Raw genomic sequence first — 56,160 nt, forward strand, 5'->3', positions numbered from 1 at the left:
CATTGTGCTCGGCGGGATAACGCGCGCCGCGGGCCTCCAGCAGGGCCAGCAGGCGACGCTTGAGCGCCGCGCAGTCCCGGCCCTTCTTCACCAGGTATTCCTGGTGCAGCACGTGGCAGAAGAAGTGCCCGCAATACATGGTCACCTCGATCTGCTCCGCCAGCTCCGGCGGCAGGGTCTCGAACCAGTCCTGGGTGTTGCGCGGCAGGGCGATGTCCAGAGCGAGGATGTCCTCCACGGTGTCCCGGTGCACCGCCCGGTAGCGATTCATGGCATTGCCGACCGCGAAGCGATTGAGGAAGGCGGCGTTGCCCTCCTCCGCGTTGCACTCGATGAAGTCCGCGTCGGCGCTGGGCAGCCAGGACTGCAGATAGGCGCGGGCCTCGTCGATGCCGTCTTCGCCCATCTTCAGCAGCAGATGGTGCTCGAAGCGCGCGGCAAAGGCGTTGAGGCGCGCCGGCAGGTGCTCCGGCAAGGGCGCCGCCAGACGTTGCAGCAGGCGATCGCCAAGCTGGGCACCCAGGCCCAGGCGTTCGCTCAGGGCATCGAAGCGGGTCTTCCAGGCAAAGGCCTGGGGCACCCGTTGCGCACCACAGCGCTGGATGAACAGGAACAGGTCCTTGCCGTAGGTACGACTGAGTTCGTAGGCCGTGCGGTGCATGTATTCGCCGGCGATGGGCAGCTGGGCGAAGTTGACCAGGATGTGCCGGCGGATGGCTTCCAGATCAGCGGCCCGATTGGAGCCGATGTAGAACACCCGGGTGTTGCGATCGGCGGCGAAGGTGTCCAGGCGCAGGGCGAACACGGCGATCTTGCCCGCCGAACCCGAGGCTTCGTACAGCCGCCGCGGATCGGCGTTGTAGCGCGCCGGGGTGGCCGAGGCCACGTCGCGGACATGGCGGGCGTATTCGCGATCGGAGGCCATGGCCCCGGCCGGATCCTGCACGACGCTGTCGTCGAAACGACCCTCGTCGAGCCGGCTGAGGATCTCCTCGGGGGTGTCGCCCAAGGCCAGGCCCAGGTGGTTGACCAGTTGCAGCTGCCCGGCTTCGTCGATGCGGGCGAACAGCGACAGCTGGGTAAAGGCCGGTCCGCGGCGGATCAGCGAGCCGCCGGAGTTGTTGCAGACGCCACCGGTGACGGAGGCGCCGATGCAGGTCGAGCCGATCACCGAGTGCGGCTCGCGGCCCAGGGGTTTCAGCGTCGTCTCCAACTGGCTCAGGGTCACACCCGGCTGGGACAGCACCTGTTCGCCCTGACGCAGCAGGGCCAGGCGGGTCAGGCGCAGGGTGTTGATCAGCACCACCGGCCGGTCGTAGCCCTCGGCCACCGGGGTGGAGCCGCCGGTCAGGCCGGTGTTGGCCGCCTGGCAGATGATGATGGTGCCGGCGCTGTGGCAGCGCTGCAGCACGCGCCACATCTCCAGCAGGCTGCCGGGCCGCACCACGGCGAGCACCGCCCCGCCACCATAGCGGATGCCCAGGCGGAAGCGTCGGGTCGCGGCGTCGCCCTGTAGGACATGGCGCCGCCCGACGATGGTGTGCAACTCGCTGACCAGATCCATGACGTCCTCTTCACTGACAGGGAAAGCGGCAGCGAAGGATAGTCGCTTCCGCTCGAAAGGCGCGGCTGGCGCGGCGTGGCTACTCGGCCAGCAGCCCGGTAGTCGACGGCGCGGGCCGGCGGGTCACCCACAGCATCAGCGCCGCGCACCCCAGCAGGCAACCCCCGAGCAGCATCAGCCCGACCTGCGCCGAGCCGAACAGCGTGGTCAGCAACCCCAGCAGATAGGGCCCGGCAAAGCCGCCGAGATTGCCGAAGGAGTTGATGATGGCGATGCCGGCCGCGGCGGCGGCGCCCTGCAGAAAGGCGCCGGGCAGCCCCCAGAACAGGGCGATGGCGCTCAGGCTGCCACCCACGGCAAAGGCAACACCGAGGATCATCAGCAGCAGGTGCTGGGGAAAGGCCGCGCAGAGGATCAGGCCGATCCCGGCCAGCACCGACATCAGGGCGCCATAGGCGCGCTGGTTACCCGTGCGCTGGGCCTGGCGGGTGACCCAGACCATGGTCGCCGCGCCGAACACATAGGGGATGGCGGTGATGAGGCCGATGTCCAGGACCGAGGCCACCCCGGCGTTCTTGATGATGGTCGGCACCCAGAAATTGATGCCGTAGTTGCCGAGCATCAGCAGGACGTAGATGACCGTGAGCAGCCAGATGATGGGCAGGGCATACAGCCGCTTGAGGGCGATGCGCGGCTTTTCCGCGGCCTCCAGGGCCAGACGCCGGGTGAGTTCGGCCTTTTCCTGCTGGTTCAGCCACCGGGCGTCCTGGATGCCGTTGTCCAGCAGCCAGAGCACCACCACCCCGACCACCACGGCCGGCACCGCCTCGATGACAAACATCCACTGCCAGCCCGCCAGCAGGCCGTTGCTGCCCATGTAGTACATGATGGCGCCGCTGAGCGGACCGCCAAAGATGAAGGAGACCGGATTGCCGAGGATGACGATGGCCATCATGCGGCTGTGCAGCGCCGCGGGAAACCAGTAGGTCAGGTAGAGGATGACCCCGGGAAAGAAGCCCGCCTCGCAGACGCCGAGCAGGAATCTCAGGCCATAGAAGGTCAGTTCGTGGCTGATGCCCAGCAACTGGGCTATGGGCCCGGTGAAGGCCATCAGCGACGAGACCAGGCCCCAGGTGATCATGATGCGGGCGATCCACAGCTTGGCGCCGACGCGATGCAGCATCAGGTTGCTGGGGACCTCGAAGAGGAAGTAGCCGATGAAGAAGATGCCGGCGCCCAGGCCATAGGCCGCGTCGGACATGCCGAGGTCGCTGAGCATGGCGAGCTTGGCGAAGCCGACGTTGACCCTATCGAGATAGGCGATGATGTAACCGAGCAGCAGCAGCGGCAACACGCGCCAGGCGACCTTGCGATAGAGCGGATCGAACTGCACCGGGGATGCGGCGGTACTGGGATGGGCCATGATGTTTCGCGTCCTTTAATTGTTGTGATTGTCGCGAGGGTCTTGCAGAACGGCTGGCGGTCATCCGCAGCCCGCTGCCCGCCCGGATCGAGTCGAGGCGCGAGGCAGGACGGCGGATGGCACTGCAGCGGAAGGGCTTGCCGCTAGGGAAGTCGGGGCCTCAGAACGAGGCCTGGATCAGCTGGGCATAGTCCTCCGCCGAGGCTTCCCGGGGATTGGTCCGGTGGCTGTGATCGGCCAGGGCGCCGGTGACGATGCGCGGGATGAGTCCCTTGTCGACCCCCATCTGCGCCAGCCCCGTCGGCAGCCGCAGGGCTTCGGCCTTGTGCGCCAGCGCCTGCTCCACCGACAGCCGCGGCGGCAGTTCCATGGCCTGGGCGAGGCGTTCGAGCTTCTCGTCGCGGATCACCGATTCGGCGCTCCGGTTGAAGGCCACCACGGCCGGCAGCAGGACCGCGTTGAGGGTGCCATGGTGCAGCCGCGGATCGATGCCGCCCAGCGAGTGACTCAGGCTGTGCACGCAGCCCAGCCCCTTCTGGAAGGCCAGCGCCCCCTGCAGCGAGGCGCTGAGCATCTGGGTGCGGGCTTCCAGGTTGCTGGGCTCGTTGAACGCCAGTTCCAGATGGCGCCAGGCCCGGCGCAGGCCGTCCAGGGCGATGCCCTCGGCCGGCGGATTGAAACCGGGCGCGAGAAAGGTCTCGATGCAGTGGGCCACTGCGTCCATGCCCGTGGCGGCGGTCAGGTGCGGCGGCAGGCTGAGCGTCAGCAGCGGATCGCAGATGGCCACCCGCGGGATGACATGGGGCGAGAGGATGCCGACCTTGCGGCCATCGTCGAGGATGATGATGGCGCCGCGTCCCACCTCGCTGCCGGTGCCGGCCGTGGTCGGAATGGCCACGATGGGCACCGTCGCCGCGGTGATCCGCGTCAGGCCGCCTTCGATGAGGGCGAACTGCTTCAGCGGTCCGGGATGGCGCGCGGACACGGCGATGGCCTTGGCCAGGTCGATGGGCGAACCCCCGCCGACGGCGATGATGCCGTCGCAGTCCGCATCCCGGAAACAGGCGACGCCCTCGCGGGTGGCGGCCTCGGTGGGATTGGCCGGGGTGGCGTCGAACACCTGGTAGGCGGCCAGGGGATTCTGCTCCACCAGTTGCTCGATGAGACCGGCGGCCACCACGCCCCGATCGGTGACGATCAGTGGCCGCTGGAAGCCCAGCCGGGCGTTGACGTCGGCCAGTTCGGCCGCACAGCCGGCACCGAAGCGGATCTCCGTTACATAGTTGATTATCGCCATGACCCGTCCTGTTATTCTTGAAATTGATAGACGGCCCGACTATAGCGAGGCGCCTCCTGGCCAAATACTGAGAGGTAGCGATAGCGGTATAACCGGGAGGCAACCCAGCCTGACCTCCCCTGCCGGACGCCCTCCCCATAGCGATGGCCGGGCCCGCTCTCCCGGGCGCTGCCGCTTTCCCCGGAGTCACGATGCCCACCCCTACCCTGGCCGCCGCCCAATCCGTTTCGCTCGCCGGCGACCTCGCCGCCAATCTGCGCACCCATCTCGACTTCATCGCCGCGGCTGCCGACGCCGGGGTGGAGCTCCTGCTGTTTCCGGAACTGTCCCTGACCGGCTATGAGCCGACCCTGGCGGCAGGGCTGACGCTGGAAAGCAGCGATGCCCGCCTGCTGCCGCTGCGCGAAGCCTGCCGCGCGGCCGGGCTGACGGCCGTGGTCGGAGCGCCCGTGCGGGGCGTGGCGGGATTGCAGATCGGCGCGCTGATCCTGGGCGCCGATGGCAGCTGTCGCGTCCACACCAAGGAATACCTGCATCCGGGCGAGGCGCCGCCCTTCGTGCCCGGCCATGGCGGGGACTTGCTGGAGGTGCGCGAGCTGAAGGCCGCACTGGCGATCTGCGCCGACAGCAATCACGAGGCCCATGCCGATGCCGCCCGTGCCCGCGGCGCCGATCTCTATCTGGCTTCGGCGGTGATAGGTCCGACCGGCTATCCCGCCGACAGCGCCCGCCTCGCCGGCCATGCCCGACGCCTGGGCATGCCGGTGCTCCTGGCCAATCACGGCGCGCCCACCGGCGGCTATGCCTGCGTGGGTCGCAGTGCCTTCTGGCAGGCCGATGGCGGGTGCCTGGTCGCGGCGCCAGGCGACGGCCCTTGCCTGGTGATCGTCCGCCTGCACGCGGGCGTCTGGCAGGGCGAAATCCGCACCGTGCGACCTTGATCGCCGCACGGCGCAATCCTCTGACCGGAAAGCGGCTGCCAGGTCACGGCGCGACTGGATTCGCGTCCCGATATCCCGCGCCTCCTGCGACTAAAGGTCACACGTCAGACGCCGATAAGGCTCTGACATCCTCGTTCAGAACACCGCCAAGGATGCCTTTCGCAGCGTGAACGACGCTGTAACCGCAGGAGCGACACCATGGCCTTGAACACCATTCGGACCCGCTACACCCTGATCTTCCTCGGCTTCATCGGCGCGACCCTCGCGGCCACCGTCATCGGTATTCGCCTGTGGGTGACGCCGGACCTGGTCGCCGCCGGTGAATCCGCCGTGCTCACCCGCGTCAACGAGGTGGGCACCCGCATCTATCGCGAACTCAACCAGATCCAGGCGCAGCAACGATCCATCACCCAGACCGTGCCGCTGCTGGACAGCGCCGCCATCGACCGGGTGCTGCCCGGCCTGGTGGACCAGTACGGCGATGCCAAGGTGTTCGGCGGCGGCATCTGGCCGCTGCCCAACCAGCGCGAGCAGGGCCGCGACAAGTTCAGCACCTTCTATCACCGCGATGCTGGCGGAAAGCTGATCGTCAATACCCACTGGAACTCCCCCGAGTCGCTCAACTACTGGGAGCAACCCTGGTTCCAGGCTGGCCTCAAGGCTCCCGCCGGCCAGTGCGTCTGGGCGGCCGCCTACAAGGACGCCGCCAGCGCCGAGCCGCGCACCAACTGCGCCATGGCCATCCAGCGCGACGGCAAGGCCTTTGGCGTCTCGACCATCGACCTCACCCTGGGCTTCTTCAACCCCCTGGTGGACAGCCTGCGCAAGGAACTCGACGACACCGACATGATGATCGTCGAGGCCGACGGCAAGATCCTCAGCAACCTCAGCGAACTCGGCGATTCGCAGATCCTGAACAACGTCTCGGCCTATGCCACCCGTTCGCCCTTCGTCGCCGCCATCCAGCAGAACCTCGGCAAGCTCAAGGGCGAGGCCGTGGTGCGCGACACCTATGTCGACGAGCACGGCACGCCCCACACCTTCTTCCTGCGCCCGCTGGCCGGCACCCCCTGGCTGCTGGCCACGGCGCTGCCCACCTCGCTCATCGCGGCGACCAACACCGGTATCCTCAAGACCCTGGCGGCGATCCAGCTGCCGCTGGTCCTGCTGCTGGTAGGCATCATGGTGCTGGCGCTCGGCAAGCTGATGGGTCGCCTGGGCCTGCTGCAACGCAACATCGAATCCCTGTCCGCCGGCGACGCCGACCTGACCCGGCGCATCCCGGTGCACGGCCAGGACGAGGTGGACGCGGTGGCCGGCGCGGTCAACGGCTTCATCGGCTATCTGCAGCGGCTGATCGGCGAGGTGGGCGACGCCACCGACCGCATCGACACCGGTCTCAAGCAACTGCACGGCCAGGCCCAGCAGAACGGTGCCATCCTGGCCCGCCATGCCAGCGAGACCGACCAGGCGGTGACCGCCATCACCGAGATGAGCGCCACCTCCGACTCCGTGGCGCGCAGTGCCAGCGATACCGCCACCCTCACCCAGGCCGCCAACGGCCAGGCCGAGCGTTCCCGCGCGGTGGTCCAGCAGGCCTCGGCCAGCGTGCTGGCCCTGGTGGATCAGGTGGAAGACGCCACCCTCAAGGTGCAGGCCATGCAGAGCGATGCCCAGCGCATCAACGACGTGCTCGGGGTGATCGGCGGGATTGCCGGTCAGACCAACCTGCTGGCGCTCAACGCGGCCATCGAGGCGGCCCGGGCCGGCGAACAGGGTCGCGGCTTCGCGGTGGTGGCCGACGAGGTCCGCGCCCTGGCCGGCCGTACCCAGCAGAGCACCGCCGAGATCAACGAGATGCTCAACCGGTTGCAGCAGGGGGTGAGTTCCGCGGTCGCGGCCATGGAAATGACCAAGGCCAGTTGCCAGAGCACTGCCGAGCGCACCCGCGAGGTCACCGAAGGCCTGGACGAGATGAGCGGTTCGGTGGTGCGCATCAGCGATCTCTCGACTCAGATCGCCGCAGCGGCCGAAGAGCAGAGCGTGGTGGCCGGCGAGATCAACCAGAACATGGTTGCCGTGCGCCATATCGTCGACGACCTGGTCACCAGCGGTCAGCGCACCGCCGAGAGTACCGCGGCGGTGCAGTCGTCCAACGAGCAGCTGATCGCGGTGGTCCGGCGCTTCCGGGTGAGATGACCCGAGCGCCGCAACATGAAAAAGCCGGGCACTGCGCCCGGCTTTTTCGTTTCAGAACCTGTTCACGATCTCGCGAGCTAGAGACAAACAAGGCAAAAACGCCTGAGGAAGCGGAGTTTACAAGTGGTAAATGAGCATTCCGAAGGCGTTTTTAACGCAGTTTGGCCGACGCGCAGCAGATCGTGGATAGGTTCTCAGCCCACCAGATGCAGAAAATGCATATGGCGCTCGTACTGGTCGAGGATGTCGCCGATGACGTCCTCGCGGGACCAGCCCATGACGTCATGGTCCTGGCCCCCCTCGCGCAGATAGACCTGGGCGCGGAAGTACTTGCGCTCCTCCCCCGGCTCGCTGCCCATGACGAAACTGGGCATGGCGTAGGCGTGGGGTCTGACCTGGTAGACGAACTCGGGCTGCTCGGCCGGACCGACATACAGCCGCACCCCGCCATCCTCGCGGTCTTCCACGCCACAGACATAGCCCTGCTTGCGCCATTCCTCGGCCACCGCCAGGCAAGCCGGCTTGGCCACCTCGCCGATGAAGCGCACCACGTGGCTGCGCCGCGGAAACATCGCCAGGCCGCGCAGGCGGCGCTGCCAGCCGCCCGGCGTACGGCTGGTGGGCGGGGTGAGACTCAGCGACTGATGGCGCAGGCCGCGCTTGGTGGCGTCCAGCTTCAGGGCCTTGAGCAGGCCATGCATGCTGAACAGCAGGGCGAGGGTGAACGGCAGGGCACTGGCGATGGTGGCGGTCTGCAGGGCCTTGAGACCATCGGCCAGCAGCAGCGCGATGGCCACCAGCCCCATGCTGGCGCCCCAGAAGACGCGCTGCCAGACCGGCGTCTGGTCCTGACCGCCGGAGGCCAGCATGTCCACCACCATGGCGCCGGAATCGGCGGAGGTGACAAAGAACACCACCACCATGACGATGGCGATCAGCGAGATCACGCTGGCGAAGGGGAAGTGCTCGAGAAAGGCGAACAGCGCCAGGGAGCTGTCCTGGGATACCGCGGCGGCCAGATCGGTGATGCCCTCGGTGAGGATCATGTGGATCGCCGTGTTGCCGAACACCGTCATCCACAGCAGGGTGAAACCGGCCGGCACCAGCAGCACGCCGGAGACGAATTCGCGGATGGTCCGCCCGCGCGAGATGCGCGCGATGAACAGCCCGACGAAGGGCGACCAGGCCAGCCACCAGCCCCAGTAGAACAGCGTCCAGCCGCCGATCCAGTCGGTGGGTCGATAGGCGTTGAGGTTGAGGGTGCGGCTGACGATCTCGCTGAGATAGCCCCCGGTGTTCTCGACGAAGGTCTGCAGGATCAGCACCGTGGGGCCGAGGATGACCACGGTCAGCATCAGCAGCACCGCCAGGCCCAGATTGAGCTCCGACAGCCGCCGGACGCCCTTGTCCAGCCCCGAGACCACCGAGAGGGTGGCCAGCGCCGTGGTGACGACGATCAGGCCGATCTGCACCGGGGTGGACACCGGCACGCCGAACAGCACGTTGAGCCCGGTGTTGATCTGCGAGACGCCGAAGCCCAGGGAGGTGGCGACGCCCAGCACCGTACCGATGATGGCGAAGATGTCCACGGCATGGCCGATGGGGCCATGGATGCGCTCGCCGATCAGCGGATAGAGCGCCGATCTCAGGGTCAGCGGCAGGCCGTGGCGATAGCTGAAGTAGGCCAGGATCAGGGCGACGATGGCATAGATCGACCAGGCGTGCAGGCCCCAGTGGAAGAAGGTGATGCGCATGGCCTGGCGCGCGGCGTCCACCGTCTGGCCATCGGCATAGGGCGGGTTGAGAAAGTGCATCACCGGCTCGGCGACGCCAAAGAACATAAGACCGATGCCCATGCCGGCGGAAAACAGCATGGCGAACCAGGTGGTGTTGGCGTAGTCCGGCTCACTATGGTCCGGGCCGAGCTTGATGTCGCCATAGCGACTCATGCCGAGAAACACCACGGTGCCGAGGATGATGGCCACGGCGAGGATGTAGAACCAGCTGAGGTTGGTGATGATCCAGCCCTGGATGGCGGCGAACAGCCACTGGGCATTGGCCTGGAACAGGCTGGCATAGAGCACCAGCACGAGTAGCAGCAGGGTCGAGGTCCAGAAGACCGGAGGACTGAAGGTGGGACGAGCGGCGGATTCTCCCTGGCCGGTCATAAAAGGGCTCCTGTTCATGAAGTGCGCACAGGTTGACTGCCCTCGGCCGTGATCGTTTCGCTGGCGACGCTGCGGGAAGGGCGCATGCCGCTGTGTGCTACCGCACCAATCGCTGGGGCGCTAAGGGTCGGATACGCCAGCCAGCACAGTGGCGCCGGGTGCTCCCGCCAGCCCCCGAAACCAGCGCGCCGGCGCCACGCCGAAGGCCTGGCGGAAATGTTTCGTCATATGACTCTGGTCATAGAAGCCGGCGGCAACGGCCGCCTCGGCCAGCCCCCGACCGAGGCGCACCTGCAGCCGTACCTGGTCGAGACGGCGCAAGGTCAGGTAGCGATGGGGACTGGTGCCGAAGTAGGCACGGAAATCCCGGGTCAGACTCCAGCGATCCCGACCGGCGCAACGGGCCAGGTCGTCGAGGGTGACCGCCTGGTCCAGATGATCCTCCAGGTATTCCCGCGCACGCAGCGCGGCGGCGAAGTCCACCCGTCCGCGACTGGGCCAGGCCTGGCAGACCTCGGCCAGGGTCGCGACCAGGCCATAGAGGGCGTCGTCGCGAGCCAGGACATCGGATTGCGCGTCGAGGGCGGCGAACACCGCCTCGGTGGCCTGTGCCAGGCGCGGGTCAAGGGAAACGCCCTCCCGGTGGAAGGGCAAGGGCCGTCCACCCAGGATGTCCTGCACCAGGGTCGGCGGCAGATAGACCATGCGATAGCGAAAGCCATCGGCGGCGCCGGCACGCCCGTCATGGACCTCGTCCGGATGCAGGATCATGGTCTCGCCGGGCAGGCTGTTGGTCCGGGCGCCGCGATAGGAAAAGCTCTGCACACCGGCCAGGGTACGGCCGATGGCATAGGTGGCATGGCGATGGGGGTCGAAGGCATGGCCACTGAAGAAGGCCTCGATGGACTCCAGCTCGGCATGGGCCGGGGCGTGCCTCACCCAATCCGTGGCACCGGGCAATTCGATCTGGCTGCTCATGGCGACTCCTCCGGCGCTCAGCCTAGCAGACCGCGCCAGGCGTCGTGGAACAACAGCAGGGCGCAGCCAACCAGACTCAGGCCCAGCAGCCGATTCACCGCGCGAAAGCCGCGTCCCCGCACCAGGTAGCGCCCGAGCAGCGCCCCGAGCAAGGCGTAGCTCGCCGGGGCGCCGCAGGCCGACAGCGCCAGGGGCAGCGACCAGAGGGCGATCTTGCCCCCGGTCACCTGGGCCGCCGGAAACATCACCGTGGCGATGGGCAGCACCGCCAGCCACGCCTTGGGATTGAGGCCCTGGATCAGCAGGCCGCTGGCAAAGGTCAGCCGCGTGGCGGCGCCTTCCCCCTCGGCCGTCGGCGGCGCGGCCCGGGCGATGCGATAGCCGAGGTACAGGCAATAGCCACCGCCGAGGAGCGCCAGCCATGGCAGCAGCACCCCCGAGACCACGACCGCCCCGGCATAGCCCAGCGCCAGAAAGAGCACCAGCATGGCGCAGCCCACCCCGGCATAGAAGCCCAGCGCCCGGCGGGCCTGGCCGCGCAGACCGGCATTGAGGCCCAGGGCGTTTACCGGGCCAGGGCTGTAGATGACGCTGAAGGCATAGAGGACGATTTCCAAGGGGCACCTGCCAGGCTTCGAGAAGGAGACCTAGGCTAGCCAGCGCGCCCAGGGTCTGGCTTGTACGTCTGTGGCTGGTCTGCCTTGAGAGTCATCGTATGACTCGGCAGAATCAGGCTTTCCTCTCCTGTCGCGGAGTCGCTCTTGTCCGGTGATCGCAACACCTCGCCCTGGCCTGGCCGCCCCGATGGCAAGCCGCCGACCCTCAAGGACGTGGCGCGCCTGGCTGGGGTCTCGCCGATCACGGTCTCGCGCACCCTCAACCAGCCGGAGATCGTCCGCCCGGCATTGCGTGAGAAAGTCTTTCGCGCGGTGCGCGAGAGCGGCTACCAGCCGGCCATGCTCACCACTGGCAGCGCGCCCCAGGAGAGTCGGCTGATCGCCATCCTGGTGCCCACCATCGTCAATTCCATCTTCGCCGACACCGTGCAGGCGCTCATGCAGACCCTGACCGAGGCCGGCCACCAGACCCTGCTGGGCCTGACCGACTATTCCACCGAACGCGAGGAGCAGCTGCTTGATGCCCTGTTGCGCCGCCGCCCCGATGCCATGGTGCTGACCGGCACCCTGCACACGGCCGCCAGCCGACTACGCCTGTCCCAGGCCGGCATTCCGCTGGTGGAGTGCTGGGACCAGGGCGAGCGGCCGCTCGACATGCTGGTGGGCTTTTCCCATGTCGCGGTAGGCCAGGCCGTCGCCCGGGCGCTGTTGGCGCGCGGCTATCGCCACTTCGCCAGCCTGACCCTGGACGATCCCCGCGGACGGCTGCGCCGCGATGCCTTACGCGACGAACTGGCCATCCAGGGCCTGGCCGCGCCAGCCGATGTCAGCCTGCCACCGCCGGCCACCCCGGCACTGGGTCGCCAGGGCCTGGCCCGCCTGCTCGACGTTGGCGCCTGCCCCGAGGTGGTGGTCTGCAGCTCCGATACCCTCGCCCACGGGGCGTTGGCCGAAGCCCATGCGCGCGGCCTGCGGGTCCCGGAGGAGCTGGCCGTGATGGGCTTCGGCAACCTGGCCAGCGCCGCCCATCTGATCCCGGCGCTGAGCACCGTGGACGTGCGCGGCGCCGAGATGGGCACCCAGGCCGCGGAGGCCCTGCTCGCCCGGCTGGCAGGCGCGGAGACACGGCTGCGACGGGATACCGGCTTCGAACTGGTCATGCGCGAGAGCACGCGCTGACGCTTGAATGATTGCATAATCAGCTTAGCGTCCTCCTGCAGGTGCCGGCCTCGCCGCCGGCTTTGCCCGCTGAAAAGGACAATAACAATGCGCAACCCCACCGCTCCGTCGCGGCGGACCCACGTCCGCTATCTGGTCCTGGCGATGATTTTCCTGGTCACGGTATTCAACTACGTCGACCGCGCCACCCTCTCCATCGCCGCACCGGCCATGCGTCACGACCTCGGCTTCGACGCCGTGGCCATGGGTCTTGCCTTCTCGGCCTTTGGCTGGGCCTATACCGCCATGCAGATTCCCGGCGGCATCGTGCTCGATCGCTTCGGCTCGCGCCTGGTGCTGGGCGCCAGCCTGATTCTCTGGTCGGCGCTGACCTTCCTGCAGGGCTACGTCGAATTCTTCTCCTCGGCACTACTGGCGCTGTTCGTGCTGCGCTTTCTGATGGGGGTGGCGGAGTCGCCGGCCTTTCCGGCCAACAATCGCCTCACGGTGATGTGGTTCCCGCGCCAGGAGCGCGGCCTGGCCACCGCCATCTTCCAGTCGGCGCAGTATTTCGCCCTGGCGGTGTTCACGCCGCTGATGGTGATCCTGCTCAACCAGTTCGGCTGGGAGCACGTATTCTTCTGGACGGGCGGCGCCGGCATCCTCATCGGCCTGCTGTGGTTCGCCACCGTGCAGGAGCCCCGGCACGACAAAAGGGTCAGCCAGAGCGAGCTGGACCACATCGAGGCCGGCGGCGGTCTGCCCGACCTGGGCGACACCCGGGCGCCCTTCAGCTGGCGCACCTTCAAGGCCATCAGCGGCAATCGCATGATGCTGGGCATCTACCTGGGGCAGTTCTGCCTGACCACCATCACCTGGTTCTTCCTCACCTGGTTTCCCACCTACCTGGTCGAGGCCAAGGGCCTGACAATGCTCAAGGTCGGCCTGATCGCCGCCATCCCGCCGGTGGCCGGCTGCCTGGGCGGCGTTCTCGGCGGACTCTGGTCGGACGGCATGCTGCGCCGCGGCTACAGCCTCACCGCCGCGCGCAAGACGCCGATCATCGTCGGCCTGCTGCTCTCCAGCAGCATCGTGGTGGCCAACTACACCCAGTCCATCGCCCTGGTCACCCTGGTGATGTCCATCGCCTTCTTCGCCAAGGGCGTGGGCAACCTCGGCTGGTGCATCGTCGGCGACGTCTCGCCCAAGCGCGCCATGGGCGTTAGCGGGGCCATCTTCAACTTCTGCGGCAACATCGCCAGCATCGTCACCCCGCTGGCCATCGGCCTGATGATCAACCAGCTCGGCTCCTTCGACGTGGCCCTCACCTACGTCGCCGCCATGGGCCTGCTCGGCGCCTTCTCCTACCTGGTCATCGTCGGCCCGCTCAAGCGCCTGGACCTGGGCGAGCTCAACGACGAGCCATCCGCCACCACAGACACCGCCCTGCCTGCCACCCGCCCCTGATCCCTCACCCCGGAGACTTTCCTCATGACCGACACCTCCTACAGCGCCGACCGGGACCGCATCGCCTGGGTCCGTCTGGCTTCCGTGTTCCTGCCGCTGGCCACCCCCATCAGCGACGCCAAGGTGCTCACCGGCCGGCAGAAGCCGATGACCGAGATCGCCATCCTCTTCGTCGAGATCGAGACCCGCGACGGCCAGCGTGGCCTGGGCTTCAGCTATTCCAAGCGCGCCGGTGGCCCGGGCCAGTTCGCCCACGCCCGGGAAATCGCCCCGGTGCTGCTCGACGAGAATCCCAGCGACATCCAGAAACTCTGGACCAAGCTCTGCTGGGCCGGCGCCTCGGTGGGTCGCAGCGGCCTCGCCACCCAGGCCATCGGCGCCTTCGACGTGGCCCTCTGGGACCTCAAGGCCCGTCGCGCCAACCTTTCCCTGGCGCGCCTGCTGGGCGCCCAGCGCGACTCGGTGCGTTGCTACAACACCTCCGGCGGCTTCCTGCACACGCCACTGGAGCAGTTGCTGGTGAACACCGATCTTTCCCGGGAAAAAGGCATCGGCGGCATCAAGCTCAAGGTCGGCCAGCCCGACTGCGCCCTGGACCTTGAGCGCGTCGCCCGCGTGCGCCGCCACCTGGGCGACAGCTTCCCGCTGATGGTCGACGCCAACCAGCAATGGGACCGACCCACCGCCCAGCGGATGTGCCGGCGCTTCGAGGAATTCAACCTGATCTGGATCGAGGAACCGCTGGACTGCTACGACGCCGAGGGCCACGCCGCCCTGGCTGCGGCCTTCGATACCCCCATCGCCACCGGCGAGATGCTCACCAGCATTGCCGAACACCAGGAATTCATTCGTCTGCGCGGTGCCGACTTCCTGATGCCCGACGCGCCAAGGGTGGGCGGTATCACGCCCTTCCTCAAGGTGGCTGCGCTGGCCGAGCAGGCCGGCGTGATGCTGGCGCCGCACTTCGCCATGGAATTGCATGTACACCTGGCCGCCACCTACCCCACCGAGCCCTGGGTGGAACACTTCGAATGGCTGGAGCCGCTGTTCAACGAACGCCTGGAAACCCGTGACGGGCGGATGCTGGTGCCGACCCGGCCGGGCCTGGGGCTGTCGCTTAGCGACAGGGTCGCCGGCTGGACGGCGCAGGAAGCCGAATTCGGCCGGCGCGGCTGACACCCGCTCTGCGCCGCGAACTCCACACGGGTGTGGCACTCTATCCAGGCCAAGGCCTGGAAGAGAAAGCCCATGTTCGGATCGCTGCGCAGTCGCCTGATTGCCCTGCTGCTGATGCTCGGCGGCATGGCCGTCGGGGTCGGCTGGCTGATGATCCTGCTCTTGCGCCAGTCGGAAAGCGCCCAGCTCGGCCAGGCCACGGTTGAAGCCGAGCAGGCCTGCCAGGCCATCGCCAGCAGCTATCGCTTCTACAGCAATGGCTGGTCCGGCCCTACCGCGGGCCTCGCCGACCCGGCGCTGCAGCGCAGTCTCGGCGGCGTGGCCAGTGTCGCCCTGCTGCGTTATCGCGGCATGGCCGGCGGCCTCTGGCAGGAACAGGCGGGACTGCTGGCCGATGCCAGTCCCTTCCCCCTGACCGCTGCCGAACGCCAGCACCTGGCCGATCTCTCCGCCGCGACCCTGGCCGAGGCACGCAGCCTGAGCGACAGCTTCAGCGCGGACGGCGCCACGGTGCTGGTGGCCGCCTGCCCGCTGTCCGGGCCCATTGCCGATCTCACCGCCTGGACCCTGACCCGCCTGACCTTCGCCGAGGGCAGCGGGCAGCGCCAGCTGAAACTGGGCCTGGGCCTGCTGCTGCTGGCCATGCTCGCCGCCACTCTGCTGCTCGGCCGACTCACCTGGCAGTGGTCGCGCCATGTCGCGCGGGTCGAGCGCGATCTGGGCGCCAATGCCAGCCATGACCTACCCACCCTCGCCCTGACTGGCGAGCGCGAGCTGGACCGGGTGCTGGCGGCGCTCAACCAGGCCGGGCAGCGCCTGACCCAGGCCCGGGACGAGGCCCAGCGGCTGACCACCCAGGTCCACGCCAGTGAACGGCTGGCCGCCCTCGGTCGGGTGGCCGCCGGGGTCGCCCACGAGATCCGCAACCCCCTGGCCGCCATGCGCCTCAAGGCCGAGAACGCCCTGGCCGGCGACAGCGGCCGGCAGCAGAAGGCGCTGGACGCCATCCTCACCCAGGTCACCCGGCTGGACCGCCTGTTGCGCCGCCTGCTCGACCTCACCCAGCCGCTGCACCTGCAACCCACTGTCATCGCGCTGCCGGCCTTTTGCCGCGAGGTGCTGGCCGGTCACGAAGACCAGGCCGTCCAGCGCGGCATCCGCCTGACCGCCCGGGTGGCCGTCGATGAGGGCTGGTTCGATCGCGACGCCCTGGCCCGCGCCCTGGACAACCTGCTGCTCAACGCCCTCCAGGCCGCCCCGGCAGACAGCGAGATCCGTCTCGATGCCAGCCGGCGCGGCGACTGGCTGGTGCTGGCGGTGGAAGACGAAGGCCAGGGGCCACCCGCCGAGTTGCGCGCCCAGCTCTTCGAGCCCTTCGTCACCGGTCGCCCGGAGGGCACCGGCCTGGGCCTGGCCCTGGTCCGCGAGACCGCCCGCGCCCACGGCGGCGAGGCGCGACTGATCGATCCCTCCCTTCCCACGCGCTTCGAGATCCTCCTACCATGCCAACCCTGCTGATCATCGATGACGACGCCGGTCTGCGCGACGCCCTGGCGGAAACCGCCGCTGACCAGGGCTACCGGGTGCTGCAGGCCGACGGGGGCGAAACGGGCTTGCAGCTCCTGACGCAGGAGACGGTGGACGCCGTGCTGCTCGACCTGCGCATGCCCGGGCTGGATGGCCTGGAGGTGCTGGCGCGCATCCGCGCCCTCCCCGAGCCGCCGGCGGTCACGGTGCTGACCGCCTTCGCCAGCGCCGGCAACACCATCGAGGCCATGCGCCTGGGCGCCTTCGACCACCTCACCAAGCCCATCGGCCGTGACGAGCTGATCCGGGTACTGGCCGGCATGACCGCCCAGCGCGGTCCGGCCAGTGCGCCACCGGCCACGGTCGAGGGCCATACCCTGGTTGGCGGCAGCGACGCCCTGCGCCAGGTGCAGAAGACCATCGGCCGCCTGGTGGACAGCGAGGCCACGGTGCTGGTCACCGGCGAGACCGGCACCGGCAAGGAACTGGTGGCCCGGGCCATTCACGAGCATGGCAAGAGACGCGGGGCGCCCTTCGTGGCGGTCAATTGCGCGGCCATCCCGCCGGATCTGCTGGAAAGCGAACTCTTCGGCCATGTGCGCGGCGCCTTCAGCGGGGCCACCGCCAATCGCCTCGGTGCCTTTCGCGAAGCCCAGGGCGGCACCCTCTTTCTCGACGAGATCGGCGACATGCCGCTGCCCATGCAGGCCAAGATCCTGCGCGCCCTGCAGGAACGCGAGGTGACGCCGGTGGGTGGCGCGCCGGTGCGCCTGGACGTGCGTCTGGTAGCGGCCACCCACCGCGACCTGGCCCAGCGGGTCGCCAGCGGCGACTTCCGCGAAGACCTCTTCTATCGCCTGCACGTGGTACCCATCCACCTGCCGGCGCTGCGCGAGCGGCGGGCCGACATCCTGCCGCTGGCCGAACACTTCCTCGCCCCCAGCGGCCGCGTCCTGGCGGACGATGCCGCCGCCCTGCTCTTGCGCCACCCCTGGCCGGGCAACGTGCGCGAATTGCGCAACGCCATCCAGCGCGCCGCGACCCTGGCCCAGGGCGAACGCATCGTCGCCGCCGACCTGGCCTTCCTGCAGGGCGAGACCCCGGATGAGGTGGCCATCGACGCCAGCTGGCCGGAGGAGACCCTGGCCGAAGCCACCGCGCGCCTGGAACGCCTGCTGATCGAGCGCGCCCTGCAGCGCAGCGGCGGCAATCGCGCCGAAGCGGCCCGCCGCCTGGGCATCCATCGCCAGCTGCTCTACACCAAGCTGAGTCGGCTGGGCCTGGGTGTCGGCGCAGACGACAGTCCCGCTTAGAGCCTATTCAAAGTCTCGCGAGCTAGAGACAAACAAGGCGAAAATGACTGAGGAAGCGGAGTTTACGAGTGGTAAATGAGCATTCCGAAGCCATTTTCAACGCCGTTTGGCCGACGCGCAGCAGACTTTGGACAGGCTCTTAGGCTGTCCGCTTTGCCGACAGGTATGTCCGCCAGCCGGACGCAATGCCTGGCTCGAACGGTCTCCATAAATCGCAAGGTATTGATTTATATAGAAAATAAAAGTTGGCACAGGCCCTGCAATATCCTGATCGTCAACCACCGCAGGAGTCATCCATGCCTACCAAGACCCAAACCCTCGTGATCGGGACCTTCGCCCTGCTGTCCGTCAGCGGCCTCGTCCTGGCACAAACCGCACCCGCCGGCAGCACCGCCTCCACCACCGCGGCCAGCGCCCAGATCCCTACCCAGCAGGGCCAGCTCAAGCAGTTCCTGCTCAATCCCCGCGGCGATATCGACGGCCTGATCCTGGCCGACGGCACCGAGGTCAACACCCCGCCGCACCTGTCCGAGCAACTGGCCGCCACCTTCAAGCCGGGTGACAGCATCAACGTCGCCGGTCTGCGCGCCGCCAGCCTGCCGCTGGTCCAGGCGGTGTCCCTGACCAACGTCCAGACCGGCAAGACGGTCACCGACGAAGGCCCCGATCGCGTGGCCGGTCGCCGTCCGCCGGCACCCCCGGCACCGGGCACCGAGCGCGATGGCGACAGCCTCCAGGGCCAGATCGTCCAGTTGCTGCACGGTCCCCGTGGCGACGTGAACGGCGCCCTGCTGCAGGACGGTACCGCCCTGCGCCTGCCGCCCCATGAAGCCCTGCGCCTGCAAGCGCTGCTCAAGCCCGGTCAGACCGTAGCCGTCCGCGGCGAGCTGGTGGCCAATGCCCAGGGCCGTGCCTTCCGGGTCAGCGCCCTCGGCGCCGATGCCAACTCGCTGCAGACCCTGGATACCCCGCCGGCACCCCGCGGTCCCGGTCGTCTGCCGCCGCCCCCGCCCCCCGGCGTCCAGCCGGTCGCCCCGGGCGCTCAACCGCCGGCGCCCCCGGCACCGCCGGCCGGCTGATCAGGCCAGCAGCCGCCGGGTCGCTTCGGCGATCCGGCGGCAGGCTTCCTGCAGCACCTCGTGCGAGGTGGCGTAGGAAACCCGGAAGTAAGGCGCCAGGCCAAAGGCCGAGCCTGGCACCACCGCCACCCCGCCCTCGTCCATGAGGTAGCGGGCAAAGGCCGTATCGCTGTCGATCAGCTCCCCGCCCGGCGTCCGCCGACCCAAGACCCCCGCGCAACTGGCGTAGACATAGAAGGCCCCCTCGGGCCGCCGCGCCGACAGGCCCGGCACCGCGTTCAGCGCGTCCACCACCAGATCCCGCCGCTGGCGAAACAGCTCGCAGCGCTCGCGCACGATGTCCTGCGGCCCATCCAGGGCGGCGATGGCCGCGGCCTGGCTGACCGAGCAGGGGCAGGAGGTCACCTGGCTCTGCACACTGGCCATGGCCTGGATCAGCGCCTTGGGTCCGCCGGCATAGCCCAGGCGCCAACCGGTCATGGCATAGGCCTTGGAGACGCCGTTGATGGTCAGGGTCCGCTCGCGCAGCCGTGGCTCCAGCGCGGCCGGAGTGACGAAGCGAAAGCCGTCGTAGAGGATGTGCTCATACATGTCGTCGACCATCAGCCAGACCTGCGGATGGCGCAGCAGCACCTCCAGCAGCGGGCGATAGTGTTCCTCGCCATAAGCCGCCCCCGAGGGGTTGGAGGGCGAGTTGAGCATCACCCAGCGGGTGCGCGAGGTGATGGCCGCCTCCAGGGCTTCGGCGGTCAGGCGGAAGCCATCCTCCTCACGGCACGGCAGCACCACCGGCGTGCCGCCGAGGATGGTGACGATGTCGGCATAGGTCACCCAGAAGGGCGCGGGGATGATCACCTCGTCGCCCGGGTCCAGGGTCGCCATCATGGCGTTGAAGATCACCTGCTTGGCCCCGGCCGAGGCGGTCACCTCGTCCTGGGCGAACACCAGATCGTTCTCCCGGGCGAACTTGCGGCGAATGGCCTCCTTGAGCGCCGGGCTGCCGTCGAGCACCGTGTACTTGGTCTGGCCGGCGCGGATGGCCTGGATCGCCGCCTCCTTGATGTGCTCCGGGGTATCGAAGTCCGGCTCGCCCGCACCCAGCACCAGCAGATCGGCGCCCTGGCGGCGCAGGGCATTGGCGCGCTCGGTGATCTTGAGGATCTCGGAGACGCCCACGGAGGCGAGGCAGTGGGCGAGGTGCAGGGTCGAATCGGCGGCCATGACAGGGCTCCAGGCAGGACGAAAAGAGGTGCCGGAAGCGTCCGGCAGGGATCGTCTCGCACTATCGAACCGCGGCCGCTTGCCTTCAAACGCTATAAAGGACTCACGTCATTCCGCCGGGGCATGGTCTGGCGTCAACACGGAGGCTAGAGTGGCGACCATGACCACCGCACCCTCCCCCCTCGCCGCCTACCACCACGCCCTGGCCCAAGGCGATCGCCTGCCCGATGCCGCCCAGGAGGCCGCCGCCCTGTGCCTGGAGGCCTGCCACGCGGCGCTGCTGGCGGACCAACCGGCGCGCGGTCTCTATCTCTGGGGGCCGGTCGGCCGTGGCAAGACCTGGCTGCTGGATCTGTTCCACGCCAGCTTGCCGGTGCCCGCCCGCCGCCAGCACTTCCACCACTTCATGCGCTGGGTGCACCAGCGTCAGTTCCAGCTCGCCGGCACCCGCGATCCCCTGCAGGTGCTGGCCCGGGAGCTGGCCGCCGAGGTGCGGGTGCTGTGCTTCGACGAACTCTTCGTCAGCGACATCGGCGATGCCATCCTGGTGGGCGGCCTGCTGCGCGCCCTGCTGGACCAAGGTCTGGTGCTGGTGGTCACCTCCAACCAGCCGCCGGAGCAGCTCTATGCCGGCGGCTTCAATCGCGAGCGCCTGCTGCCCGCCATCGCCGCTCTGCAGGCACACCTGGACGTGCTGGAGGTGGACGGCGGTCAGGATCACCGCCTGCACCAAGGCCAAGCCGAACCGCGCTTCTGGGTGGACGATCCCACCGCCCTCGCCACGACCTTTGCCCGCCTCACCGCGGGAGAAGCCGTGACGACCGCGCCCCTGATCCTCGGCGAGCGCCCGCTGCCCGTGGTGCAGCGGGCCTCCAGCGCGATCTGGCTGGATTTCGCCGTGCTCTGCCAGGGCACCTGGGCCACCACCGACTACATGGATCTCTGCACCCGTTTCCCCGCCCTGTTGCTGAGCGGCGTGCCCTGCCTGTCCGGCGATCCCCGTGCGGGCCGGATCGCCCGCGGCACCGAAGACGGCGCGACGCGGGTCCTGGCCGGCGACCGCGAACTGCCCCGCCTGGCGCCCCAGGACGACGCCGTGCGCCGCTTCATCGCCCTGGTCGACGAAGCCTACGACCGCCGCCGCCCGCTCTACCTGGAGGCCGCCGTGCCCCTGGATCAGCTGTACACCCGCGGCTTTCTGGAATTCCCCTTCCGCCGCACCCTGAGTCGCTTGAAGGAGATGCAGCAGGCGCGGTACTAGGCATCGCGCTTTGCCCCGCGCTTGAGCACATAACGCGGTCGCCGCTTGGTCTCGATATAGATGCGACCGATGTACTCACCCAGTACACCGATGCCGATCAGTTGGACACCACCAAAGAACAGGATGGCGGTCATCAACGAGGGATAGCCGGGTACCCGGTTGCCAAAGGCCAGTTTCTCGAAGATCAGATAGCCGGCGTAGGCCAGGGACACCAGGGCGACGAAACCTCCCAGGTAGGTCCAGAGTCGCAGCGGCACGGTGCTGAAGGAGGTGAAGCCCTCCAGCGCCAGGTTCCACAGTTTCCAGCCGTTGAACTTGCTCGAGCCGGCACTGCGCGGCGCGCGCTCATATTCCACCACCCGGGTGTCGAAACCCACCCAGGAGAGAATGCCCTTCATGAACAGGTTGCGCTCGGGCAGTTCGCGGATGGCGTCTACCACCTCGCGACTCATCAGCCGAAAATCGCCGACGTTCTCTTCGATGGGCGTCTGCGCGATGCGATTGTGCAGGCGATAGAAGCCCTCGGCGGTCAGCCGCTTGAGCGGGCTGTCGCTGCTGCGATTGACGCGCTTGGCCAGCACCACGTCGGCGCCCTGCTGCCACTGTTCGAGCAACCGCGGGATGACGTCCAGAGGGTCCTGCAGATCTACGTCCAGCGGTATCACCACGTCACCCCTGGCGTGCTCGATGCCGGCGAACAGCGCCGCCTCCTTGCCGAAATTGCGCGACAGCTGCAGCAGCACCACGCGCGGATCTTCTCGTTGCAGGCGCTCCAGCACTCGGGCGCTGCCGTCGCGGCTGCCATCGTCAACGAACAACAGCTCCAGGTCGTGCCGCGACAGCTCGGGATGGATGCAGACTGCCTGGTAAAAAAGCGCGATAGCCAGCTCTTCATTGAAGACCGGCACCACCAGGGAAAGCTTAACGGCATCGCTCATCGGAACACCCACAGGGACGACAGCAGATAGCTGAATACCGGCACCAGGGCGGTGGCGGCAAGGAGCGCATAGAGGACCGGCACACCGCAGGCAAGCAAGCCGGTCAGCAGCAAATTGTTGAGGCCAAAGCCGGCCAGCGCCACCAGCAGGAAGCGCCAGGGCGAGCCGGCACGGGCGAAGGTCAGATAGCGATGACCCAGATAGGAAACGCCGAAAGCGACCAGAAAGGCGCCCAGGTTGGCGATATAGGCTGGCCAATTCCATCCCCCCAACAGCAGGGCAGCGACGGCCATGTGTACTCCAGTGGCCGCAGCACCGACGAGGGCGAATCGCAGGGGCCGCGCCGCCGACTTGGCCAGGGATCCGGATGTAGACACGCTTGACCTCGATGCAGCGGCGATTGACCGGCGAACGTTACCTCGGAGGTATCGAAACATCCTGTTGCATCCGTTGCAATTCCGTTGCCGGGCGACGAACGGTCTGCGGTAGTCCATACGGGCTGCGGCGACGAGGCACGCCGCGGAGCGGCGGAGCCCCGTGGTAAGGTGGGACATCCCACAGCTTGACGAGGCCCGGTCATGACTCCGCGCATCGAACCCTTCTTCGACGCCACCACGTCCACCTTCACCTATGTGATCTACGAAGCCCCCGGCAGTCGCTGCGCCATCATCGACTCGGTGCTGGACTACGATCCGCATTCGGGCCGCACCGCCACCCTGTCGGCGGATCGCGTCGCCCGCTTCGTGCGCGATCAGGGGCTGACGGTGGAGTGGCTGCTGGAGACCCATGCCCACGCCGACCACCTCTCCGCCGCGCCCTATCTGCGGCGGCAACTGGGCGGGCGCATCGCCATCGGCGAGGGCATCCGCCGGGTCCAGGGCGCCTTCAAGGACGTCTTCAACCTGGAGCCGGAATTCCGCCTCGACGGCTCCCAGTTCGATCACCTGTTCCAGCCCGACGAGGTCTTCCACATCGGCGCCCTGACCGCCCGCGCCCTGCACGTGCCCGGCCACACTCCGGCCGACATGGCCTACCAGGTGGAGGAGGAGCATGTCTTCGTCGGCGATACCCTGTTCATGCCCGATGTCGGCTCGGCGCGCTGCGACTTCCCCGGCGGCAGCGCTCGCGACCTCTATCGTTCGATCCGCCGGCTGCTGACCCTGCCCGAGGCCACGCGCCTCTATCTGTGCCACGACTATCCGCCTGCCGGCCGCGAAGCGCGCCACGAGACCACCGTGGGTGAAGAGCGCGCCCTCAACGTGCATGTCCGCGATGGCGTGGACGAGGATGCCTTCGTCGCCCTGCGCACCCGCCGTGATGCCACCCTGTCCATGCCGACGCTGATCCTGCCGGCGATCCAGGTAAACATCCGCGCCGGCACCCTGCCGCCGGCCGAGGCCAATGGCCGTCGTTACCTGAAGATTCCCATCGACGGCTTCTAGACCCGCCGCCACCCGTCGTACAAGGTAAGAGCCACAGGTATTGGACGCAGCGGCGCCGCTGCGTCCAGGCTTTTCCAGTCCGCACAGCTTCTCTGCTCCGTCCAACCCAGCGGCAAGGTTGGACAGCGCCTCGGCCGAATTTAGATACAGACCTGGTAGTGGCCCATGGCCTGCGACCACCCATCCCCTGGCCGGGAAACCTCGCCGCGTCCGCTCCTCAATACCAGGGCAGGCAATGTGTTCTGCACTACATTCCCAAAAGAGGTAGAGCGACCATGACCACCAAGAATTCGAACTCCAATCCCGGCAACTTCGCCAATGATCGCGAGAAGGCTGCCGAGGCCGGGCGCAAGGGCGGCCAGAACAGCGGGGGCAACTTTGCCAACGATCGCGAGAAAGCCTCCGAAGCCGGACGCAAGGGTGGTAGCCGCTAGGCGCTTCCCTCCTTGTAGCGGAGCCACGTCCGGGTGGACCCGGCTCCTTCGTCCCACGATCAAGAGGAATCCACGATGAGCACCAACAACTCCAATCCCGGCAATTTCGCCAACGATCGCGAAAAGGCCGCCGAAGCCGGCAGCAAAGGTGGACAGAACAGCGGGGGCAACTTCGCCAACGATCCCGAGCGCGCCGCCGAGGCGGGCAGCAAGGGCGGCCAGAACAGCGGCGGCAACTTCGCCAATGACCCCGAGCGCGCCGCCGAAGCCGGCCGCAAGGGCGGCGAGAACAGTGGCGGCAACTTCGCCAATGACCGCGAGAAGGCGTCCGAGGCCGGCCGCAAGGGCGGTCAGAACAGCGGCGGTGGCGGCCAGCAGTAATCCGGCCTGATCCAGGCCAGGGCGAAGGGCAGGCTCATCCTGCCCTTCCTGCTTTCACGTCCGTTCACTTTTCTCCCGGCTCGGGTATCACCGAGATCTGGCCGTTCTTTTCCAGCACCGCGAAGCGGATCTGCTCCAGCCGTTCCAGCCCCTGACTCTGCCGCGCCGCCTCGAGGATGTCTTCCTCGGTGAGGCGGGCCTTGCGCAGTCGCTCCGTCAGCGGCTTGCCGTACTCCACCACGATCAGCGGCACCCCGTCGAGAAAGCGCCCGACCCGGGGCGAACGTTCCTTGAACAGCGACAGCAGGATGTCGATCAGCACCAGGGTGGCGATCACCACGAAGGCATTGATCACCGAAAAATCATCCCCCAGCAGCGCCTGCTGGGTCGCCTCGCCGATCACCAGCAACAGGACGAAATCGAAGGTGGTGATCTCCGACAGCGCCCGCCGTCCGGTGATGCGAAACAGCACCAGCAGAAAGGCGTAGAGGGCGGCGGCGCGCAGGACGGATTCCATGGCAATTCCCTAGGGATAGATGAAGGCGGAGAGTGCCAACGGAGGTTGGCCAGGTCGCAGGATCCGCCAGTCGACGGTGCCCAGGCGGTCCGGGCGCAAGGCGAGGTGCAGTCGACTCGACCCCGCTCCCGGCGCCAGATCGAGCCAGAGCACCCCGTCGCTGCTGGTCATGCGCAGCGGCTGGGGATAGAGGGCTTCCACCGTCCAGTCGGCCACCAGGCGCTCATCCAGGCCGATGCGGTCGAGGCCGGGTGCCAGTTCCAGGGTCAGGGTCGCCGGCGCACCCCGGCGCTGGAAGCGCTCGTACTCGACCCGGAGCTGGCCGTCCGCGCTGACCCGGGTCGCCGTGGCCCAGGGCCCGCCGCTGGCGAACAGGCCGGCCAGGGCCAGGGCGACGAACAGGCCCAGCAGCACCCAGCCCAGCCGCTCGCAGCGCCAGATCCAGCGTTGCAGGCCCGGCTCCTCGCGGATCGGCAGAGGCTTGTCCACCCGTGGCGTCATGGCAGTCGCTCCGGAATTCGATAGAGCTTGGAGCCCGACCGGAGGTCGCCGGTTCGACCGCTTCGCCCACCCACTGGGGCATACTGCGCGCCCCCTTTTTCCTGGAGTCCTGTCGATGCCCGTCTGGTGGCTGCTCGTCCTGCCGTTCATCGCCGGTGCCTGCCTGCCGCTGCAGGCCGGCATCAACGGCCAACTCGCCCGGCACCTCGGCAGCGTCTTCGCCGCGGCGTCCATTTCCTTCATGGTCGGTCTCGTCGCCCTGCTGGGCCTGACCCTCTGGCAGCGTGGCGTCCCCACCCTGGGTGCCCTGCGCGAACTGCACTGGTGGCACTGGTGCGGCGGCCTGCTGGGCATGTTCTTTATCGCCATGGCCGCCTTCGCCGGTCCGCGCATCGGCGCCACCCTGTTCATGGCGCTGGTGATCGCCGGGCAGCTGGCCATGTCGCTGAGCCTGGATCACTTCGGCTGGGCCGGCTTTCGCCAGGACCCGGTCACCCTCGGCAAGCTGGCCGGCGTGGCGCTGATCGGTGCCGGCGTCTGGTGCATCGCCCGGGCCTAGGTCTAGTAGAGATCGCGACGGTAGCGTTCTTCGTCGATCAGCCGCTGGACCTTGGCCTCGCCGAGCAGCGCCGCCAGGGTCGCCTGGACACTGCGCCCCAGGCCCGGCAGGCTGCCGCAGACCATGATCACGGCATCCGCCGCCAGCCAGTCCAGCAGTAACTGCCGTTGCGCTCGCAGGCGGTCCTGCACATAGCCATCGCCGTCCCGCGAGAACACCCGGTCCAGCCGTTCCAGTTCACCCCGCGCCTGCCAGGCATCCAGCTCCGCCCCATAGAAATCGTCGTGGGCCGCCGTGCGTTCGCCGAACAGTAGCCAGTTGCGCCGGTACCCGGCTGCGATACGGGCAGCCAACAGCGGGCGCACCCCGGCCAGTCCGGTCCCGGCAGCGATCAGGATCAGCGGGCGCTGGTCCAGCGGCGGTCTGAAGCCCGGATGGGCGCGGAGTCGCGCCTGCACCTGAGCGCCCGGCCGCAGCCCTGAGGTCAGCCAGCCGGAAGCGATGCCCAGGCGACCGTCCGTCTTACGGTGCTGGCGCACCAGCAATCGCAGCGCACCTTCGTCGGGCAGCGAGGCGATGGAGTACTGGCGCACGGCGAGCGGTAGCAGAGCGTCGAGTAGCGCCTGGGGGTCCAGGCCCGCCAGCGCGGCCTGGTCTTCCGGCAGCAGGCGGGTGTCCAGGGCCGCGGCGAGGGTCTGGCTGACGCCGTCGCCCACCACCACGCCTTCCGCGGCCAGCCCCAGGGGCGACAACCAGGCTGCCACGCGCTCGGCGCCCTGGCGGGGGGCGATCTCGAGGATATCGCCGGGTGCCCAACTGCTCCCGGGCGGTGGCAGCAGCTGCAGCTCGAAGACGGCTCCACCGGGGCTGCCGGCATTGAGTGGCTGCACCGCTAGCAGCGGCCAGGCCTGCAGTGGCCGCTCGACCGCTGGCTCGATGGCCACGGCGCCCAGGGCCTCGAGTCGACCCTGCCAGAGCGCGAGCGCCCGAGCGTCGCCATTGTCCACCTCCACCGGGGCGAACAGCGGCCGCGCGCCCTGCCCGGCGAGCCAGGCATCCAGCCGCCGGGCGAAGGCGCAATAGGCCGGGTAGCGCCGATCGCCCAGGGCCAGCACCCCGAAGTTCAGATTCGGCAGCGCGGTCTGGGTCAGCATCCGTCGTTCGAAGCCACGGGCGGCGTCCGGTGCCTCGCCATCGCCGTGGGTGGCGACGACGAACAGCGCCTGGGTGGCCTGCTGCAGGCGCTCGACCGAGAGCCGTCCGAGTGCGACCACTTCCGCGCTGAGTCCCGCCGCCTGCAACTGGCCGGCGGCCTGCCAGGCCAGTGCCTCGCCCTGGCCGCTCTGGCTGGCATAGCCGATCAGCCAGTCGGCGGCGCCCGGCGTGGCCGGCAGCAGGCCGCGCCGGGCCTGGTGCGCCTGGCGACGCTTGCGGCGGCGGTCCAGATAGAGCCAGAGGCCAGTCACCATGAACAGCGGCATGGCCAGGCTGGCGAGCGCCAGGGCTACCCGTCCGGCCAGACCGAAATACTCGCCCGAATGCAGCGCATAGACGCTGAGCAGCAGCCGAGCGCCGAGCGGCTGTTCGCTGTAGCGGCGGTGATCGAGCACCCGTCCCGCGCCATCGAAGACGATCCGATTGAGGGCACGGACATGCTCGGCCTCGTCGGGCAGGTACCAGAGGGTCGGCTGACTGACCTTGCGCGCCGGATTGGGCAGCAGCAGGCCATAGCCCTCGACCTGTCCGCCGGTTTCCTGCCGAAAGCTCTGCCAGAGCGCATCCAGGTCCACGTCCTGGCGCGCCACCACGCCGCTGATCCGGGGCTCCGGCGCCGCCCCCAGCAATCGCTCGCTGGCCTGGCGATACCAGTCATAGGACCAGTACAGACCGGTCAGCGCCGCCAGCAGATAGACCAGCAGGCACCAGGTGCCCGCCACGGCGTGCAGGTCCCAGTGGAAACTCCGCCCCCGACGCGCCCAGTCGAGGGTCAGCCAGGTGCGCCAGCGCCTTATCTGGCGCGGCCAGCGCAAATAGAGACCGGACAGGCAGAGCACCAGCAGGATCAGGGTGGCGGCGCCGGTCAGGGCCTTGCCTACCGGTCCCAGGGCCAGGGAGCGGTGCAGGTCCAGGACCAGGCGAAAGAACGCCTGGCCGCGCGGCGCCTTCTGCACCTCGCCAGTGTAGCGATCGAACAGCAGCACCTCGCCACGGCCCTGGCCGCTCGCCGGCGCCAGGCCGAGCAGGCCGTAGCCCTCCCCCGCCATGCTGGAGACGAAGCTCAGCTCCCGGTCCGGCGGCACGAGGCGCTGCCGCACTTCCGGCAGTGTCAGCGGGCGCTGGTCCGGCGTCGCGGCGGTGGGCGGCGGATTGAGCAGTTCCAGCAACTCCAGCTGAAAGCTATAGAGCGCCCCCGTCACCCCCAGCACCACCAGCACCAGGCCCGCCGCCAGCCCGAGCAGGCTGTGCAGCTGGAACAGACCCCCGCGGATCAGGGCTGGGCCCACAGCCGCAGGAGGTTGTGATAGACACCGGTCAGCTGCAGGCAGGCCTCGTGGCCCTGCCCCAGCTCGGCCGCCGCCCGCTGGATACCCTGGTCCAATTCGAACAGCTGGCCGCGCTGGCCGGCGTCGCGCACCAGGCTCTGGATCCAGAAGAAGGAACACAGCCGGGTACCGCGGGTGACCGGCAGCACCCGGTGCAGGCTGCTGGCCGGATAGAGGATCAGATCGCCCGCCGCCAGCTTGACGCTGTGGGCGCCATAGGTGTCTTCCACCACCAGCTCGCCGCCGTCGTATTCGTCCGGCTCGCAAAAGAACAGCGTGGCCGACAGATCGGTGCGCAGGTAGCCGCTGCCATCCGGTAGCGGCCGCAGGGCATTGTCCACGTGCAGGCCAAAGGACTGGCCGCCCTGGTAGCGATTGAACAGCGGCGGAAACACCCGTGCCGGCAGCGCCGCGGCGACGAACAGCGGATGCCGTGCCAGCGCCTGCTGGATCAGCTCGCCCACCGCGCGCGCCGCCGGCTCGTCCGCCGGCAGCTGCAGATTGTCCTTGGCCATGGCCGACTGGAAACCGGCCGTGTGCCGGCCATCGGCCCAGGCGGCCGCCTCCAGCCGCTCCCGGCATTCCCTTACCTGCTCGGGCGTCAGCACGCCCGGAACGCTGATCATCATGGTGATTCCCCTCTAACGCCGAAAGCCCTGCGCAGGCAGGGCTTCGGTTGCTGCAGGCGACCTCAGAAGCTGTAGGTCGCGGTCAGGATGGCGGAACGGGCATCGCCGTATTCGATGGCCGACGACCGGGTGCTTACGCCCAGTTGCGAACGCACCCGCTCCACATAGTCCTTGTCGAAGACGTTGTTGACGTTGAGCTGCAGGTCGACATTGCGATTGACGCGATAGCCGACCATGGCGTTGTGCAGCCAGTAGTCGTCGAGCTTGGCGCCGTCGTTGCTGGAGGTGACGTTGCGCTCGCTGACGTAGCGGGCGCCATAGCCCACCCGCCAGCCGGCCGGCAGCTCATAGGTGGTCCAGAGATTGAGCGAACGCGGCGGAGTGTTGGCCAGCGCCTGGCCTTCACGATTGCGGCCGTCCAGGGTGTCGGCGGCCTTGAGCGTCTCGCTGTCGAGGAAGGTGAAGTTGGCGTAGACGTTCCACTGCGGAGTGATCCGTCCGGTGGCGCCCAGCTCGATGCCCTGCACGCGCTGCTTGCCGGCCAGGGCGGTGCTGCCGTCGGCCAGGGTTTCCCGCGTATTGCTCTTCTCGACGCGGAACAGCGCGCCGTCCAGCTCCAGGCGCTTGTCGAGGAATTCCCACTTGGTGCCCAGCTCCCAGGTCTTGTTCTTTTCCGGACCCAGATCCTGGTTGGCGGCGCTCAGCCCGGCGCCGGTGGAGGTCAGGCTTTCCGCCGAGGGATTGAAGGAGGTGCCATAGGCCACGTAGACCCGGCCGTTCGGAGCCGGCTTGAACACCAGGCCGGCGCGCCCGCTCAACTTGGCGTCATCGGAACTCAGCTTGGTCTTGGCGCCGCGCACGCCGTTGGCGACCGGGGTGGTGTCGCTGTCGCCATCGAACCAGTCGTAGCGCAGGCCCAGGTTCAGATCCCAGTAGTCGTTGAGGGCAATGGTGTCGAAGGCATAGAGCGCCTTGTCGGTCAGCACGTTGTTGGCGATGGCCGAGGTCTGCTTGTCGGACGCGCCGTCATAGCGCTCCGGCGGCGCAGCCAGGGAATAGCCGGCGGCCGGGAAGGTCAGGCCATAGCTGTAGGTGTCGCGGTCGTAGTCCTCGCGGGAGAACTCGGCGCCCAGCACGAAGGAATGACCCAGGCCGAAGGTATCGACATTGCCGGTCAGGTTGGTCTGGTTGATCCACATCTCCGAGGTCACGTCGCGGCCATAGCCCTGGGGACCGGCCGGGCGATAGCGACCCGCGGCCACGCCACCCAGGTTGACGTGGGACGCCGAGATCACCACGTCGCGCTCGATGCGGCTGTAGCGGGTCAGGTTCTGCAGACTCAGGTTGTCGTTGAAGCGGTGCTCCAGCTCCACGGTGAAGACATTGTTGTTGATGTCTTCCTTGTCGATGTTCTTGAAGCCGAAATAGGCATCGCGATCCACCCCGCCCAGGCGCTTGCCGTTGAGCGCCGGCACCCCGTAGTCGGGCTGGTTGTTGTCGGTCTGATGGAAGTAGCTCAGGGTCAGGCGGGTATCGTCCGACAGGCCCAGGGCCAGCGACGGCGCGATGCCCCAGCGCTCGCGATCGATCTGGTCGCGGCCGGGCACGTCGTTCTCGTGCGCCATCAGATTCAGGCGGAAGGCGCTGTCGGTACCCACGCCCTGCAACGGCTGGTTGGTGTCCAGGGTCAGGCGGCGATAGCTGTCGGTGCCCAGGCCCGCGCCGATGCGGGTGAACTGGCGCTCCTGGGGCTTCTTGCTGATCAGGTTGATGGAGCCACCGGTGGTGCCGGCGCCGCCGAACACCGAGTTGGGGCCCTTGATGACCTCGACCGACTCCAGGTTGAAGGTGTCGGTACGGTTGGTCTGGGTGCTGTCGCGCAGGCCATCGATCTGGATGTTCGAGTTGGCGCTGAAGCCGCGGATATTGATGCTGTCGCCGGAGCCACCACCGCCCTCGCCGGCGTTGAAGGTGATGCCGGATACGTTGGACAGCACCGATCTCAGACTCAGGGCCTGCTGGTCCTGGATGACCTGCGCCGGCACCACGGTGACGGTCTGGGGGGTGTCCAGCAGGGGCGCGGTGTACTTGCGCGAGGCGGACTGCTCGGCCTTGAAGCCTTCCTGCTGCGCCTGACCTTCGATGGTCAGACTTTCCAATCGGGTCACCGGCTCCTTGGCGTCCTGGGCCTGAGTCCCGAGGGACAGCGAAGCGACGGCAACACTGAAGGTAGAAACCAGCAAACGGCGCTGGGACAGCGAGGACATTTCCTTGGACATGATGGCGGGCCGCCTCCTTATGTGAATGCGGCGCGATTCTATTTGCAAACGATTATCAAATCCATAGCGAATGTAAATTATTCTTAACAATCCGGAAAACCGCCTGACACAGGGCTTTTCCACAGGCATGAAAAAGCCCGCGTCCCTGATGGGACGCGGGCTCGACTACCGCGGGAAGACCTTAGAGGTAGAAGGCCTTCAGCGGCGGGAAGCCGTTGAATTCCACCGCGCTGTAGCTGGTGGTGTAGGCACCGGTGGACAGCCAGTACAGGCGGTCACCGCTGGCCAGGTTCAGCGGCAGGCCGTACTTGTAGTGTTCGTACATGATGTCGGCGCTGTCGCAGGTCGGCCCGGCGATGACGACTTCTTCCATCTCGCCCTTCTTCTCGGTCCAGATCGGGAACTTGATGGATTCGTCCATGGTTTCGATCAGGCCGGAGAACTTGCCCACGTCGGTGTAGACCCAGCGCTCCACGGCGGTACGCGACTTGCGCGCCACCAGCACCACTTCGCTGACCAGGATGCCGGCGTTGGAGATCAGCGAACGGCCCGGCTCGAGGATGATTTCCGGCAGTTCATCGCCGAAGTCTTCCTTGAGGAAACGGATGATCTCCTCGGCATAGGTCTCCAGGCTGTTGGTGCGCTGGATGTAGTTGGCCGGGAAGCCACCGCCCATGTTGATCATCTTCAGGGTGATGCCGTCTTCTTCCTTGAGGCGCTCGAAGATCACCTTGACCTTGGCGATGGCGGCGTCCCAGACGTCGATGTCGCGCTGCTGGCTGCCAACATGGAAGGAGATGCCATAGGGCTCCAGGCCCAGCTGGCGGGCCAGGATCAGCAGATCCAGGGCCATGTCGGGCTGGCAGCCGAACTTGCGAGACAGCGGCCAGTCGGCGGAGTTGGAGCCTTCGGTGAGGATCCGCACATAGATGCGCGAGCCCGGGGCGGCCTTGGCGATGTTGCGCAGGTCGGCCTCGGAGTCGGTGGCGAACATGCGCACGCCCTTCTCGTAGAAGTAGCGGATGTCCTTGGACTTCTTGATGGTGTTGCCGTAGCTGATGCGCTCCGGCTCGACCCCGGTGGACAACACCTTGTCCAGCTCGTAGATGGAGGCGATGTCGAAGTTCGAGCCCTTGTCGCGCAGCAACTCGGTGATCTCGATGGCCGGGTTGGCCTTGACCGCGTAGTAGATCTTGGCGAACGGGAAGTTGCCAACGAGATCGTCATAGGCCCGGCCGATGGTGGCGGTGTCGATGACGACGAAGGGGGTTTCATGCTGGTCGGCGAAGGCCTTCATCTTCTGGAAGGTTTCGCGAGAATAGTAATCTTCGACCTTGATGGACATGCGTCGGACTCCCGATGGGCAGAACAAATTGAAGGAGGGGGTGTTCTGAACGCCTAATCCGTTTCCCCACTTTGGTTCGCCTACTTCCCAAGGCACATCGCCGAAAGCAAAAAGGTCAACGCGTACTGGCGTTGACCTCGCTGTCTCGTCGTCGGTACTTGAGCCGGATGGATCGTTTCCAGCATGGACGTTCGGGCGCGAACTTTAGGGCCAGACGCCTCAGAGATCAATGTTAAATCCATGATCTTTACCGAACGGTGACGCGCACGGACTCACCCCTCTCCTGCAACCGACCGGAGCGGGCGCCGAGATGTTCCTGGGGGGCGATGACAGGAGGTTTCCCCGCGGGTAATCAGGAGGCCGGATAGCGCCATCGTCGGGCTTTGACGGTGGAGCTGGGCGATCGCGGCCATGGCACCGTAGCGCGGAAAACGGCGCAGCCTTTTCCACTAAGACTTTCCGTGCCGAAGCGTGCCCTCACCCCAGCTCTCTCCCAGGGGGAGAAGGGGTCGTCCGAACGACTCTCTGGCCTGGTCAGCACCGTAGCGTGGAAAACGGCGCAGCCTTTTCCACCGAGACTTTCGGTGCCGAGGCGTGCCCTCACCCCAGCCCTCTCCCAGAGGGAGAGGGGGCCATCCGCGCGACTCTGGACCAATCGAGCTGGGTCTTATCGCCTTCGTAGGTTGGGTTGAGCGCAGCGAAGCCCAACAGGCCCAACCCCAACCCTTACCGGAACGGCGGCTCGTCGAAGCTGCGCAGCTTACGCGAGTGCAGGGAGTCGAGCTGAGTGCGCAGCTGGTCCAGGGCAGCGATGCCGATCGCCAGGTGCTGGCTCACCGCGCGGGCATAGAAGGCGTTGGCCGAGCCCGGCAGCTTGATCTCGCTGTGCAGGGGCTTGTCGGAGACGCACAGCAGGGTGCCGTAGGGCACCCGCAGGCGATAGCCCTGGGCGGCGATGGTACCGCTCTCCATGTCCACCGCCACGGCGCGCGCCAGGTTGATCAGCGGGCGTTCCTGGGCCCAGCGCAGCTCCCAGTTGCGGTCGTCGTAGGTCAGCACGGTGCCGGTGCGCAGGCGGCGCTTGAGCGCCTCGCCGCGTTCGCCGGTGACGCTGGCGGCGGCTTCCTGCAGCGCCACCTGCACCTCGGCCAGCGCCGGGATGGGGATGTGCGGCGGCACCACACGGTCGAGGATGCCGTCGCGTCTCATGTAGGCGTGGGCCAGCACATAGTCGCCGATGGTCTGCGACTGCCGCAGGCCGCCACAGTGGCCGATCATCAGCCAGCAGTGCGGACGCAGCACCGCCAGGTGGTCGGTGATGTTCTTGGCGTTGGACGGGCCGACGCCGATGTTGACCAGGGTGACGCCATGGCCGTCGCTGGCGATCAGGTGGTAGGCCGGCATCTGGAAGCGATGCCAGGCGATAGCGGCGATGACCGCCTGGGCCTCGGTCGGGTCCATGTCGCGTTCGATGATGACGTTGCCCGGCAGCACCAGGCGCTCGAAGCGCGGATCGCTGCGCAGCTGTTCGAGGCCGTGCTGGATGAACTGGTCGACGTAGCGATGGTAGTTGGTCAGCAGGATCCAGGGCTGCACGTGGCGCCAGTCGCTGCCGGTGTAGTGGACGATGCGACGCAGCGAGAAGTCGGTGCGGGCGGCGTCGAACAGCGCCAATGGCAGCGGATCGATGCGCTCCCAGTCGTAGTGGCCGTCGGCGATGTCGTCGTGGGCGGCGGAGAGATCGGTGCTGGGAAAGACCCGCGCCAGCTCGGCGGCGGTCACGCCACTGCCGGCCAGTTCGTCGCCCTGCTCCACCACATAGGGATAGGGGATGTCCTGCCGACTGCGACCGATCTCGACCTGGACGTCATAGTCGCGCATCAGCGGTTCGAGCTGTTCCAGCAGATAGCCGCGAAAGGCCGCCGGATGGGTCACGGTGGCCACATAGGTGCCGGGCAGCTGGATCTTGGCGTAGGCGCGGGTGGTGGCCGGCGGCACGCCGGGGGCGCGATAGCGGATGCGGATCTCGGGATAGCGGAACAGCTCGCGCTCGGCCGCGCTGGGCTCGACGCGATCCTTGAGATAGCGCTTGAGGGCGGCATCCAGGGCCTGGGTGGCCTCCTGATGCAGCGCCGCGAGACGGTCCACCGCCTCGCTGGCGGTGGCAACGACGGTGAAATCCTCGGGTACGGAGGTCATGCAAGTTTCCTTGTTGGGGCACTGCTATAGCTGACACCCTAACACTCCTGCATTACAACGGCTTCCCCCGCTATAGCGTCTTTTCCCCCTGGGCGTGCTGCTCCCACAGGCGCCGATAGTGGCCGTCGGGTCGCTGCAGCAGGGCCTCGTGACTGCCCTCCTCCACCTTGCGCCCATCGCGCAGCACCAGGATGCGATCGGCATGGCGGATGGTGGAGAGCCGGTGCGCCACCACGATCAGGGTGACCTGGCCGCGCAACTCGTCCAGCGCCCCCTGCAGCCGTGCCTCGGTGGCGCTGTCGATGCTGGCGGTGGCCTCGTCGAGCAAGAGCACCTTGGGTTCGCGCAAGAGCGCCCGCGCCAGCGCCAGCAGCTGCCGCTCGCCGGTGGACAGGGTGAAGCCGCGCTCGCCCAGTAGCGTATCCAGGCCCTCCGGCAGACGCGCCACCAGGTCGTCCAGGTGGGCGGCGGCCAGGGCTTCGCGCAGTCGCGCGTCCGGCACCTGGCTGCCGAGCAAGAGGTTGTCCCTCAGGCTGCTGGAGCGGATGAAGGGTTCCTGGGGCACGCTGGCCAGGGCCGCGCCCAGCACCTCCGGGGTCAGGCTGCCCAGCTCGCGGCCGTCCAGGCAGAGGTGGCCGCCGGTGACCGGCTGCAGCCCGGCGAGCAGGTCGAGCAGGGTCGACTTGCCGCTGCCGGTGGGCCCGACGATACCGAGAAAGGTGCCCGGAGGGATGTCCAGATCGATGCCGTGCAGGGTGTCGTGCCCGGCGCCGGCATGGCGGAAGCGCACCCCGTCGAGGTGGAAGTGCGCGGTCGCGATGGGCCGGTCGTCTTCGCCGCTCAGCGCCGGCTTCTCTTCCAGCAGGTGCAGCAGGCGGGTACCGGCCACCGTGGCCTGCTGGAACAGGTTGAATCTCTGGGTGATGTCCATCAGCGGCTCGGTCACCCGCCCCAGGTAGGTGACGAAGGCATAGAGCACGCCAATCTCGGCGCCGCCCTGCAGATGGCCCATCCCGTAGACCAGCAGCAGCACCGCCAGCACCGCCACGCTGACCAGATCCAGTGCCGAACGCAGCAGGAGCCCGGAGACGCGAATGGTGCGCATGCGGGCGCCGTACTGCGCCTGATTGAGCCGCTGGAAATCCTGGCGGAAGCGCTCGGTCTGGTTGAAAGCCTGCAACAGGCCCATACCGCCGATGGCCTCGCCCAGGCGGGCGCTCTGCTCGGCGCGCAGCATCCTGACCTCCATGGCCGCCGCCCCGCTGTATCGCTGATAGGCCCAGACGATCAGCATGGCCGCCGGGATCAGCAGCACGGCGATGGCCATCAGCCGTACGTCGAGCAGGGCCATGGCCACCAGGATGCCGATCAGCAGCACGATGTTGCCGACCATGTTGCCGAGAAAGGCCACATAGAGTTCGCGCAGGGCGTCGGTGTCGTTGGTGACCCGCGCCACCAGTTCGCCGGTGGCGGTGCGGTCGTGGAAGCTCTGCGGCAGGCTCAACACGTGGCGGAACAGCCGGCGCCGTTGCAGGAGCACCACGTCCATGGCGATCTCGGCGAATCTGAGCGATTGCAGGTAGCGACCGTAGGCGGCCAGGCCCTGGGAGACCACATAGGCCGCCACCAGGCCCACCAGCGGCCAGAGCCGCAGGTCGTGGGGCACCAGGTAGTTGTCCAGGTAGTGCTTGGTCAGCCAGGGTCCCAGGACATCGAACAGGGTCGCCATGACCAGGATCGCCAGGGTGCCGGCCAGCTTGCGCGGATTGGCCAGTACCGGCTTGAGCAGCAGCGAGAGCACGCGGGTCTTGGTCATTGGCTGGCCTCCTCCGCCTGCTGCAGCGTCCAGAGTCGGGCATAGAGCCCGCCCGCGGCGAGCAACTCGGCGTGCCGGCCCCGCTCCACCAGGCTGCCCTGGTCGAGCACTATGATCTCGTCGGCCTGCTGCACGGCGGAGAGCCGGTGGCTGACGATCAGGGTGGTACGCCCCTGCAGCCCGGCCAGCGTCTTCAAGAGGCGGGCTTCGGTGGCGGTATCCACCGCCGAGAGGGTGTCGTCCAGCAGCAGGATGGGCGCCGGCGAGAGCAGCGCCCGGGCCAGGGCCACCCGCTGGCGCTGGCCACCGGAAAGGGTCAGGCCACGCTCGCCCACCGGGGTGTCCAGCCCTTGCGGCAAGGCCGCCAGGTCGGTGCCGAAGGCGGCGGCGTCCAGGGCTTCGCGGATCTCTCCGGCGGTCGCGTCGGGGCGACTGAGTGCGACGTTCTCGCCCAGGGTGCGGGCGAACAGGAAGGGATCCTGGGGCACATAGGCGAACTGGGCGCGCAGGTCGCCCAGTCGATACTCCTCGAGCGGCACCCCGCCCAGGCGGATGCAGCCCTGCTCCAGCGGAAACTGGCGCAAGAGCAGGCGCAGCAGGGTGCTCTTGCCGCTGCCGGTGGCACCGACGATGCCCAGGGTATCGCCGGCGGGCAGGTCGATGACCACGTCCTGCAAGGCCGGCTGACGCGCCTGGGGATAGGTGAAGGCCGGGATGTAGACCGATAGATCGGCCTGGTCCGGTGGCGTCTGGGTGCCCTCGTCGCGGATGCGCTCGGTGACGGCGAACACCTCTTCCAGCCTACGTGCTCCAGCCTCACCGCGCTGCAAGAGGTTGAAGCACCAGCCGATGGCGAACATCGGCCAGATCAGCTGCACCAGATAGAGGCTGAAGCTGGTCAGCTGGCCGAGGGTGATATGGCCGTCGAGATAGCGCCAGCTGCCCATGACCAGGGTCAGCAGGGTGGCGAGGCTCAGGGCGACGAAGATGATCGGCTCGTAGCGCGCCTCGGTGCGCTGCACCTGGTAGTCGGCCTTGGCCACGCTGCGGGCGCGGGCGTCGAAGTCGTCCAGCTCGGCTTCGATCAGGGCGTGCTGGCGCAGCATGCGCAGACCGCTCAAGGCTTCCTGGGTGCGGTCGTTGAGGGCGGAAAAGCCGGCCAGCGCCAGGCCGAAGCGCTGCTGCACCCGCCGCGCCACGCGATAGAAGCCCCAGGCCATGAAGGGAAAGGGCAACAGCGCCAGGGCGGCCAGGGGCGCGTCGATGCCGATGAACATGGCCAGCAGCACCAGCAGCAGGGTCAGCATGCCGTCGAAACTGGCCAGCACCCCTTCGCCGGCGGCCGTCTCCACGGCGTCGATGTCCTGGGTGGCGCGGGCCAGCAGATCACCGGTGCGACTGGACTGGAAGAATCCGGGATCCAGCCGCGCCAGCTTGGCGAAGAAGGCGTCGCGCAATTCCACCCCGACCTGGTAGGAGGTGCCGAACAGCCGCACCCGCCACTGATAGCGGAGCACATAGAGGCCACAGCCGACCGCCACGATCAGGGCGACGCGCCAGAGCAGCCCGGTCTGATCCAGCTCGCCGGCGCGCAAGGCGTCGATGGCCTTGCCGATCCACCAGGGCAGGGTCAGGTTGAGCAGGCCGACGCCCAGCAGGCAGAGGATGGCAGTCCCGTAGGCACGCCGTTGGCGCAGGAAGAAATCACGCAACAACCGCCACAACGCCATAGAATCGCCTTACCTGAGCAAAGGTGCAGTATATCGGCTACCCAACCGGCAGCGGAGTTCCTTCGTCCCGATGCGGGTCCCATGTCAACGGGTGGCGCGGGGCGCGAGGTCGTTGTAGGGTGCCACTCCCTGCGGCGCCCGGCCGCTGCGCCCCTTTTTCCTTTGCTAGGCTGACGTCCATGACCCTCGAACCCCAACGTCCCGTCGTCCTCTGCCTGTCCGGCCACGATCCGAGTGGCGGCGCCGGCCTGCAGGCCGACATCGAAGCCCTGCTCGCCCAGGGTTGCCATGCCGCCCCGGCGGTCACTGCCCTGACCGTGCAGGACACCGTCGACGTGCGCGACTTCCGGGTGCTGGATCGCGAGTGGGTGCTGGCCCAGGCCCGGGCGATCATCGCCGACCTGCCGGTGGCGGCGGTCAAGCTGGGCATGCTCGGTTCGGTGGAGATGGTCGAGACGGTGCTGGAGATCATGGAATCCCTGCCCGGCGTACCCCTGGTCTGCGATCCGGTGCTGCGCGCCGGTGGCGGCGGCGCCCTGGGCAAGGACGAGGTCGGCTATGCCATCCGCGAACGGCTGCTGCCACGCGCCACCATCGCCACCCCCAACCTGCCCGAGGCACGCATCCTCGCCGAGTTGCCCGAGGGCACCCCGGAGCAGTGCGCCGAGCGCCTGCTGCCCTTCTGCGCCCACCTGCTGATCACCGGCGGCCATGGCGAGGAACACGAGGTGCACAACCGCCTTTATGACCGTGCCGGTGGCTGCGAGACCCACGTCTGCCAGCGCCTGCCCGGCAGCTACCACGGCTCCGGCTGCACCCTGGCCAGTACCCTGGCCGGGCGCCTGGCTCTGGGTGAAGCCCTGCCCAGCGCGGTGCGCAGCGCTCTGGACTACACCTGGCGCACCCTGAGGGACGCCGAGCGCCCCGGTCGCGGCCAGTACGTGCCGCGCCGCCTGCCACTGGACTTCTGCTCATGAGCCCGCTGCGCGGCCTCTATGCCATCACCGACAGCGCCCTGCTCGCCGAGGGTCGCCTGCTGCCCTATGTGGAGGCCGCCCTGCAAGGCGGCGCCCGGCTGGTGCAGTACCGCGACAAGTCCGGGGACGCCAGTCGCCGCCAGGACGAAGCCGCCGCCCTGGCCGAGCTCTGCCGCCAGCACGGTGCCCAGCTGATCATCAATGACGACCTCGCCCTGGCCCGCCGGCTGGGCGTGGGCCTGCACCTGGGCCAGGAAGACGGTTCCCTAGCCGCGGCCCGTGCCGACCTGGGGGCGGACGCTATTCTTGGCGGTACCTGCCACGCCAGCCTGGAACTGGCCGAGGCCGCGGCCCAGGCCGGCGTCAGCTACCTGGCCTTTGGCCGCTTCTTCGCCTCCAGTACCAAGCCGGATGCCCCGCCGGCGCCCCTGGAATTGCTCGACCAGGCCCGCAGCCGCTTCGCCTTGCCGGTCTGCGCCATCGGCGGTGTCACCCTGGACAACGCCCCGCTTCTGCTCGACCACGGCGTCGATCTGCTCGCCGTCGTCCACAGCCTGTTTTCCGCCGCCAGCGCGGGCGAAGTGGAGCGCCGCGCGCGCGCCTTCGCCCAGCTGTTCGCGGCCTGATCCCATTCAAGGAGACCCCTATGTCCCGCTCCGCGCAACTCTTCGACCAGGCTCAGCGCCACATCCCCGGCGGCGTCAACTCACCGGTCCGCGCCTTCAAGAGCGTCGGCGGCACGCCGCTGTTCTTCAAGCACGCCCAGGGCGCCTACATCGTCGACGAGGATGACAAGCGCTATGTCGACTACGTCGGTTCCTGGGGTCCGATGATTCTCGGCCACAGCCATCCGGACGTGCTCGACGCGGTGCGCCGCCAGCTGGAACACGGCCTCTCCTATGGCGCCCCGACCGCCCTGGAAACCACCATGGCCGACCTCATCTGCGAGCTCGTGCCGTCCATGGAAATGGTGCGCATGGTCAGCTCCGGCACCGAAGCCACCATGAGCGCCATCCGCCTGGCGCGCGGCTACACCGGGCGCGACACCATCATCAAGTTCGAGGGCTGCTACCACGGCCACTCCGACAGCCTGCTGGTCAAGGCCGGCTCCGGCGCCCTGACCCTGGGCGTGCCCAGCTCCCCCGGCGTGCCGGCGGCCTTCGCCCAGCACACCCTGACCCTGGCCTACAACGACCTGGGCGAGGTGGAAGAAACCCTGGCCAAGGTCGGCGACCAGATCGCCTGCATCATCGTCGAGCCGGTGGCCGGCAACATGAATTGCGTGCCGCCGGCGCCGGGCTTCCTGGAAGGACTGCGTAGCCTCTGCGACCAGTACGGCGTGGTGCTGATCTTCGATGAGGTCATGACCGGCTTCCGCGTCGCCCTGGGCGGCGCCCAGGCGCACTACGGCATCCGCCCCGACCTCACCACCTTCGGCAAGATCGTCGGCGGCGGCATGCCGGTGGGCTGCTTTGGCGGCAAGCGCGAGATCATGGAAAAGATCGCCCCGCTCGGCCCGGTCTACCAGGCCGGTACCCTGTCGGGCAATCCGCTGGCCATGGCCGCCGGCCTCACCACCCTGCAGCTGATCCGCCGCCCCGGCTTCCATGCCGAGCTGACCGACTACACCACGCGCATGCTGCAGGGCCTGCAGGATCGCGCCGATGCCGCCGGCGTGCCCTTCGTCACCACTCAGGCGGGCGGGATGTTCGGTCTCTACTTCAGCGGCGCCGAAGACATCGTCACCTTCAGCGATGTCATGGCCAGCGACAGCGAGAGATTCAAGCGCTTCTTCCACCTGATGCTGGACGGTGGCGTCTACCTGGCACCCAGCGCCTTCGAGGCCGGCTTCACCTCCATCGCCCATGGCGACGAGGAATTGCGCATCACCCTGGACGCCGCCGAGCGCGCCTTCGCCACCTTCAAGGACTAGGTGTCATTCGTCTCGCTTGCGGAACCTCTCTGCCCTGCCGGCCTCACACCTAGTTGAGTGGCCGGCGTCACAGGTAAAAAAGTTCCGCCGTTGCGCGTAAAGGTTTTGAAAGCGTGCGTCGGCTTGACCCATAATGAGACGTCGGCGCGTTTCGCCGACCGGGTTCTCCGAACCTGCCTCGCTTGTGGAGGCGCTTCATGCACCGCGCTGGTCGTACCCTGTGCGCAGCCCTAATCCTGATGCCCCTGGTCGCCCTGGCCGGAGGCAATTCGCTGCTCGTCCCCAGCACCAGCCGTTGCAACCTGAATCTGGCCAACGAAGCCCTGGCGCAGGCGATCGCCCGTTGTCAGCAGATCGCCCACGACGGCGATTCCCAGGCGCAGTACGAACTCGGTGACTTCTACTACGAAGGCAAGCAGACGCCCAAGGACCTGAACCAGGCGCGTCAGTGGTTCGAGCAGGCCTCGCTAAAGGGCAATGCCGATGCGCAGAATCGCCTCGGCAACATGTTCTTTCGCGGCGAGGGTGTACCGCCCAACAACATCCAGGCCTACATCGTGCTGAAGATGGCCGCCATCAATGGCAACGACGAAGCCATGGACACCGCCGACCTGGTCAGCGCCCAGATGCGCCGGGACGAGCTGGAGATGGCCACCCAGGTGCTGGGGCAGATTTTCCGCGACTATCTGCAGGACATGCAGACCGCGGGCAACCTCAATCCCTTCCAGCCGCCCCAGAACTGACCGCGAGCCCGGTCAGGGCTTGTCGGGCATGGGCATGGGGAACGGCATGACATTGGTGCCGCCCTTGGCTTCGCTGATCTTGGGCTGGCCCAGACGCTCCACCTCGTCGATGCGGATGATCGAATGCATGGGTACGAAGCTTCGTACCACGCCTTCGAATTGCGCCTTGAGCTTTTCCTCGCTCGGATCCACCACCACCTGGGTGCGTTCGCCGAACACCAGTTCCTCGATCTCCAGGAAGCCCCAGAGATCGCTCTGGAAGATCTGCTTGGCGTAGATCTCGAAGACCTGACCCTGGTTGACGAAGATGACCTTGTAGATGGCCGGCTTGCTGGGGGATGAGCTCATGGTGGACGCGGGGTTCGCCGAGGAAAAGGGGGCGGCGAGCATAGCATGTCGCCCCCGGCTGCCGTCAGGGCTCGCCCGGGGTTTCCAGCCAGGCCCGCTCGGCCACCAGGGCCGTCACCCAGTCGATGAAGGCCCGCAACTTGGCGCTGACGTGACGGTTGGGCGCGAAGGCCAGATACAGCGGCATGGGGGTCACCCGCCAGTCCGCGAACAGCCTGACCAGTTCGCCGCGGGCGACCGCCTCCGCCGCCAGATAATGCGGCAGGCAGACCACGCCGAGCCCGGCCTGCCCCGCCGCCAGGCAGGCATTGCCGTCGTCCACCTCCAGACGGTGCCGGCTCTGCAACTCCAGGCGCTCGTCCCCGCGCCGCAGGGCATAGGGAAAGCCCTTGCCCGTCCCCCAGAGGAACCGCACCACCCGGTGCGGCACCTCGGCCAGTTCGGCGGGATGAAGCGGCACACCCTGGGCGGCGAGATAAGCCGGCGCGGCATAGCACCCCAGTTGCAGCGCCCCGAGCGGTCGGGCCACCAGATACTGCTCGCGGATGCGCCCGCCGCGGATCACGCAATCGACGTTGTCGCCGATCAGATCCACCTGACGATCGCTGACGCCCAGTTCGAGCTGGATGTCCGGATAACGCTGGAAGAAGTCCGGCAGGGCCGGGATCAGGATCAGCCGCGCCAGCGGACTGGGCACGTCCACCCGCAGGCGGCCACGGGGCACGCGGGTGGCCACCGAAAGTCCCGTCTCGGCATCGTCCACCGCCGCCAGCACGCCCAGGCAGCGGTCGTAGTAGGCGGCGCCGTCGGCGGTGACCTGCACCTGCCGGGTGGTGCGATTGAGCAGGCGCACCTGCAGGTGCGCTTCCAGCTGCTGCACCTGCTGGGTGACGCGGGTGCGGCTGCTGCCGAGGGTCTCGGCCGCGCGGGTGAAGCTGCCGGCTTCCACCACCCGCACGAAGGTCTGCATCGCGGCGAACAGATCCATGCCGATTCCTCACCAGGAGATTGTTTGGATTGTACAAACAATGCTGACCGCCGGGCCGGGTTTATCCCCTGGCGGGCGACGCCTAAGGTGGCTCCATCGATCCCCACCGGAGCCCCACCATGACCCGCGACGTCGTCTTTCCCGCCCAGCGCCACGCCCTCTACGAACAGCACCGCTATTCGCCGGCCATCCGTTCCAACGGCTTTCTCTTTGTCTCCGGGCAGGTCGGCAGCCGCGCCGATGGCTCGCCCGAGCCGGAGCTGGAAGATCAGGTCCGCCTGGCCTTCGCCAATCTCGACGCCGTCCTCACCGCGGCAGGCGCCTCCTTCGCCGACGTGGTGGACGTCACCCTGTTCATGGTCGATGCCGAAGCCAGCTTCGAACGCATCTGGCCGGTTCTGCTGGAGCACTGGGGCACGGCGCCCTACCCCACGGTGACCGCGGTCGGCGCCACCTGGCTGGCCGGCTTTCGCTTCGAGATCAAGGTCATCGCCCGGTTGCCGGAGGGCGCTGCCCAGGCCTAGACCGACCGCCTTCCGGGCGGCTCTTCCCCGTCCGGAAGGCCATCATTATAATGCGCGGTCCACTCGCCACCGACTCCCTGCCGCGCATGTCAAAGAAGCTCTATATCGAAACCCATGGCTGCCAGATGAACGAATACGATTCGTCGCGCATGGTCGACCTGCTCGGCGAACGGGAGCCGCTGGAAGTCACCCAGAATCCGGCCGAGGCCGATGTCATCCTGCTCAACACCTGCTCGATCCGCGAGAAGGCGCAGGAAAAGGTGTTTTCCCAGCTCGGTCGCTGGCGCGAACTCAAGCTGGAGAATCCCGACCTGGTGATCGGCGTCGGCGGTTGCGTGGCCAGCCAGGAAGGCGCCGCCATCCGTGATCGCGCGCCCTATGTCGACGTGGTCTTCGGGCCGCAGACCCTGCATCGCCTGCCGGAAATGATCGACGCCGCGCGCACCACCCGGGCGCCCCAGGTGGACATCTCCTTCCCCGAGATCGAGAAGTTCGACCGGCTGCCCGAGCCGCGCATCGACGGCCCCAGCGCCTTCGTCTCCATCATGGAAGGCTGCAGCAAGTACTGCACCTTCTGCGTGGTCCCCTATACCCGCGGTGAAGAGGTCAGCCGGCCGCTGGACGACGTCCTCGCCGAGATCATCCATCTCGCCGAACACGGCGTGCGCGAGGTGACCCTGCTGGGCCAGAATGTCAACGGCTATCGCGGCGCCACCGGCGACGGCCGCATCGCCGACTTCGCCGAACTGCTCTATGTGGTGGCGGCGGTGGACGGCATCGACCGCATCCGCTACACCACCTCGCACCCGCTGGAATTCTCCGACGCCCTGATCCAGGCCCACGCCGAGATCCCGGAACTGGTCAAATTCGTCCACCTGCCGGTGCAGGCCGGTTCGGATCGCATCCTGGCGGCCATGAAGCGCAACCACACGGCGCTGGAGTACAAGTCGCGCATCCGCAAGCTCAAGGCGGCGGTGCCCGACATCTGCATCAGCTCGGACTTCATCGTCGGCTTCCCCGGCGAGACCGAGAAGGACTTCGAGCAGACCATGAAGCTGATCGAGGACGTCGGTTTCGACTTCTCCTTCTCCTTCATCTACAGCGCTCGCCCCGGCACCCCGGCGGCGGACCTGGTCGACGACACCCCCGACGAACTCAAGAAGCAGCGCCTGCAGATCCTGCAGACGCGCATCCACCAGCAGGGCTTCGAGATCAGCCGGCGCATGGCTGGCAGCGTCCAGACCATCCTGGTGAGCGACTTCTCCAAGCGCGATCCCGGCATGCTGCAGGGCCGCACCGAGAACAATCGAATCGTCAACTTCCGCTGCAGCGACGCCAGCCTGATCGGCCAGTTCGTCCAGGTGCACATCGACGAGGCCCTGCCGCACTCCCTGCGCGGCACCCTGCTGGCCCCCGTCGCCAGCGGTGCGCGCCCGTCCGTCGCCGTCGCGCTGGCCTGATGGATGGTCGCACGCGCCCTTTGCCAAGGGCGCGACGCAGGTTACTCTCAAGCTACGTCAAGTTTTCGTAAAGCCAATCCAAAGGGTTTCCCAGCACACCTTGAATACCCCCCAGACGCTCCAGCATTTCACCCTCGAACCCTTCGATGCCGACCGTTTCGCCAACCTGTGCGGCCAGCTCGATGAAAATCTGCGCCAGATCGAAGGCCGTCTCGGCATCGAGATCCGCAATCGCGGCAACCAGTTCGAACTGGTCGGCGATCCCGAGCGCACCCGCGCGGCCCAGAACCTCCTGCAGCGCCTCTACCGCGAGACCGCCAGCGGCACCGCGGTGGCCCCGGAGCTGGTGCACCTCTACCTGCAGGAATCCGGTCTGGAAGCCCTGCAGCAAGAGCACCGCGGCGGCGGCGACACCAGCGTGGCCCTGCGCACCAAGAAGGGCATGATCCGCCCGCGCGGCGCCAATCAGCAGCGCTACGTCAAGTCGATCCTCGATCACGACATCAACTTCGGCATAGGCCCGGCGGGTACCGGCAAGACCTATCTGGCCGTGGCCTGCGCCGTGGACGCCCTGGAGCGAGAGCAGATCCGTCGCATCCTGCTGGTGCGCCCGGCGGTGGAAGCCGGCGAGAAGCTCGGCTTCCTGCCCGGCGACCTGGCGCAGAAGATCGACCCCTACCTGCGCCCGCTATACGACGCCCTCTACGAGATGCTCGGCTTCGAGCAGGTGGCCAAGCTCATCGAGCGCCAGGTCATCGAGGTCGCGCCGCTGGCCTACATGCGTGGCCGCACCCTCAACAATAGCTTCATCATTCTCGACGAAAGTCAGAACACCACCCTCGAGCAGATGAAGATGTTCCTGACCCGGATCGGTTTCGGTTCCACCGCGGTGATCACCGGTGACGTTACCCAGGTCGACCTGCCGCGCGGCACCAAGTCGGGTCTCAAGCACGTCATCGAGGTCCTGCGCGACGTGCCCGGCATCGGCTTCACCCACTTCGAGTCCAAGGACGTGGTGCGCCACCCGCTGGTGCAGCGCATCGTCGAAGCCTACGATCGCTTCGAGGCGCTGCAGGACAAGCCGCGCGCTCACGGAGAGGATCGCCATGGCGATTGAGCTGGACGTCCAGGTCGCCAGCGAGGCGGCCGACCTCCCCGAGGAGCCGGACTTACGTCGCTGGTGTGAACTGGCCCTGCGCGCCCGCCAGGGCGACTCGGAACTCACCATCCGCCTGGTGGACGAAGACGAAGGCCGCGAGCTCAACCGCACCTGGCGGCACAAGGACTACGCCACCAACGTGCTGTCCTTTCCGGCCGACGTGCCGGACGAATTCCTCGATATCCCCCTGCTCGGCGATCTGGTGATCTGCGCCCCCGTGGTGGCGCGCGAGGCCGCCGAGCAAGGCAAGCCCGCCAAGGCGCACTGGGCGCATCTGGTCATCCATGGCTGCCTGCACCTGCTCGGCTACGATCATCTGGAAGATGACGAAGCCGAAGAGATGGAAGAACTGGAACGCCAATTGCTCGCTGAACTGGGCTACCCCGATCCCTACGGTGAATGACACACACATGAACGAAGATCGATCAGGCACTGGGCATCGTTCCTGGCTGGAACGCATCGTCCAGGCCTTTGCCCATGAACCCAAGAGTCGCCAGGAGCTGCTGGAACTGCTGCGCGAGGCGCATGAGAACAAGGTGCTCGACAGCGAAGCCCTGTCCATCGTCGAGGGCGCCATCTCGGTGGCCGACCTGCAGGTACGCGACATCATGGTGCCGCGCTCGCAGATCATCAGCATCCGCGCCCACCAGACCCCGGCGGAATTCCTGCCGGCGGTGATCGAGGCCGCCCACTCCCGCTATCCGGTGATCGGCGACGGCCCCGACGACGTCCTCGGCCTGCTGCTGGCCAAGGACCTGCTGCCGCTGCTGCTCGACCACGAGCGCACCTTCGACCTCAAGGCGGTGCTGCGCCCGGCCACCTTCGTGCCCGAGTCCAAGCGGCTCAACGTGCTGCTGCGGGAATTCCGTTCGACCCACAGCCACATGGCCATCGTGGTGGACGAATACGGCGGCGTCGCCGGCCTGGTCACCATCGAGGACGTGCTCGAGCAGATCGTCGGCGAGATCGAGGACGAGCACGACGTGGAGGAAGAGAGCTTCATCAAGTCGCTGCCCAATGGCGACTTCGTGGTCAAGGCGCTCACCCCCATCGAGACCCTCAACGAAACCCTGGAAACCCGTTTCGCCGATGCCGAGGCCGACACCGCCGGTGGCCTGGTGATGAATCGCCTGGGTCACCTGCCCAAGCGCAATGAGGAAACGGTGATCGACGACTTCCGCTTCCGCGTGCTCAACGCCGACGGCCGCCGCATCCACCTGCTGCGCGTGACCCCGGTCAATCGGTAGCGCCTTTACCCCCTCTCCCTCTGGGAGAGGGCTGGGGTGAGGGCCAAGCGCTCTATCCATTCAATCGCGGCCATGGCGGTCCGCCGATGCGGACGCTCCTACCATCCCGTAGGAGCGGCCCATGGCCGCGATAGCCCAAGTCAGGGCGGCCGTAGCAACGGACTGCCATGGCCGCGATAGCTTCTCCCCTCTCCCGACTGCGACCTGCCTCGCTCTCCCCCGCACACGCCTTTGGCACTCCCCCGCGGCGGCGAGTAAGCTTGCGCAGCCTCGATCGGACCAAGGATTTTCGATGCGCTGGATCTCTCGACCCGGCTGGAAGGGCAACCTTCTGGCGCTCTTCGCTGGTGCCCTCACGCCCCTGGCGCTGGCCCCCTTCAACATCTGGCCGCTGGCGCTGCTGTCCGCAGCCCTTTTCTACCTGGGCCTCAAGGGTCTTGGTGTCTGGCGCGCCCTGCTGCGCGGCTGGTGCTACGGCTTCGGCGCCTTTCTCGCCGGCACTAGCTGGATCTACGTCAGCATCCACACCTATGGCGCCGCGCCGGTACCCCTGGCGCTCTTTCTCACCGTAGGCTTCTGCGCCGGTATCGCCCTGTTCTTCTCCCTGCCGGCCGCGCTCTGGGCGCTGTGCCTGAGACGCAACCAGGCGCCCCTGGGCGACGCCCTCACCTTTGCCGGCCTCTGGTTCGCCCTGGAACTGTTCCGCAGCTGGGCGCTGACCGGCTTTCCCTGGCTGCTGCTCGGCTACAGCCAGCTCAACGGCCCCCTGCAGGGCCTGGCGCCGCTGGGTGGCGTCTGGCTGATCTCCGCCGCGCTGGCCTTTACCGCGGCGCTGCTGGTCAACGCCCCGCGCCTGATCATGCGGCCGCTCGCCCTGGTCGCGGGCCTGGTGCTGGTGGCCCTGCCCTGGGTGGCCGGCGACGTCTTCAAGGGCCAGGTCTGGACGCAACCCGCCGGCGCGCCGCTCAAGGTCGCCGGGGTCCAGGGCAACATCGCCCAGGAACTCAAGTGGAATCCCGACCATGCCCGCGCCACCCTGGCGCTCTATCGCGACCGCACCGCCGAGCAGACCGATGCCGACCTCGTGGTCTGGCCGGAAAACGCCATTCCCGTGCTGCGCGAATACGTCAGTGACTTCCTCGCCGCCGAAGGCGCCCAGGTGGCGGCCCATGGCGGCGCCCTGGTGACCGGCCTGCCGGCGCGGGAACGCGACGCCGACGGCGATTCGCGCTATTTCAACAGCATCACCGCGGTCGGCAACGGTTCGGGCACCTACTACAAGCAGAAGCTGGTGCCCTTCGGCGAATACGTGCCGCTGCAGGACTACCTGCGCGGCCTGATCGGCTTCTTCGACCTGCCCATGTCCGACTTCGTCCGTGGTCCCGAGCAGCAGGAACCGCTGCTGGTGAAGGGCTATCGCGTGGCGCCCTACATCTGCTACGAGGTGGTCTATCCGGAATTCGTCGCCAGCATGGCGGCCCGGAGTCAGCTGCTGCTCACCATCAGCAACGACACCTGGTTCGGCAAGTCCATCGGACCGCAACAGCACCTGCAGATGGCGCAGATGCGCGCCCTGGAAAGCGGGCGCTGGCTGGTACGGGTCACCAACGACGGCATCACCGCCCTGGTCGATCCCTTCGGTCGCATCAGCCGGCAGATCCCGGCCTTCGAGGTCGGCGTGCTGCAGGGCACCGTGGTGCCCATGGACGGCCTGACGCCCTATCTGCACTACCGCCTCTGGCCGCTGGGGATCTTTTCCGCCCTGGTGCTGCTGTGGGGTCTGCTAATGCGTCGGCAGGATCGCCCGGAAGAGGCGCCGCTGGTGGTCACCCAGAGCTAGGCACGCGTCAGCGATAGGCAAGCGGATAGAGCAAGAGCCCGGCGGCCTCGTTGAGCAACTGGGCGGTCTGCTCGACCGCCTTGGCTTCCGGCAGCCAGCCACCGAAGGGCCGGGCATTGGCGACGCCGATGAAGCCCATTGGCGCGGCCACAACGACGAAGCCCTGCCGTTCGAAACACCAGCGCGAACGGGCCATGTGGTAGGCCTGGGTCACCAGCACCACCCGCTTGACCCCGGCCTCGCGCAGCAGCGGCGCACTCAAGGTGGCGTTTTCCCAGGTGGTGCGACTGCCCCCTTCCTGCCAGCGCACCGGCACCCCCAGGTCGCGTTCCATCACCTCGGTCATCAGCGCCGCCTCGCTCAGTGGACGGTCATGGGGCGAGCCCCCGGTGATCAGCACCGGCAGGCCGCTGGCCTTGGCCAGCCGCGCCGCATAGCGCAGCCGCTCCACCGCCAGGTGGCTGGCGGCATCGCCCGCCCAGCCCGGATCGTCCACTTCGCGACCGGCGCCCAGCACCACGATGGCGTCGGCCTGCTGCGCAAGGTCCGCCCAGCGCGCCTCGGGCAGGGCGGCATCACGCTCCAGCAGGCGCCCGCCGGTCTCCACCACGACCGGCAGGGTACTGGCCCAGAGCCCCAGCAGACCGCCCAGGAAGCAGACCAGCCCCAGGCGCGGATAGCGACGACGCAACCACCAGCCCAGCAACAGGAGCAGCAGCAGGCCGCCCGGTGGCAGCAGCAGTTGCTTGAAGAAATAGCGCAGACCCATGGTCCCTCCGGTCGGGGGCGACCTCCGGGTCGCGGCGGCGCCTAGTGTAGGGGAGCACCGACCGGGGCAGAAGGACTCTCGACCAGCAGTCGTCGGCCCTGACACCGCGGGCAGAAGGCACCCGCCGGCTGGACCCGGCCACAGCCCAGGCAGCAGGCCATGGCGGCGTCGGCCGCCTGATGGCGCGCCAGCCAGCGCTTGACCAGGGCATATTCGGCCGGACTCAGGCCCTGCACCTCGACTTCCTCATCGGCTTTGTCATAGAGGCGCTCCTGGGTAGCCGCCTCATCCAGCGCCAGCGCCAGGCGCCGTTGCAGGCGCACGTCGACGGGCAGCTTTTCGGACTCGCGTCGAAACTTTCCCATGATGGCGATCATCCTCCCGAATAATTGAACGGACGTTTGAACAGCCTAGTACGGCCCTTCCAACCCTGCCTCCCCCGGAGTGCGAAACAAGCGGCGGACCGGGACATTTCCCCGCGCTCGGGGGGTCATGTATGCTTGGCGGCTCGATCAAACGCCTCTGCAGCCCTCGACACGCCCATGCACGAACACTATCAGCCCCGCGAAATAGAAGCCGCCGCCCAGTCCTTCTGGGACCAGAATCTGTCCTTCAAGGCCACCATGCGCCCGGGCCAGGAGAAGTTCTACTGCCTGTCGATGTTCCCCTACCCCAGCGGCAAGCTGCACATGGGGCACGTGCGCAACTACACCATCGGCGACGTCATCGCCCGCTACCAGCGGATGCTGGGCAAGAACGTCCTGCAGCCCATGGGCTGGGACGCCTTCGGCATGCCCGCGGAAAACGCCGCCATGAAGAACGGCGTGGCCCCCGCCAAGTGGACCTACGAGAACATCGCCTACATGAAGTCCCAGCTGCAGAGCCTGGGTCTGGCGATCGACTGGTCCCGCGAGGTCACCACCTGCAAGCCCGACTACTATCGCTGGGAGCAGTGGCTGTTCACCCAGTTGTTCGAGAAGGGCATCATCTACCGCAAGAACGGCACGGTGAACTGGGACCCGGTGGACCAGACCGTCCTGGCCAACGAGCAGGTCATCGACGGCCGCGGCTGGCGCAGCGGTGCGCTGATCGAGAAGCGCGAGATCCCCATGTACTACTTCCGCATCACCGACTATGCGGAAGAGCTGCTGACCTCCCTCGACGGCCTGCCCGGCTGGCCAGAGCAGGTCAAGACCATGCAGCGCAACTGGATCGGCAAGTCCCGCGGCATGGAGGTGCAATTCCCCTATGACCAGGACAGCATCGGCGCCGAAGGTACCCTGAAGGTCTTCACCACCCGCCCCGACACCCTGCTCGGCGCCACCTATGTCGCCGTGGCCGCGGAACACCCGCTGGCCACCCAGGCCGCCCAGGGCAATGCCGAGCTGCAGGCCTTCATCGACGAGTGCAAGCGCGGCGGCGTCGCCGAAGCCGACATCGCCACCCAGGAGAAGAAGGGCCTGGACACCGGCCTGTTCGTCCGTCATCCGCTGACCGACGCCCGCCTGCCGGTATGGGTCGCCAACTATGTGCTGATGCACTACGGCGACGGCGCGGTCATGGCCGTGCCCGGTCACGACGAGCGTGACTTCGAATTCGCCAACAAGTACCAGTTGCCCATCGTCCAGGTGGTGGATACCGCCGAGGCCACCCAGGTGCTGGCCAATCCGGACGACTACAGCCCCGAGGAATACGAGCGCTACCAGTTCGACCCGGTGCAGTGGAAGGACTGGTACGGCAGCAAGGAAGGCTTCCTGATCAATTCCGGTGCCTACGACGACCTCGCCTACGACGCCGCCTTCGACGCCATCGGCGCCGATCTGCAGGCCAAGGGCCTGGGCCAGCCGCGCACCCAGTTCCGCCTGCGCGACTGGGGCATCAGCCGCCAGCGCTACTGGGGCTGCCCGATCCCCATCATCCACGGCGACGATGGCGTCGATATTCCGGTGCCGGCCGACCTGCTGCCGGTGGTGCTGCCCGAGGACGTGGTGCCGGACGGCGCCGGCTCGCCCCTGGCGCGCATGCCGGAATTCTACGAGACCGTCGATCCGCGCAACGGCCAGCCGGCCCGTCGCGAAACCGACACCATGGACACCTTCGTCGAGAGCTCCTGGTACTTCGCCCGCTATGCCTCGCCGAATTTCACCGGCGGCATGCTGGACAAGGAAGAGGCCAACTACTGGCTACCCGTCGACCAGTACATCGGCGGCATCGAGCACGCCATCCTGCACCTGCTCTACTCGCGCTTCTTCCACAAGCTGATGCGCGACCAGGGCCTGATCGATTCCGACGAGCCCTTCGAGAATCTGCTGACCCAGGGCATGGTGGTGGCCGAGACCTACTACCGCACCAATCCCAACGGCAGCAAAGACTGGTTCAACCCGGCCGATGTCGAGGTGGAACGCGACGCCAAGGCCAAGGTGATCGGGGCGCGCCTGAAGAGCGACGGCCAGCCGGTGGAAATCGGCGGCGTCGAGAAGATGTCCAAGTCGAAGAACAACGGCGTCGATCCCCAGGCGATGATCGACCAGTACGGCGCCGACACCTGCCGCCTGTTCATGATGTTCGCCTCGCCGCCGGACATGAGCCTGGAATGGTCCGACTCCGGCGTCGAGGGTGCGAGCCGCTTCCTGCGCCGCGTCTGGCGTCTGGCCCAGGCCCACGTGAGCCAGGGCCTGCCGAGTGCCGGCGCCCTCGGCGAGCTGTCGCCCGCCCAGAAGGACGTCCGCCGTGCCATCCACCTGGCCATCCGTCAGGCTAGCCAGGATATCGGTCAGCATCACAAGTTCAACACCGCCATCGCCGCGGTCATGACCCTGATGAACGTGCTGGAAAAGGCCGCCCAGGACAGCGACACCGATCGCCGTCTGCTGCAGGAAGGCCTGGAGGCCGTCACCCTGCTGCTGGCGCCCATCACCCCGCACATCGCCCACGGTCTCTGGCAGCAACTGGGCCACAGCGACGCGGTCATCGACGCCCGCTGGCCGCAGGTGGACGAGAGCGCCCTGGTGCAGGACAGCCTGCAGATCGTCATCCAGGTGAACGGCAAGCTGCGCGGCCAGATCGAAGTACCGGCCGATGCCAGCCGCGACGCCATCGAGGCCGCCGCCCGCGCCAACGAGAACGTGGCACGCTTCACCGAGGGTCTGACCATCCGCAAGGTCGTCGTGGTCCCGGGTAAACTGGTCAACATCGTCGCCAACTAAGACACGCGAACGGAGCAGACAACAGATGAAGAAACGGATTCTCCCCGGCCTTGCGGTAGTCGGCCTGGCGACCCTGCTGACCGCCTGCGGCTTCCAGCTGCGTGGCACCGGCGAAACCCGCCTGAGCCTCACCGAGCTGAACCTGACGGCGCGCGACGCCTATGGTCAGACCGTCAAGGACGTCCGCGACATGCTGGACGACGCCCATGTGCGGGTCACCTCGGGCGCGCCCTACACCCTGGATCTGGGCGGCGAAGCCCAGAGCGAGCGCACCGCCAGCTACACCAGTGGCGCCCGCAGTGCCGAGGTCGAGCTGACCACCCGTCAGCCCTACAGCATAATTGGCAAGAACCAGGCGGTGCTGGTCAGCGACTACCTGGAAACCCAGCGCTACTACGTGACCGACCAGAACAACATCGTCGGTTCCGAACAGCAGAAGGACCAGTTGCGTCGCGAAATGCGTCGCGAGCTGGTGCAACAGCTGGCCGCCCGCCTGCAGGCCGTGACGCCGGAGCGCCTGGAGAAGCTGCAGCGCGACGCCGATGCCCGTGCCGCCGCCAAGGCCGAAGCCGACCGCCGCGCCCGCGAGTCCGCCCCGCCGCAGCAGTCGCCGATCGACATCCCCACCCCCGCGCGCTAAGCGCCGCATCCGGAGCCGCAAGGCTCCGGTTTGCCCTTCCGGTTCAGCATGAAACTCAACGCCAACCAGCTCGGCAAGCAGCTCCAGGGCTCGCTGGCCGCCGTCTATGCCGTCAGCGGCGACGAGCCCCTGCTCTGTCAGGAAGCCAGCGACGCCATTCGCGGCGCGGCCCGCGCCCAGGGCTTCGACGAGCGCGAGGTCTTCGACGTCGATGCCGGTTTCGACTGGGGTCGTCTCTATGAGGCCGGCGCCAGCCTCTCGCTGTTCGCCCAGAAGCGCATCCTCGAATTGCGCCTGCCCACCGGCAAGCCGGGCGACAAGGGCTCCGCCGCCCTGCTCGACTACCTGGCCCGCCCCGCCGAAGACACCCTGCTGCTGATCAGCCTGCCGCGTCTGGATGCCGCCGCCCAGAAGACCAAGTGGGCCAAGGCCCTGCTGGAGCACCCGCAGGCGCAATTCGTGCAGATCTGGCCGGTGGAGCTGGCGCAACTGCCGCAGTGGATCAACCAGCGCCTGTCGCGCCTCGGGCTGGCCGCCACCCCCGAGGCGGTCGACCTGATCGCCGAACGGGTGGAAGGCAATCTGCTGGCCGCAGCCCAGGAGATCGAAAAGCTCCGCCTGCTCATCGAAGGCTCCCAGGTGGATGCCGAGACCGTGCGCGCCTCGGTGGCCGACAGTGCCCGCTACGACGTCTTCGGCCTGCTGGACGCCGCCCTGGCCGGCGATGCGGAACATGCCCTGCGCATCCTCGAAGGCCTGCGTGGCGAAGGCGTGGAAGCCGCCGTGGTGCTCTGGGCCCTGGCCCGGGAACTGCGCCTGCTGGCCAACCTCGCCCATCTGCAGGAAAGCGGCACGCCGCTGGAGCGCGCCTTCACCCAGGTCAAACCGCCGGTGTGGGACAAGCGGCGTCCGCTGGTCAGTCGGGCCCTGCAGCGCCAGGGTGCACGCCGCCTGGAAGCCCTGTTGCGCGAAGCCCAGGTCGCCGACGAACAGATCAAGGGCCAGGCACCCGGCGAGGTCTGGCTGACCCTGGCCAGCCTGGCGCTGACGCTCGCCGGCAAGCGGCTGGCCCTGCCCAGGTCCTGACGCTGGCCGCGCCTTGCAATCCACGGCCCTTGCAATAGACTGGCGCGCCCCCATCAAGGGGGAGCCCCCAACCCTCGGAGCACGCACCATGGCCAAGAAATACAGCCGCGGCCCCAACAAGGCCAAGGTCCTCGTCAGCGATCCCCGATATCGCGCCCGCCAGGAAAAGCCTGCCAAGGGCAAAGGCAGCTACCGCCGCGAAGCCTTCTCGTTGCAAGACGAGAAGGCTTCGGTCTTTCTGGCCGCCTGAAAGCCGCGTCCAGACGCCAGCACCCGGGCCGTGCTAAGGTGAGTCTTCCTGCCTAGACGTCCGGTGGAGACAGATGCAATTCGGGAAAACCCGCGGATTCAAGACCGGCGGCCTCCTCGCCGGAACCCTGGTCACCCTGCTGACCGCCGCCCTGGCCGCCTGCGCCCAGACTCAGACGACGCCCTCCGCGGCGCCCTCTTCACCCTCCTCGTCCAAACCCGCGCCCGCGGCCAATGCCCCCGCCTCGGCGGCCGAGGCCATGCCACAGCCGGACGAAAGCTTCGAGCA

General features: G+C 67.7%; 48 protein-coding genes and 3 pseudogenes (2 of these 51 only partly in view). 29 read left to right on the forward strand and 22 right to left on the reverse strand.

Annotated elements, in window-relative coordinates:
• The 3 genes from dld to ACZ5R1_RS17355 all read right to left on the reverse strand — a co-directional run.
• On the reverse strand, positions 1 to 1,564 hold the 5' portion of the coding sequence (dld, locus tag ACZ5R1_RS17345; protein WP_464712610.1) for a D-lactate dehydrogenase. Its footprint begins 206 nt before the window's first position; 1,564 of the gene's 1,770 nt are visible here — the first part of the coding sequence; it begins with the start codon at positions 1,562 to 1,564; its stop codon lies beyond the left edge, outside the window.
• Between the two features lie 79 nt (positions 1,565 to 1,643).
• Positions 1,644 to 2,987 carry an MFS transporter gene (locus ACZ5R1_RS17350; RefSeq protein ID WP_042136225.1) on the reverse strand — a complete coding sequence of 448 codons (1,344 nt, stop codon included), beginning with the start codon at positions 2,985 to 2,987 and terminating at the stop codon, positions 1,644 to 1,646.
• A 160-nt stretch (positions 2,988 to 3,147) separates the two neighbouring features.
• Complete coding sequence (locus tag ACZ5R1_RS17355) at positions 3,148 to 4,284, reverse strand: iron-containing alcohol dehydrogenase (RefSeq protein WP_288463476.1); 1,137 nt, start codon at positions 4,282 to 4,284, stop codon at positions 3,148 to 3,150.
• Between the two features lie 191 nt (positions 4,285 to 4,475).
• Between ACZ5R1_RS17355 and ACZ5R1_RS17360 the strand changes: the two genes are divergently transcribed.
• The 3 genes and pseudogenes from ACZ5R1_RS17360 to ACZ5R1_RS17370 all read left to right on the forward strand — a co-directional run.
• Positions 4,476 to 5,225, forward strand: a complete 750-nt coding sequence (locus ACZ5R1_RS17360) for a carbon-nitrogen hydrolase family protein (RefSeq protein ID WP_464712611.1) — start codon at positions 4,476 to 4,478, stop codon at positions 5,223 to 5,225.
• Between the two features lie 198 nt (positions 5,226 to 5,423).
• Positions 5,424 to 6,515 (forward strand): annotated as a pseudogene (locus tag ACZ5R1_RS17365) (cache domain-containing protein); the annotation flags it as partial.
• Between the two features lie 336 nt (positions 6,516 to 6,851).
• A pseudogene (locus tag ACZ5R1_RS17370) lies at positions 6,852 to 7,424 on the forward strand (methyl-accepting chemotaxis protein); the annotation flags it as partial.
• Between the two features lie 194 nt (positions 7,425 to 7,618).
• On the opposite strand, the gene ACZ5R1_RS17375 reads toward ACZ5R1_RS17370, so the two are convergent.
• From ACZ5R1_RS17375 to ACZ5R1_RS17385, 3 genes are all read right to left on the reverse strand, one after another.
• A complete protein-coding gene (locus tag ACZ5R1_RS17375) occupies positions 7,619 to 9,592 on the reverse strand; it encodes a BCCT family transporter (protein WP_027602507.1) in 1,974 nt (657 codons plus the stop codon).
• 120 nt (positions 9,593 to 9,712) lie between these two features.
• Positions 9,713 to 10,570, reverse strand: a complete 858-nt coding sequence (locus ACZ5R1_RS17380; protein ID WP_278896141.1) for an AraC family transcriptional regulator — start codon at positions 10,568 to 10,570, stop codon at positions 9,713 to 9,715.
• Positions 10,571 to 10,587: 17 nt separating this feature from the next.
• The gene (locus tag ACZ5R1_RS17385) at positions 10,588 to 11,187 is read right to left on the reverse strand and encodes a LysE family translocator (RefSeq protein WP_316857047.1); all 600 of its coding nucleotides are present in this window, start codon (positions 11,185 to 11,187) and stop codon (positions 10,588 to 10,590) included.
• 144 nt (positions 11,188 to 11,331) lie between these two features.
• Between ACZ5R1_RS17385 and ACZ5R1_RS17390 the strand changes: the two genes are divergently transcribed.
• The 6 genes from ACZ5R1_RS17390 to ACZ5R1_RS17415 all read left to right on the forward strand — a co-directional run bounded on the left by ACZ5R1_RS17390 (position 11,332) and on the right by ACZ5R1_RS17415 (position 18,907).
• Complete coding sequence (locus ACZ5R1_RS17390; RefSeq protein ID WP_042136235.1) at positions 11,332 to 12,366, forward strand: LacI family DNA-binding transcriptional regulator; 1,035 nt, start codon at positions 11,332 to 11,334, stop codon at positions 12,364 to 12,366.
• 87 nt (positions 12,367 to 12,453) lie between these two features.
• Positions 12,454 to 13,812, forward strand: a complete 1,359-nt coding sequence (locus ACZ5R1_RS17395; RefSeq protein WP_181084191.1) for an MFS transporter — start codon at positions 12,454 to 12,456, stop codon at positions 13,810 to 13,812.
• Positions 13,813 to 13,836: 24 nt separating this feature from the next.
• Positions 13,837 to 14,988 carry an L-talarate/galactarate dehydratase gene (locus ACZ5R1_RS17400; RefSeq protein WP_464712612.1) on the forward strand — a complete coding sequence of 384 codons (1,152 nt, stop codon included), beginning with the start codon at positions 13,837 to 13,839 and terminating at the stop codon, positions 14,986 to 14,988.
• A gap of 72 nt (positions 14,989 to 15,060) precedes the next feature.
• A complete protein-coding gene (locus ACZ5R1_RS17405; RefSeq protein WP_464712613.1) occupies positions 15,061 to 16,506 on the forward strand; it encodes a sensor histidine kinase in 1,446 nt (481 codons plus the stop codon).
• Positions 16,491 to 17,828: a sigma-54-dependent transcriptional regulator gene (locus ACZ5R1_RS17410; RefSeq protein ID WP_464712614.1), complete on the forward strand. Its 1,338-nt coding sequence runs from the start codon at positions 16,491 to 16,493 to the stop codon at positions 17,826 to 17,828. The genes ACZ5R1_RS17405 and ACZ5R1_RS17410 overlap by 16 nt, the downstream gene beginning before the upstream one ends.
• 296 nt (positions 17,829 to 18,124) lie before the next feature.
• Complete coding sequence (locus tag ACZ5R1_RS17415; protein ID WP_027597167.1) at positions 18,125 to 18,907, forward strand: hypothetical protein; 783 nt, start codon at positions 18,125 to 18,127, stop codon at positions 18,905 to 18,907.
• Here ACZ5R1_RS17415 and ACZ5R1_RS17420 read toward each other — a convergent pair whose 3' ends face one another.
• Positions 18,908 to 20,128 (reverse strand): pyridoxal phosphate-dependent aminotransferase, encoded by a 1,221-nt coding sequence (locus ACZ5R1_RS17420; RefSeq protein WP_288407126.1) that lies wholly within the window; start codon positions 20,126 to 20,128, stop codon positions 18,908 to 18,910. It abuts the gene before it with no gap.
• Between the two features lie 160 nt (positions 20,129 to 20,288).
• On the opposite strand from ACZ5R1_RS17420, the gene zapE reads away from it, so the two are divergent.
• Positions 20,289 to 21,389: a cell division protein ZapE gene (gene zapE, locus ACZ5R1_RS17425; protein WP_464712615.1), complete on the forward strand. Its 1,101-nt coding sequence runs from the start codon at positions 20,289 to 20,291 to the stop codon at positions 21,387 to 21,389.
• Here the strand turns inward: zapE and ACZ5R1_RS17430 are convergent.
• Together ACZ5R1_RS17430 and ACZ5R1_RS17435 are read right to left on the reverse strand one after the other, a co-directional pair.
• On the reverse strand, positions 21,386 to 22,327 hold the full coding sequence (locus ACZ5R1_RS17430; RefSeq protein ID WP_219860455.1) for a glycosyltransferase family 2 protein: 942 nt from the start codon (positions 22,325 to 22,327) through the stop codon (positions 21,386 to 21,388). The genes zapE and ACZ5R1_RS17430 overlap by 4 nt on opposite strands.
• Entirely contained in the window at positions 22,324 to 22,620 is a 297-nt protein-coding gene (locus tag ACZ5R1_RS17435; RefSeq protein WP_158541718.1) for a GtrA family protein, read from the reverse strand. The genes ACZ5R1_RS17430 and ACZ5R1_RS17435 overlap by 4 nt, the downstream gene beginning before the upstream one ends.
• A gap of 285 nt (positions 22,621 to 22,905) precedes the next feature.
• Between ACZ5R1_RS17435 and ACZ5R1_RS17440 the strand changes: the two genes are divergently transcribed.
• From ACZ5R1_RS17440 to ACZ5R1_RS17450, 3 genes and pseudogenes are all read left to right on the forward strand, one after another.
• The gene (locus tag ACZ5R1_RS17440; RefSeq protein ID WP_464712616.1) at positions 22,906 to 23,769 is read left to right on the forward strand and encodes an MBL fold metallo-hydrolase; all 864 of its coding nucleotides are present in this window, start codon (positions 22,906 to 22,908) and stop codon (positions 23,767 to 23,769) included.
• Between the two features lie 302 nt (positions 23,770 to 24,071).
• A pseudogene (locus ACZ5R1_RS17445) lies at positions 24,072 to 24,203 on the forward strand (con-10 family general stress protein); the annotation flags it as partial.
• 75 nt (positions 24,204 to 24,278) lie between these two features.
• Positions 24,279 to 24,584 carry a con-10 family general stress protein gene (locus tag ACZ5R1_RS17450; protein ID WP_007159629.1) on the forward strand — a complete coding sequence of 102 codons (306 nt, stop codon included), beginning with the start codon at positions 24,279 to 24,281 and terminating at the stop codon, positions 24,582 to 24,584.
• Positions 24,585 to 24,648: 64 nt separating this feature from the next.
• On the opposite strand, the gene ACZ5R1_RS17455 is transcribed toward ACZ5R1_RS17450, so the two are convergent.
• A complete protein-coding gene (locus ACZ5R1_RS17455) occupies positions 24,649 to 25,101 on the reverse strand; it encodes a DUF421 domain-containing protein (protein WP_027597173.1) in 453 nt (150 codons plus the stop codon).
• Between the two features lie 9 nt (positions 25,102 to 25,110).
• A complete protein-coding gene (locus ACZ5R1_RS17460) occupies positions 25,111 to 25,602 on the reverse strand; it encodes a hypothetical protein (protein ID WP_464712617.1) in 492 nt (163 codons plus the stop codon).
• Between the two features lie 109 nt (positions 25,603 to 25,711).
• Between ACZ5R1_RS17460 and ACZ5R1_RS17465 the strand changes: the two genes are divergently transcribed.
• A complete protein-coding gene (locus tag ACZ5R1_RS17465) occupies positions 25,712 to 26,161 on the forward strand; it encodes a DMT family transporter (protein WP_244898778.1) in 450 nt (149 codons plus the stop codon).
• Positions 26,162 to 26,163: 2 nt separating this feature from the next.
• Here the strand turns inward: ACZ5R1_RS17465 and ACZ5R1_RS17470 are convergent, their stop codons facing one another.
• From ACZ5R1_RS17470 to ACZ5R1_RS17500, 7 genes are all read right to left on the reverse strand, one after another.
• Positions 26,164 to 28,650: a PepSY domain-containing protein gene (locus tag ACZ5R1_RS17470; protein ID WP_464713295.1), complete on the reverse strand. Its 2,487-nt coding sequence runs from the start codon at positions 28,648 to 28,650 to the stop codon at positions 26,164 to 26,166.
• Complete coding sequence (locus tag ACZ5R1_RS17475) at positions 28,650 to 29,333, reverse strand: Fe2+-dependent dioxygenase (protein ID WP_027597177.1); 684 nt, start codon at positions 29,331 to 29,333, stop codon at positions 28,650 to 28,652. The genes ACZ5R1_RS17470 and ACZ5R1_RS17475 overlap by 1 nt, the downstream gene beginning before the upstream one ends.
• A 62-nt stretch (positions 29,334 to 29,395) precedes the next feature.
• The gene (locus tag ACZ5R1_RS17480; protein ID WP_464712618.1) at positions 29,396 to 31,612 is read right to left on the reverse strand and encodes a TonB-dependent receptor; all 2,217 of its coding nucleotides are present in this window, start codon (positions 31,610 to 31,612) and stop codon (positions 29,396 to 29,398) included.
• Between the two features lie 181 nt (positions 31,613 to 31,793).
• Positions 31,794 to 32,957: a type III PLP-dependent enzyme gene (locus ACZ5R1_RS17485; protein WP_027597179.1), complete on the reverse strand. Its 1,164-nt coding sequence runs from the start codon at positions 32,955 to 32,957 to the stop codon at positions 31,794 to 31,796.
• Positions 32,958 to 33,683: 726 nt separating this feature from the next.
• On the reverse strand, positions 33,684 to 35,156 hold the full coding sequence (gene amn, locus ACZ5R1_RS17490; RefSeq protein ID WP_042136257.1) for an AMP nucleosidase: 1,473 nt from the start codon (positions 35,154 to 35,156) through the stop codon (positions 33,684 to 33,686).
• Positions 35,157 to 35,226: 70 nt separating this feature from the next.
• Positions 35,227 to 36,972: an ABC transporter ATP-binding protein gene (locus tag ACZ5R1_RS17495; RefSeq protein ID WP_181084203.1), complete on the reverse strand. Its 1,746-nt coding sequence runs from the start codon at positions 36,970 to 36,972 to the stop codon at positions 35,227 to 35,229.
• Positions 36,969 to 38,702, reverse strand: a complete 1,734-nt coding sequence (locus ACZ5R1_RS17500) for an ABC transporter ATP-binding protein (protein ID WP_027597182.1) — start codon at positions 38,700 to 38,702, stop codon at positions 36,969 to 36,971. Before ACZ5R1_RS17500 ends, ACZ5R1_RS17495 begins: the two co-directional genes overlap by 4 nt.
• A gap of 179 nt (positions 38,703 to 38,881) precedes the next feature.
• On the opposite strand from ACZ5R1_RS17500, the gene ACZ5R1_RS17505 reads away from it, so the two are divergent.
• The 4 genes from ACZ5R1_RS17505 to ACZ5R1_RS17520 all read left to right on the forward strand — a co-directional run bounded on the left by ACZ5R1_RS17505 (position 38,882) and on the right by ACZ5R1_RS17520 (position 42,355).
• Positions 38,882 to 39,679 carry a hydroxymethylpyrimidine/phosphomethylpyrimidine kinase gene (locus ACZ5R1_RS17505; protein WP_007159640.1) on the forward strand — a complete coding sequence of 266 codons (798 nt, stop codon included), beginning with the start codon at positions 38,882 to 38,884 and terminating at the stop codon, positions 39,677 to 39,679.
• Positions 39,676 to 40,305, forward strand: a complete 630-nt coding sequence (gene thiE, locus ACZ5R1_RS17510) for a thiamine phosphate synthase (protein WP_027597183.1) — start codon at positions 39,676 to 39,678, stop codon at positions 40,303 to 40,305. Before ACZ5R1_RS17505 ends, thiE begins: the two co-directional genes overlap by 4 nt.
• Before the next feature lie 20 nt (positions 40,306 to 40,325).
• Positions 40,326 to 41,612 (forward strand): glutamate-1-semialdehyde 2,1-aminomutase, encoded by a 1,287-nt coding sequence (hemL, locus tag ACZ5R1_RS17515; protein WP_027597184.1) that lies wholly within the window; start codon positions 40,326 to 40,328, stop codon positions 41,610 to 41,612.
• A gap of 197 nt (positions 41,613 to 41,809) precedes the next feature.
• Entirely contained in the window at positions 41,810 to 42,355 is a 546-nt protein-coding gene (locus ACZ5R1_RS17520) for a tetratricopeptide repeat protein (protein WP_027597185.1), read from the forward strand.
• A gap of 12 nt (positions 42,356 to 42,367) precedes the next feature.
• Here the strand turns inward: ACZ5R1_RS17520 and ACZ5R1_RS17525 are convergent, their stop codons facing one another.
• Positions 42,368 to 42,703, reverse strand: a complete 336-nt coding sequence (locus tag ACZ5R1_RS17525; protein ID WP_007159644.1) for a DUF1820 family protein — start codon at positions 42,701 to 42,703, stop codon at positions 42,368 to 42,370.
• Positions 42,704 to 42,767: 64 nt separating this feature from the next.
• Entirely contained in the window at positions 42,768 to 43,691 is a 924-nt protein-coding gene (locus tag ACZ5R1_RS17530) for a LysR family transcriptional regulator (RefSeq protein WP_464712619.1), read from the reverse strand.
• A 119-nt stretch (positions 43,692 to 43,810) separates the two neighbouring features.
• Between ACZ5R1_RS17530 and ACZ5R1_RS17535 the strand changes: the two genes are divergently transcribed.
• The 6 genes from ACZ5R1_RS17535 to lnt all read left to right on the forward strand — a co-directional run bounded on the left by ACZ5R1_RS17535 (position 43,811) and on the right by lnt (position 49,921).
• Complete coding sequence (locus ACZ5R1_RS17535; RefSeq protein WP_027597187.1) at positions 43,811 to 44,215, forward strand: RidA family protein; 405 nt, start codon at positions 43,811 to 43,813, stop codon at positions 44,213 to 44,215.
• Between the two features lie 86 nt (positions 44,216 to 44,301).
• A complete protein-coding gene (gene miaB / locus ACZ5R1_RS17540; protein WP_288461956.1) occupies positions 44,302 to 45,675 on the forward strand; it encodes a tRNA (N6-isopentenyl adenosine(37)-C2)-methylthiotransferase MiaB in 1,374 nt (457 codons plus the stop codon).
• Between the two features lie 100 nt (positions 45,676 to 45,775).
• Positions 45,776 to 46,792: a PhoH family protein gene (locus ACZ5R1_RS17545; RefSeq protein ID WP_027597188.1), complete on the forward strand. Its 1,017-nt coding sequence runs from the start codon at positions 45,776 to 45,778 to the stop codon at positions 46,790 to 46,792.
• The gene (gene ybeY, locus ACZ5R1_RS17550) at positions 46,782 to 47,237 is read left to right on the forward strand and encodes an rRNA maturation RNase YbeY (protein ID WP_027602488.1); all 456 of its coding nucleotides are present in this window, start codon (positions 46,782 to 46,784) and stop codon (positions 47,235 to 47,237) included. Before ACZ5R1_RS17545 ends, ybeY begins: the two co-directional genes overlap by 11 nt.
• A 7-nt stretch (positions 47,238 to 47,244) precedes the next feature.
• On the forward strand, positions 47,245 to 48,081 hold the full coding sequence (locus tag ACZ5R1_RS17555; RefSeq protein ID WP_007159650.1) for an HlyC/CorC family transporter: 837 nt from the start codon (positions 47,245 to 47,247) through the stop codon (positions 48,079 to 48,081).
• A 292-nt stretch (positions 48,082 to 48,373) separates the two neighbouring features.
• Positions 48,374 to 49,921 carry an apolipoprotein N-acyltransferase gene (gene lnt, locus ACZ5R1_RS17560; protein ID WP_464712620.1) on the forward strand — a complete coding sequence of 516 codons (1,548 nt, stop codon included), beginning with the start codon at positions 48,374 to 48,376 and terminating at the stop codon, positions 49,919 to 49,921.
• Positions 49,922 to 49,928: 7 nt separating this feature from the next.
• Here the strand turns inward: lnt and ACZ5R1_RS17565 are convergent, their stop codons facing one another.
• Complete coding sequence (locus ACZ5R1_RS17565) at positions 49,929 to 50,690, reverse strand: YdcF family protein (RefSeq protein ID WP_197850909.1); 762 nt, start codon at positions 50,688 to 50,690, stop codon at positions 49,929 to 49,931.
• Between the two features lie 41 nt (positions 50,691 to 50,731).
• Complete coding sequence (locus tag ACZ5R1_RS17570) at positions 50,732 to 51,055, reverse strand: hypothetical protein (protein WP_231501056.1); 324 nt, start codon at positions 51,053 to 51,055, stop codon at positions 50,732 to 50,734.
• A gap of 177 nt (positions 51,056 to 51,232) precedes the next feature.
• Between ACZ5R1_RS17570 and leuS the strand changes: the two genes are divergently transcribed.
• The 5 genes from leuS to ACZ5R1_RS17595 all read left to right on the forward strand — a co-directional run.
• Complete coding sequence (gene leuS / locus ACZ5R1_RS17575; RefSeq protein WP_464712621.1) at positions 51,233 to 53,896, forward strand: leucine--tRNA ligase; 2,664 nt, start codon at positions 51,233 to 51,235, stop codon at positions 53,894 to 53,896.
• A 25-nt stretch (positions 53,897 to 53,921) separates the two neighbouring features.
• Positions 53,922 to 54,536: an LPS-assembly lipoprotein LptE gene (locus tag ACZ5R1_RS17580; protein WP_027597194.1), complete on the forward strand. Its 615-nt coding sequence runs from the start codon at positions 53,922 to 53,924 to the stop codon at positions 54,534 to 54,536.
• A 48-nt stretch (positions 54,537 to 54,584) separates the two neighbouring features.
• On the forward strand, positions 54,585 to 55,622 hold the full coding sequence (gene holA, locus ACZ5R1_RS17585; RefSeq protein ID WP_115945853.1) for a DNA polymerase III subunit delta: 1,038 nt from the start codon (positions 54,585 to 54,587) through the stop codon (positions 55,620 to 55,622).
• Positions 55,623 to 55,710: 88 nt separating this feature from the next.
• Entirely contained in the window at positions 55,711 to 55,872 is a 162-nt protein-coding gene (gene arfA, locus ACZ5R1_RS17590) for an alternative ribosome rescue factor ArfA (RefSeq protein WP_007159657.1), read from the forward strand.
• A 73-nt stretch (positions 55,873 to 55,945) separates the two neighbouring features.
• Positions 55,946 to 56,160: the start of a lytic murein transglycosylase gene (locus ACZ5R1_RS17595; protein WP_042136280.1), read on the forward strand. 1,108 nt of this gene lie beyond the right edge of the window; the window shows 215 of its 1,323 coding nt (coding positions 1-215); its start codon is at positions 55,946 to 55,948; the stop codon falls past the right edge of the window.

The sequence above is a fragment of the Pseudomonas sp. Pso3 genome (assembly GCF_055393275.1).

What these genes read in the sequence shown, in the direction of transcription:
- ACZ5R1_RS17350 (WP_042136225.1), bottom strand. Translation starts at nt 2,987, where the DNA reads ATGGCCCATCCCAGTACCGCCGCATCCCCGGTGCAGTTCGATCCGCTC.
- ACZ5R1_RS17355 (WP_288463476.1), bottom strand. Translation starts at nt 4,284, where the DNA reads ATGGCGATAATCAACTATGTAACGGAGATCCGCTTCGGTGCCGGCTGT.
- ACZ5R1_RS17360 (WP_464712611.1), top strand. Translation starts at nt 4,476, where the DNA reads ATGCCCACCCCTACCCTGGCCGCCGCCCAATCCGTTTCGCTCGCCGGC.
- ACZ5R1_RS17375 (WP_027602507.1), bottom strand. Translation starts at nt 9,592, where the DNA reads ATGACCGGCCAGGGAGAATCCGCCGCTCGTCCCACCTTCAGTCCTCCG.
- ACZ5R1_RS17380 (WP_278896141.1), bottom strand. Translation starts at nt 10,570, where the DNA reads ATGAGCAGCCAGATCGAATTGCCCGGTGCCACGGATTGGGTGAGGCAC.
- ACZ5R1_RS17395 (WP_181084191.1), top strand. Translation starts at nt 12,454, where the DNA reads ATGCGCAACCCCACCGCTCCGTCGCGGCGGACCCACGTCCGCTATCTG.
- ACZ5R1_RS17400 (WP_464712612.1), top strand. Translation starts at nt 13,837, where the DNA reads ATGACCGACACCTCCTACAGCGCCGACCGGGACCGCATCGCCTGGGTC.
- ACZ5R1_RS17405 (WP_464712613.1), top strand. Translation starts at nt 15,061, where the DNA reads ATGTTCGGATCGCTGCGCAGTCGCCTGATTGCCCTGCTGCTGATGCTC.
- ACZ5R1_RS17410 (WP_464712614.1), top strand. Translation starts at nt 16,491, where the DNA reads ATGCCAACCCTGCTGATCATCGATGACGACGCCGGTCTGCGCGACGCC.
- ACZ5R1_RS17415 (WP_027597167.1), top strand. Translation starts at nt 18,125, where the DNA reads ATGCCTACCAAGACCCAAACCCTCGTGATCGGGACCTTCGCCCTGCTG.
- ACZ5R1_RS17420 (WP_288407126.1), bottom strand. Translation starts at nt 20,128, where the DNA reads ATGGCCGCCGATTCGACCCTGCACCTCGCCCACTGCCTCGCCTCCGTG.
- zapE (WP_464712615.1), top strand. Translation starts at nt 20,289, where the DNA reads ATGACCACCGCACCCTCCCCCCTCGCCGCCTACCACCACGCCCTGGCC.
- ACZ5R1_RS17430 (WP_219860455.1), bottom strand. Translation starts at nt 22,327, where the DNA reads ATGAGCGATGCCGTTAAGCTTTCCCTGGTGGTGCCGGTCTTCAATGAA.
- ACZ5R1_RS17435 (WP_158541718.1), bottom strand. Translation starts at nt 22,620, where the DNA reads ATGGCCGTCGCTGCCCTGCTGTTGGGGGGATGGAATTGGCCAGCCTAT.
- ACZ5R1_RS17440 (WP_464712616.1), top strand. Translation starts at nt 22,906, where the DNA reads ATGACTCCGCGCATCGAACCCTTCTTCGACGCCACCACGTCCACCTTC.
- ACZ5R1_RS17450 (WP_007159629.1), top strand. Translation starts at nt 24,279, where the DNA reads ATGAGCACCAACAACTCCAATCCCGGCAATTTCGCCAACGATCGCGAA.
- ACZ5R1_RS17455 (WP_027597173.1), bottom strand. Translation starts at nt 25,101, where the DNA reads ATGGAATCCGTCCTGCGCGCCGCCGCCCTCTACGCCTTTCTGCTGGTG.
- ACZ5R1_RS17460 (WP_464712617.1), bottom strand. Translation starts at nt 25,602, where the DNA reads ATGACGCCACGGGTGGACAAGCCTCTGCCGATCCGCGAGGAGCCGGGC.
- ACZ5R1_RS17475 (WP_027597177.1), bottom strand. Translation starts at nt 29,333, where the DNA reads ATGATGATCAGCGTTCCGGGCGTGCTGACGCCCGAGCAGGTAAGGGAA.
- ACZ5R1_RS17480 (WP_464712618.1), bottom strand. Translation starts at nt 31,612, where the DNA reads ATGTCCAAGGAAATGTCCTCGCTGTCCCAGCGCCGTTTGCTGGTTTCT.
- ACZ5R1_RS17485 (WP_027597179.1), bottom strand. Translation starts at nt 32,957, where the DNA reads ATGTCCATCAAGGTCGAAGATTACTATTCTCGCGAAACCTTCCAGAAG.
- amn (WP_042136257.1), bottom strand. Translation starts at nt 35,156, where the DNA reads ATGACCTCCGTACCCGAGGATTTCACCGTCGTTGCCACCGCCAGCGAG.
- ACZ5R1_RS17495 (WP_181084203.1), bottom strand. Translation starts at nt 36,972, where the DNA reads ATGACCAAGACCCGCGTGCTCTCGCTGCTGCTCAAGCCGGTACTGGCC.
- ACZ5R1_RS17500 (WP_027597182.1), bottom strand. Translation starts at nt 38,702, where the DNA reads ATGGCGTTGTGGCGGTTGTTGCGTGATTTCTTCCTGCGCCAACGGCGT.
- ACZ5R1_RS17505 (WP_007159640.1), top strand. Translation starts at nt 38,882, where the DNA reads ATGACCCTCGAACCCCAACGTCCCGTCGTCCTCTGCCTGTCCGGCCAC.
- thiE (WP_027597183.1), top strand. Translation starts at nt 39,676, where the DNA reads ATGAGCCCGCTGCGCGGCCTCTATGCCATCACCGACAGCGCCCTGCTC.
- hemL (WP_027597184.1), top strand. Translation starts at nt 40,326, where the DNA reads ATGTCCCGCTCCGCGCAACTCTTCGACCAGGCTCAGCGCCACATCCCC.
- ACZ5R1_RS17520 (WP_027597185.1), top strand. Translation starts at nt 41,810, where the DNA reads ATGCACCGCGCTGGTCGTACCCTGTGCGCAGCCCTAATCCTGATGCCC.
- ACZ5R1_RS17525 (WP_007159644.1), bottom strand. Translation starts at nt 42,703, where the DNA reads ATGAGCTCATCCCCCAGCAAGCCGGCCATCTACAAGGTCATCTTCGTC.
- ACZ5R1_RS17530 (WP_464712619.1), bottom strand. Translation starts at nt 43,691, where the DNA reads ATGGATCTGTTCGCCGCGATGCAGACCTTCGTGCGGGTGGTGGAAGCC.
- ACZ5R1_RS17535 (WP_027597187.1), top strand. Translation starts at nt 43,811, where the DNA reads ATGACCCGCGACGTCGTCTTTCCCGCCCAGCGCCACGCCCTCTACGAA.
- miaB (WP_288461956.1), top strand. Translation starts at nt 44,302, where the DNA reads ATGTCAAAGAAGCTCTATATCGAAACCCATGGCTGCCAGATGAACGAA.
- ybeY (WP_027602488.1), top strand. Translation starts at nt 46,782, where the DNA reads ATGGCGATTGAGCTGGACGTCCAGGTCGCCAGCGAGGCGGCCGACCTC.
- ACZ5R1_RS17555 (WP_007159650.1), top strand. Translation starts at nt 47,245, where the DNA reads ATGAACGAAGATCGATCAGGCACTGGGCATCGTTCCTGGCTGGAACGC.
- lnt (WP_464712620.1), top strand. Translation starts at nt 48,374, where the DNA reads ATGCGCTGGATCTCTCGACCCGGCTGGAAGGGCAACCTTCTGGCGCTC.
- ACZ5R1_RS17565 (WP_197850909.1), bottom strand. Translation starts at nt 50,690, where the DNA reads ATGGGTCTGCGCTATTTCTTCAAGCAACTGCTGCTGCCACCGGGCGGC.
- ACZ5R1_RS17570 (WP_231501056.1), bottom strand. Translation starts at nt 51,055, where the DNA reads ATGGGAAAGTTTCGACGCGAGTCCGAAAAGCTGCCCGTCGACGTGCGC.
- leuS (WP_464712621.1), top strand. Translation starts at nt 51,233, where the DNA reads ATGCACGAACACTATCAGCCCCGCGAAATAGAAGCCGCCGCCCAGTCC.
- ACZ5R1_RS17580 (WP_027597194.1), top strand. Translation starts at nt 53,922, where the DNA reads ATGAAGAAACGGATTCTCCCCGGCCTTGCGGTAGTCGGCCTGGCGACC.
- holA (WP_115945853.1), top strand. Translation starts at nt 54,585, where the DNA reads ATGAAACTCAACGCCAACCAGCTCGGCAAGCAGCTCCAGGGCTCGCTG.
- arfA (WP_007159657.1), top strand. Translation starts at nt 55,711, where the DNA reads ATGGCCAAGAAATACAGCCGCGGCCCCAACAAGGCCAAGGTCCTCGTC.